A 54147-nucleotide genomic window follows, 5' to 3' on the forward strand; every position below is an offset into this window, starting at 1 on the left:
TATTTACACTTACTCATATCTAATATGTGCTTAGATGCGCATTTGTACTTATAAATTAAGAACTGGCTTACGAATTAAATACGATGTGTAGGAAGAGATATAAGAATAACCAAATGTCTTAACGGCGCTGGCATGATGTACAACCTCGACAAGCAGACCGAGAGTGCTTATCTAAACGACCTCTTTGTATCTTACAGTATGCATTTTTAAGTGCTCGACGAGCTGAAAACCAATCATCAGGCTTTGTTAGAATCAAATAACCGTTAAAACGTTTAGTCAACTCAAGTCGGTATTCGTCAATAAATTTACTATCAAATCCAATATCAAAATATTCCAGAGCTTGTTCAATTGAAGTGAAGCTCGCAATAGTTTTCTGAATTTCGCTTTTTGACATCATCTTCATACTTTGGAGGGTTAAGAATTTAGGTTAAACCAGCCTACTTTTGTATTCATTGATCAACGTCCTTCCATTAGTCATTAGTTCTTTCACAACATGCACAGACACCAATACTAACCTTTATAATTGGTAACGATGAATTAAGGAGAACTAAATTCATAACAGCTCTTGGTTTTAAAGCAAACCGTCTGGTATTGTTGCAATTAAGAACTGGTTACCTGTATTACACTATGAAAAAACTCACTATTTTAGACGGCGGAATGGGTCGTGAGCTCCAAGATATTGGCGCCCCATTTTCACAACCACTTTGGAGTGCTCAAGCACTTATTGAATCACCGGAACATGTAGAACAAGCGCATAGAAACTTTATTAATGCAGGTGCAGAAATTATTATCACTAATAGTTACGCATGTGTTCCTTTCCACTTAGGTGATGACCTATACCAAAATCAAGGCGCAAAGCTTGCGCGAGATGCAGCCAAAATTGCACATGATGTCGCATCTTCAAAACCTAATCTTGAACTAGTTACCGACACTAACCCTATTGTTAACGTTACTAGTTCCATTAATAGTGCCCATGACTCTGATGAACAAAATGTTTGTCACTCGAAGGTACTGGTTGCTGGAGCAATACCTCCGCCGTTTGGTAGCTACCGACCTGATTTATTTAAAGCTGAAGAAGCAAAAGAGATCATACAAACCTTAATTGATGCACAGCAACCTTATGTTGATTTATGGATTGTTGAAACCATTTCTAGTTTAGAAGAATTCAAAACCATCGAGTCCGTGCTTAATCAATCTGAACAAGATGCTTATTACGCTTTCAGTTTAAGTGACGAAGTACATGAGCATGCCATTTTAAGATCAGGTCAATACGTAAAAACCGCCACAGAAATGGTCTGTGCTTCTGGAGCAAAAGGGATAATGTTTAACTGTTCCGTTCCTGAAGTAATGGAACAGGCAATAATCACGGCGAAAGACGTCATTTCTCGTTCAAACAGCGATATTGATATTGGTGTTTACGCGAACAACTTTATGCCAATTAAAGCTGAGCACAAAGCCAATGGTACTTTGCAAGCAATAAGAGAAATGACACCTGAAGAGCATTTAGTTTATGCCAAACGTTGGTATCAACTCGGTGCAACCATTATTGGCGGGTGTTGTGGCATCGGTCCATCTCATATAAAAGCATTAAGTGAGTGGCAAAAGTCACTCTAGTTACCGCTTTATCTGGTAGATGCCTACTAAGAGTGCCCCGATTAAAACAGCACTTCCCATGAACTTTAGAAAGGAACTCTATGTTCGAACAAGTTGTCAGTATTCTATTCCCCGTATTTGCATTAGCAGGGGTTGGGTTTGTTATTGGGTTATGGATTAAACCTGATTTTGCACCAATTAACCGCATCAACATGGATGTGTGCATACCAGCGTTGGTGTTTGCTTCGCTAACGATGATGCCCCTTAATACTGAGCAACTTCCTTTAATTTATGCTTCTCTAATCGCTCTTTTAGTTCCAGGTTTGTTGATGGTGCCCATTTGCAAAATATGGAAGTTAAATTTTAAAGCTTGGGCTCCACCCCATATGTTTCGTAATAGTGGCAACTTAGCCATTCCACTTTTTACTTACACTTTTGGTGAATCCGCACTTGCGCCAGCCGTTTTATTATTCGTGGTTTCAGCATGCGTGCATATCAGCCTTGGTCTAGCTCTGCTTAGTAAAGGTAATCCACTCAAGCAAATTTTCTCCATGCCGATATTTTTAGCGGCTACCCTAGCTATGCTCTTAAATTTGGCTGGAGTTTCAGTCTGGAAACCAATTTATGAAGCAACGTCTTTGCTTGGGCAAGCAGCGGTACCTATTATGTTACTCTCTCTGGGGTCTCAAATGGTCAACCTCAAGCTCAGTGGCGTTAAAGTTGGAATAATCAGCACTTTTCAATCTATCATTACTGGGGCAGTGTCGTTCACCATTATCTATTTATTTATTCCGCTCCCTACCCTCCACTTACAAATGATGGTGCTTTTTAGCATGCTGCCACCCGCGGTCATGAATTACTTGTTTGCTGAGCGTTTTCAAGTAGAACCAAGTAATGTCGCTTCAATGGTTTTATTTGGCAACTTCCTTAGTATTGTGACTTTACCAGTGCTGCTACTATTCGCACTTTCACTAGATTTTTAAAGTACTAATCAAGATGTTATTTCTTTCCATTTAAATTCAAATTTTCTCATAGAAAAACACAGGTAAAATTCGTGACCATTAGCACGAAGTCAACACTTAATAGAGAAAAACACGACACAATACAAACTATCATGTTGTATGTTTCATTTGGGAAATTTATTATATCTAATTGCATATAAACCAATCCTGAGAAACATTTTGAAGCGACTCTTGCTTATCACCACCCTGGCTTTTACTACACAATTACAGGCTGAAACTCTTGAGTTGTGGAGCGCATTCAATGGCGACGTGAACCATCAAATTGCTAAGCACTTTGAGGAATCAACAGGGCATAGGGTTACCACGCGGGAGTTTGCAAATGGCAACATCAAAGCAGAATTACTGTTAGCTAAGCAAAACCGAAATTACATGCCAGATCTTATATTCCTACCTTCTGATTACTTAGGTCTGCATGAGTATATTGCTCTTAACCCACTTCCTTCTGAATGGATTGAGCAAGCTAAGCTCGAAAAAACAGCCATTAAAAGTGTACAAGTGCACCAAGAATATATGGGGCTACCTTTGTTCTTGGGTAACCATTTAATGCTTTTTTATAATAAACAATTAGTTCAAAACCCCAATCTCACATGGGAGCAATTTTTTTCCTATGCGATTGATCATCCAAATGAACAACTACTAACCTTCCCAGCGAAGGATATGTATTTCTTTGTTGCATTTATGGAACTGTTCTTTCAACAAAAACCTCTTGGACAGTTAGATTTTACGAGCCAGTCAATGGTGCAATCTTTGAAGTTTTATCGCCAATTATTAAGCAAGCTCAATATTGAACTCGAATGCAATTCTGACTGTGCGCGAAACAAATTTTTGAATAGCGAAGTCCCATATTTAATCGATGGTGACTGGGCATTTGAATCATTGAACGATACATTCGGCGCTCAGTTAGGCATTACAAACTTACCGACTTATGAAGGTAATGCCATGCAGTCGCTTTCCGGCAGTAAAGTCATAGCGGTAACTAAAGGGGCTTTCCAAAACCCACAGAAACGAGAATTAGTTAAACGCTTTATTCAGTCAATGCAAGATGAGGCTTTTCTAAAACGTTTAAGTCAAAAATACCAATACATTTCTTCATTCAAACAAGTAAACCAAGAAGTTTTTACTGCCAGTGATGAACTCGCATTTGCTATTTACAATGAGTACCTCGTAGCGCAACCTATGCCAACCACTCTTCGCCTTTCATTTGTTTGGGAAGTGCTGTCTCGTGGGTTTTATCGTTATTTTGATGGTATGCCTGCTAAAGAGGTCACTCTTTACATGGATACTCTTGTTCATCAATTTGAATCAAAAATTGAGTCCTCGCGATGAGATTTCCCAAGTTAAGCCTTAGAAAAGTCCTTGCCTACTTTCTTATTATAGGTTCAGTAGCACCGCTCATCTTTGCCAGTAACAGTATTACAAAACGTATCGTACAAACCGATATGCAGGAAAAGGAAAAACAGATTTCCAATATCGCGGGCAGCATAGATAGTCAGCTAAAGGAAGAATTTGCACGCATTGAACACAGCTTAAGTTGGCTTTCACACGACCGCTTTAACATCCAAGCTGTTGATAATATTTTGTATTCATCGGTTATCAACCAAAACCTTGATCGCTTTAGAAACTTCTCGAATCTCATTAATAGTGTATATATTGTAAATGCCGACTGGGAACCTTTGTACAACTTCAATGGCAGTGATTACCAATTCGAGCAAAGCCAATTATATTCTGAATTGAAACAACAAACGGATGTCTATAAAAAGGGGCAAATGTTTCATTCGACTTTTTTTGAACCCAAAATCGCCCAACACCAAAAGAATAAAGGATCGGGGTCAGGTGTCGCTATTGCTTCCCCAATGCTGGCCTATACATTAGACCGTAATAAAAATTACCAAGCACTTGGTTATATTATTTTGTTAATTGATTTTGCTGATATTGAGCATTCTTTCTCTCATTTCTTATATGAAGAAGAATACTTTTCCATCTCTTCTTCAGACCGATTTGGTATTGTTCACCCTATTGAATCTGATAAAGACAATGAAGCATTCAATAAACCGTTTCATTACTCTTCCACATCTCTTTTCAAACCTTTGACACTGAATCTTGAATATAGATTTTCAAACACATACCGCTTGAAAGCGATGAATGAATCACGAAAAACCCTTTCAATTATCTTCGGATTTACTCTCATAGTCAGTTTTACTATTGCTTTATTCTTTAATCGATGGATTAAAAAACAATTCACACTGATGGAAAAAACCATTGTGAGCTACGCTAAAAACGAAGATCCAAGTGGACAAAAATTCCAATTTACTGAGTTCATGAACATCACGATGATTTTACGAAAAATGAGTACAACCATTCGTAGACAGTTATCAGAACTCAAAAATCAAAATGCACAATTAGCGTATTCAAAAAAAATAATTGAAGAGTCTAACCATAAATTATCTATGTTTAATCAGGAGCTAGAGGATCAAGTTCAAACACAAACGGCTCAGATATCGGAAGCTTTATTTAGAGAAGAACAACATAAAAACAACCTGGCGGCAGTCATTGAATTTGCTTCACAATATAGCGACATTCCATATAGGCTTGCACCAGTGAAGATAAAAGAACAACTCACAGTTCTTTTCCCTAATACACCATTCGATTTAGTCTTATCTTCAGAAATCGAACACGGTCTTTCATTACATTCGAGTAAAGGAGAGTGGTTAGCGTCTTTAATCTATGAAGAAACGTTAGAGTTAAAAGAACAGAATTTAGTGTTTAGGTTATTTTTAAAACAGTTATCTGCTTGGTTAGAGTTACTGACAATTGCAAGAAAAGACGGGCTTTTGCCTTGCAAAAATCGCAAAGCTTTTAATGAAGATTTTAATACCATCGATTTAAGCAATATCGGTTTATTTATTATAGATATTAATGGTTTAAAGATAATTAATGACAACTATGGTCATGACCTTGGTGATGCCTTAATTCAATTATGTTGCAATACGATTCAGCAGCAACTCGCATCTGAAGACACTTTATATAGAATTGGTGGGGATGAGCTTGCAATTCTAACGAATCACCACACTTTCGCAGAATGCAGTAAGTTAGATGCACGGTTAAGCCAATCGCAAGAAGGACTGACTCTAACTGACGGTAAAGGAAAGCAGCACTCTGCCCATTTCTCAATTGGTTGGGCGAATAATGATAAATCGGCTCATGATATACAACTTAATACCAGTGATTTATTCAAGCAAGCAGATGAGATGATGTACAAAAACAAACAATCCTTCTATAACGCAGACACTAAGCTATAGAGAATGCATCAAGCTATAGAATGTGCATCAAGTGCTTTGAAATCATATGAACTACTCGTATTCTTTCAACCATACTTTTAGGAGTGCATTCGCGCTTTGTTTCTGATTGTCGGTGAGAGATTGAACTAATCGCTTTTGCGTTTCAACATGTTCAATTATCATCTCATCGATCAAAATCAGACCTTTTTTAGTCAATTCAACCGTAACACTTCTTCGATCTTCTTTACTGTGTGCTCTTGCGATTAAACCTTTACCTTCAAGTTTATCAAGACGATTTGTCATTGCACCTGATGTCAGCATTAATGAGCCAATAAGCTCTGATGGCGTCAATAAATACGGTTTACCTGAACGTCTTAGCGTTGCTAATACATCAAACTCACCTAGCTTCAGATCATATCTTTTATGAAGTTCAGCCACTTCCGTTTCCATATATTTAGCAATGCGCATTACTCGCCCCATCATCGCCATTGCTTCCGTTTCAAGGTCTGGCTTTTCTTTTGCCCACTGCTCTAGCACTCGATCAATTGCGTCCATATACCACAACACCTGTTCAATAAGATTTAATACGCAAGTATCTTAACATGAAGATACTTTACAATCATATATTATAAGTATAGAGTTCAATTATCGACTTATCTTTACGTTAAGATATTTAAAATGAACATATTACTTGCCATGATCCCTGCTTTTTTTTGGGGAACAACATATGCTGTAACGCAATACACTCTTGAAGGCTGGTCACCACTCCTTTTAGGTGCCCTGCGTGCTTTACCCGCCGGTTTATTGCTTCTAGCGATTAAGCCAAGTTTACCTAAAAGAGATGAATGGCCGATCATCTTCAGCTTAGGCTTGATCAACATTGCGACCTTCTTCGGGCTGATTTTCGTTATGGCACTCACGTTACCATCTGCCATATCAGGTGTAGGGATGATTTCAGTACCAGTTTTTGCCATGCTATTTCACTGGGTGGTTAAAAAGCAACGCCCTCATCTAATCCAAGCCATCGCAGGCGCCGGCCTTATCGCACTAGCATGGATGTTGTTTAACCCAAGTCAAATTAGCCTTAATCCTATCGGTTTAGGAGCAATGCTGGCTGCTATCTTTTGCATTATTATCGGCAGCAGTATTACCAAATCTCTTGGTAACCGCATGCATTGGTGGACGGTTCTAACATGGCAACTCATCATGGGAGGAGTTATCCTTTCAGTCGTTACCATGATTCATGCCCTTATTGATCCTCAGACTTATGTTAATTCATTGATGAACTTTGATCGTCGTAATTTGTTAGGGCTACTATGGGTAATTTGCTTGAATACAGCACTTGGCTACGGCATGTATGTATGGTTGTTGCAAAGAATGTCAGTGGTTGATTTCACATTTGGTGGGATTGCGAATCCGATTGCTGGAATTACAGCGGGAATGGTTCTATTAGGTGAGTCATTTACTATCACGCAATACAGCCTAATGCTCGGGATGATTGTGATGTCTTTACTGCCTCAAGTTATTGCCTCAATCAAGCAAACAAGATCCCAAACCAAAGCGTTATGAACTTAAACAATCCCTGAATGCTTAATACTTAAAAACTCTTCTGAATAGCTGTTATTCAGAAGAGTTAGTTCATCATGAGCGGTAGACAATTTATTTCTGAATAAATGATACAACTTCTTCATTACTTAGATATCGCCAGCGACCAGATTCAACATCGAGCTCAACTTGACCAATCTTTTCTCTATGCAAAGAGATTACACGGTTTCCAACTGCAGCAAACATACGCTTAACTTGATGAAACTTACCTTCGGTGATAGTTAAAAGTACTTCATTCGGTTCAACAACTTCGAGAATGGCTGGGCGTGTCAGTTCTTTTTCGCCTTGCAGCTCAATTCCATGTTTAAATTTTTCAGCTACATCTTCAGCAATAGGACGAGTCAAACCCACTCGATACACTTTCTGGCATTGCTTAGCCGGTACTGTGATATTAAAAGACCAATGTCCATCATCAGTTATTAACACCAAGCCAGTTGTATCCGCATCCAGTCTGCCTGCAATATGAAGTTCCGAAACTTTATCGACATCTAAGTAGTTAAAAAGTGATGGGTATGCTTCATCCACATTTGAACAAATTGTGCCAGATGGTTTATTCATCAAGATATATCGAAACGGGCGAGCAATAAGAACAATACCATTCTGAGTTACGGTATTATTTTCGTGAACTTGTTTAGATTCCTCTAAACAAACTACCCCGTTAACTGCAACTTCACCTTTGTTTATGGCAATTGTTGCTTCATTTTTTAGCAGGTCAGTACTTTTGCAGATGAACTTATCTAAACGCATCCTTGTTACCCTCTACGTGATGCGAGAATTTCTGTAATATCCATCGTTTCGCGGTACAAACTTAGCTCTTGTTCTTTCGATTCAATTGCAATGATAGACATGCGATCTGCAAGTTCATTACCTTCAATGCCTACATGACCATTTACATGGTGTATTTCGATGTGTTTTTCCAATTCTTGGTACAGTGAGAACATTTGCTTAATTAAGTCCAAATTTTTAATCTCACCACCTGCTTTTACCCAACCTTTCTTTTGCCAACCTGCTGCCCATTGAGTAATACATTGGATCGAATACATAGAATCGCAAAAAACTCCCACACTCAAATTTTGCTTAATCTTATCTTTTGCGATTAACATGGCTTGGTATAAACCATTCAACTCAGCTGTGTTATTAGTACCCATCTCTTGATAGATGCCATACCACAGTTCAGTCAATGTATTATCTTGATAAATAGCGATACCAGAACCCGCCTCACCAGGATTTGGCTCACTCGCCCCATCGGTAAAGATTTTCACATCTAGCGGCATGGTCTCAATTTGTACCTGAGTGAGCTTAGGCTTCTTGGGTTTACTTGATGACTTAGGTTTGCTGGATAGATTAGAGCTACTTGATGGAGCAGAACCACTCGCAGCCCCAACTTTATTTCCAAATGCGCTTTCAGCTTCAGCTAAGGTTGGGAAAGATTTAAACTTTGCTCCCGCAAACGCGTTTACTTGCGCTTGGCACTGTGCCCAAGTGTCAAAAATGCCCGTCTTGCGACCTTTCCAAACTACATAATATTTTTTAGCCAAAGCTGAATCTCTTAAATTGTGGGAATACAACAAATACAATATCTGTGTATTCGATTACCCTAAGGAATAATGTTACCACTATCTGGTGACTTATCGATGACTCCTACTAAAATCAGTCAATTTATTTGTCTTTGTAAGATCTTTCATCTTTATCTGTTTCTTAATTGTACTGATTAAGACGGTTTTCGAACGTAAAAAGGCTCATACTGCTTTAACTCAAAAGAGTCGTTCAGTATGAGCCTTTGAAATTTGTCTAAACGTCGTAATCAGATGTCAGTCAACTGCCTATCATTTAAAAAAAATAGGCTTTACATACTTAGATTATAACGCGACACCGTTCACTGTAAGTTTTACATCAATGTTGCCACGTACCGCATTTGAGTATGGGCATACTTGGTGGGCCGTTTTTACAAGTTGAACTGCGTCTTCTTGATCAAGCTCTAACTCTACAGATAGGCTAATATCCAAAGCAAAACCACCATTGTCATTAGGACCAATTGCAACAGTTGCAGTCGTTGGTGCTGCCTTAATTGCGACTTTAGTTTCACGCGCTACGTGCAAAATTGCATTTGAAAAACATGCAGAATAACCCGCGGCAAACAGTTGCTCTGGATTTGTCGCTTCGCCTGTCCCACCCATTTCTTTTGGGTAACTCAAGTCTAAAGCTAGTTTATTGTCATCTGTTGATACTTGACCATTGCGACCCGCTAAAGCTGTTGCTGATGTTGTGTAAAGTGCTTGCATGATTCATCTTCCTTCAATTTTTAATTGGTGATTAGCTAAAGAACACAAATTAAATTGCGCACAACCAACCTTTAAAGCAATACTAATCGCAAATTAAATAATGCGCAAGTAAGTTGCGCACAATTTAAATAGTCACTATATATAAAAAAGGTCACTGCTCGCTTAAAGCAATGACCCTTACATTTAACAATTGAGTGTAACCATTTGATTATTAGTTTATTTAACTCACAAACCAAACGTTATTGAGAAACGGTCAATACAATTTTACCAACATGATCTTTTTTCAGAAACGTATCTTGTGCGGCAGCTACTTCCTGCAGTGAAAAAGTTTGAGCCACAATTGGTTTGATCTTTTTCTCTTCAATACACTTAACTAGATTTGGGAAAACTTCAGGTTCTAATACTGTACAACCGAAAAAGCTTAAATCTTTTAAATAGAGTGTTCTAACATCTAATTCGACAAGAGGTCCTGCAATTGCACCTGAAACTGCATAACGACTACCCGGCTTGAGCACTTGAAAAAACTGTGACCATTGATAACCCGCGACAAGGTCAATCACAACGTTAACGCTATTCCCCCCTAATGCATCCACTAGGTTTACATTGCGAGGGATCACTTTATCCGCCCCTAGATCCAAAATTTGTTGGTTCTTATTTGGGCTAGTGATCGCAATGACATATGCACCGCGAGCCTTCGCAAGCTGAATTGCTGCAGAGCCAACACCACCAGAAGCACCAGAAATCAAAACCGTATCTTTTGAAGTCACCGCAGATCTTGTTAACATGTTTTCCGCTGTGGAATAAGAGCAAGGAAATGAAGCGAGTTCTGAGTGAGTTAAATCACTATCAATTGCAAACGCATGCTGGCTAGCTATTACGGTATACTCTGCGAATCCACCATCACATTCTGAACCGAAATACCAAGGGGATTCTAGCTCTTTGCTATTCACTTCTCTTAAACAAGGTTCAATTAATACCCTTTCGCCAATGCGCTCTTGGCTAATATTATCTCCAACAGCTGCGATTATTCCACAAACATCTGCGCCTTGAATACGTGGAAATTTTATAGCCTCACCAGACCAACTCGCGTCATCACTGTCGTCACCTTTTGAGTACCAGCCTATGCGGGTGTTAATGTCTGTATTGTTTACACCTGCAGCCATAACTCGTACCAATACATCATTTCCACTGAGCTGAGGAACTGGAATTAATTCGTTAAATTCCAACATTTCCGACCCGCCATGCCCTACCAACTGTAGCCCTTTCATTATATTTGGTATTGTACCCATCACTGTTTCCTTAAATATATTCTTAACACTACAGAGGCGCACTGAGCATTCGTAATGCAACAGATTTAGCCGATATAACGGCAGTTTTACCGACAAGCGACCATGCGCTCGACACACCTTCATGCAATAGAAATAATTCAACCGATAAATCTGGTCGTTGGCTCAGTTCTCCCAGTAATTGCTGAACTTCTTTTTTATGTTCTTTGACCACTCGATTCATGAGCTCATTATCTGGAAAAGCCGCAATAGCATTCATCGATAAGCATCCATGTGGAGCAAATTCTTTCATCCAGACTTCAAGCTGTTCAAATATGAACAAAGTCGCGTCTTCAGGTTTTTTAGGCGCGTCCTCGCGTAAAAATTTTAGATAACGTTGATGCCTAAACTCTAATGCGCCTACGATCATCGCTTCTTTCGACGGATAATATTTATACAGAGTTCGCAAGCTAACATTACAAGCCGTTTTAAGCTGCGCTACGCTTGGCTCTGCAAATCCACATCGACTGAAAGCTTCTTCAAGGCTTGCTGCAAGTTGCTCTTTAAGCATAAATTTCCCTTTTTTATTACTTCTGGTTATTAAATAAAACAAAGTAGAACATATATTCTACCCTCATGGTAGAATATGCGCTCTACCCCTGTCAATTCACAATTCAATTGTTAATTCTATTTTTATAGTTTCTCTAAAACCAGTCAGTCGCACGGTGTTAGCAGTGCTGTATTTGGAATAAAATTTGTAAATAATTCTTATTAATCACATTGTATGACCTCAGTCTCAGAAAAATGATCAAAAGTAATTATAAAATCACCCATCCCCAAGCAAACGATTACGGTAACAATGAACGCAACCAGTACTTTGATTCATGACACTTTAAAAGGGCTATCTCTTCACGCTCCTGAACAGCACGCCCAAATTCGCCAAGCTTTGTATGAACAATTAAGCTTACCATTCGATAAGCAGCTAACCTTGTACGCCAGCGTATTAGGTCCATTTAGTTCAGGGAAACTATCTGGCGGTGAAAATATCGATAAAGCAGTAAGCTTGGCACTTGAAGTTTTACAAGAGCCAAACAAGTAATTTGTATACGAAAATACCTTCACCTCCCCCTAAGGTATTTTTAAAAAACAATTTATTGCCTATTCTGGCAAAACAAAAAAGCCCAGCATTTCTGCTGGGCTTTTTTATGAATAATATAAATATTACTTTGTAATAAATATTTGTTCTGTTTCTAGCGATGTCATGGCACGTACTTGGCGCCAAATATAGTAGAAAATTCCCAACATCATCAACATGCTTGGAATAGCGATCGCAGGGTAACTGTAAAGAGTTAACTTACCTAACTCTTCATTAAAAGCAGCCGTACCTGATGGGCTGGTTACAATCCAAGTCGCAAGGAAATAGTTCATTGCTGAGGAAAATGCAAAAGTGCTGGCGAATAGATAGTTTGATGTCATTAAACAACGTTCGAAGCGTTCTGTTGAGCCTGACTGCTTCAATTTTTCTTGGATAAGAGAAATGTTTAGCAATGCAGGTGTAAAGATAACTTTCTGGATAAATGGGTAACGAGTGAAGGTAGATCCAAGAACCGCTAAGCCTATCAAACCAGGAATTAATGCTTCTTTTAACGCTAACCAACGAGTGTCTAGCTCAAATAAACCAATACCTCCCGTCAATAACACGCTAACAAAGCCAAGAGCAGCAATAAAATTAAACTTTTTATTTTTAATTAATTCCATACCACCATAAGCGATTGGAAATGCTAACGCGACAATTAGTGCTAAGCCCGTTCCTAGGTGCTCATCACCGCTGAACTTCATTAAAATAAATGAAGGCAAAAATACGTTAAAAAGAATCTCGAACAATGGGTTCGATTTTTTGTTACCAGTATTAGTCATAGTTCCAAGTACATTCGTTGTAGAGGTAATTCTCTGGGATTGTTCTTTGCCCAGTCCAAGATGTAAAGCCCTAAGGCTTCAAGCAATGTAACAGTATGTGACATACAAATGACAGAATATGTCATTAAGTCGCTTAGTATAAAGTGAACTCAAATAATTGCGATACCTAGAGACTTATTGTGATGAGGTCTTTCGCTTCTAGTTCTAGTTCTAGTTCTAGTTCTAGTTCTAGTTCTAGTTCTAGTTCTAGTTACACAGTTTGACGCTAATAAAGTACAAAGTCTGTATCCAAATTATAGCTTCTTGTCGTGGGTTGCTGCTGCCCATCAGTTAACCTTTTTACTTCCGCATAAGTATACTCACGAAGTTCAGATATCTGCACGATTCCATCTTGATTTAAATCTGCAGCTTGTTCAGACAACCCTTTAATAACTGCAGAGGTAAACACTCCATTGCCAATATTGCTTTTTTCAAGGGCAAATTCGTAACCGCCAGAAGCACTAATGACTACCGCTCCCGTTGAGGCTCGTAAATCCACAAATGCCGTTTGAAGTTTTTGGTATGATTTATTCAATCCATCCTGTTCGGTAGGCTTTCTTGATTTAACTTTAAAACCTCGACTTACAACTCCCTCTGCAAGTTTTGAGTTATTGTTAGAAGCAAATTCATTCACCTCACCTGAATGGCAAGTATCCAGCATCAATAACTTATAACGAGATGGAGAGGCATCAATAACATCACTAATAGTCTGATAACTTATCCCCCTAATCTCTGGATTGTCGGGGGTAATATCATGTGCTGCAAAATAGTACTTTTCCTGCTTATCGAGAAACCCATGACCTGCGAAGAAAACCACTAATCGGTCATCTGCTTTCGCCTGACTCACAAATTGTTTAACTTGTTCCATTGATTCACGAGTTACGTTTTCATCATGAAGTGACAAATTAATCACTTTGTTGAAAGCTTCGCTGTTTTGGAATAGTGACAGCATGTCTTCTGCGTCTTTGCGAGCATAACTTAAATTCAGTTCAGGGTATTGATATTTAGAAACACCAACGCTTACTATATAAAGGTCAGGCTTACTTTTTATTTGAGGCCGGAAATAGCTTACAGTTTGGCTTCTTGTTTTATTGCCCGCTTCATCCTCGGCAAAAAGGCGTATCGTATTCAATCCTGAAGAGAGTTCAATCTGTAGACTTCCTAGCCCTCCTGAAATGGGTTGCCCTTTTGTGCCAAAGACAGGCGTTTCATTGACTAGAACATGTAATTTCCCAGTAAAGTCCTCTGACATCGTCCAATCTAATGTCACATCATCTTGTTGTTTAAAACTTGCTTCACCTGTAACTGTAAATTGAAAGTCTTTAGTGTCTTTAACATTCAATTCAGGTTTAAAACCGGGACTTCTGTTTTGACGAGCTTCCACGATAATTCGCCACATTTTGATTTGGCTTTTATCTGAATAGCCCAATCGTTCTAAAATAATATCAGGTCGATTAAGCCAAAGATCATAGCGACGGTAATCAAATAGCTGTTTTTTATTGACGAAACTTGCCCTGTGAATTCCTTTTGGAGTTCCCCAATAGTAACCTTCTGGCGTACTCAATACGATCTCGCCGGAACTATCAACTACCATAGTCAGCGCAAGCTTACCCTGCCTATTTGCAATATCATGCTCAAGTAAAGGGAAGGATGTAGACATCCTCTGATGAATGGGTAATAACCCAACTCTATCGGGTCGCCAGAACTTAATTTCCCCCATCGCCGATGCAGATACTATCAAGTTGTTATCGAGTTCAAGCATCGCAGTCACTTGACCGTTGTGGGCGCGAAAATTTTCTGTAATGGTCCCAGACGCCATATTTCTTATTGTAATCGATCCTTTTTCGTCCCCTAACCAAAGCTGCTTGTTGCCAGTGGCGAGTTGAGCGGTAGTCGTTCCCCAATTGGCTTCAAAGGTATCAACCTTCTCCCCTTTTGCATTAAATCGGCTAATCAACGGAATTGAGGCATTGTAGAAGTTATCCATTTCACTCAAACCTGTCGCGATAAAGCCGTTTTCAATTCCGTTACTGATTAATGCTGAATATGGCGCATTTACATAGCCAGCTTTCAGCTCTTTTGCGTGATTCGGCAAAAGTAACCGCCCTCCAGCGGCTAAAACAACGTAATCCGTCCCATTTTTATTCAGGGAAACAACCTCATACGCGGCTTCGCTAAACTGATGCATTAAGTGCTCCATACCATCCAGTAAAGAGTATTTATATAACGCATTATCATCACTTAAATACAGGAGACCATTTTCAATCCAATGCGAATCGACTATTTTTCTGGGTAAATGGACTGGTGGAAAGTGGCCTTCCATACTAATGAGCAGGTTCACTGCCTGTGATCGAATCAGCATGACGTCATTGTCTATTGAAATCTCGTTTGCAATAAATTGTAATTTTTCGCTGATCACTTCCAGAGTGTCTAAGTTGACCTCCTTTATTTCAGTTTTACCGGCAAGATAATCATGACTTACTAAGTAAAGCGATGAACCATAATGAAAAATGTCGGCAATGGGATCGACCTGAGAGTGAATTTGGTCAAGCACTATCCCCTCGTCTTTATCGATCAGCTCAATCACTGGTTCAAAATTATTGCCTATGACTTTTTCACCACCAGCAAAAAGTATTTTTTTATCATCATCGAGTGCTTGAGCTTTATTTTCTACCAAAGACCATGGAGATTCGTAACCAAACTCCCACTCACCTTGATAGTTATATTGACCGTTCCGGCTAATTAGTAAATCATGATCACGACTAAAACTGAGGCGTTTTGTGTTAATTTCAACTATCGATTTTTGCTCATAGTCCAGTAATCCGCACCGTTCAGATTCTGAAGAACAATAAATGGCTTTAGGTAAATTAGGATGAAGTTCCAGATAGTCTAATCTAGGGTTTGATTGTGAGTCGCCAGTAAACAGCCGCCCTAATGTTATAGCTTCTTGCACTATCTCAAACGTTACATCAGGTTTCGAGCACCATGATTGAGTAAAATCCCGGTCGCCCTTACAGCTTTCGTGACTAACGTTCAATTTGTATAAACTGGTGGACCCATCATCTGAAACCACAAGAACTCGACCATCATTTCTCGCCGTTAATTGACTCGCGGTTTTTTTAAGTTCTAGCAGCGTCTGTTTAGAGTTATAACCAGAGTTAAAGAGTTCAATTTCGTCTTTTTCATTAAGGGTTAATGTGTAATGACCAAATGAAGCTGCCGATTTAATTCCCCTTTCAGGATCGAAATCAACAACCTGCCCAAATGGTCTAAACTTATCGGCAATGGATACATAGTTTTCAATAAACCGGTCATCGCTAACCACGGAAAGCGTACTGCCTTCAGCGTCGAACTTAAGCTGATCACCACTGGCAGGGCTTGAATAGAGCGTTTTACGTTGAGTTAAATCCCAAAAAGTGAGCCAGTTTGAACCATTGCTGTCCCTCCCTTTACTTAAAAATGCGAGTAAGTTGGTTTCTGGAATAAATTGAATTGCGGTGACTTCCCCCTGAGGGTGAACATTAAGTACTGGTTCAGGTGAAAATTCACTGATAGAGCGATTCCCATAAGAGTAACTTAACCTTTCAACAATAAACCCGCTTACCCAGTTTGGTTCTTGAACAAGCGTAAGGTCGCAAGAAAAGGTAATGTCCGTAATTCTTCCATCATCTTTCAAAACAGTAAGTTGATAGCGGCATGGCGTTAATGTTTCTTTACCTTTAAAGGTTTCAATATCGATGACAAATTCCGCAACTGGCTTGCCCCACTTTTCAGTCACATCGGCTAACCTAATCGTGGATTTCCCACCTAGACCTCCAGTATATTTTTCATTCACAGGGTAAGTTTTATCCAGTGTGTAGCTGTGACTAGATATAATTGTCGACATTACGTCATAAAAATTACCAGCATTTACCGCTTTAATGAAATGTTGCCTATCATCACCTGTGTAGCCATCATAGATTTCATCACCAGGGTCTTCTTCAACAAGTTGCCAATGGTTATCTTGCAGTAATGCTACTGCTGAAGAGCCCATCAAACGACGGTCTTCATAACTCATATTAAGATATTGACCGCTGCCTTTGAAATTCTCTAAATAGTTAATCTTCCAACGTTGCTGCTCACTTGCCTGTGGCTTTTGACGTAGCACAAAACGAACGAACCCTTCCTCTCTGACATCATGATATCGCTTATGACTACCATCGCGTTCTCTTAATGTCGTCTTTCGACTGTGCATGGTAAGCATGGAATCTCCAACCACTAGTTGGAACTTTGGAATGGTAACGCCTTGTTCAGAAAATGCAGGAAAGGATGAAAGGAATAACAGGCTGCAGATTAATGATTTATACGTAATCTCCTTATATACTAATTCTTGAAATACAAGCCCCTTAAATACAAGCCCCATAGATGTAAAATCTTTACATATCAGAACCTTACTCAACAACTGTTTATGCATCAGAGCTTTATAGTGAATAGTAAATCTATGATTCAACATTCCGTATCGATTCATCTTTATCACGTATCCTTACACTAATGATTACTCTGTCGTTATTGCTAGACAAGTAAACTGATTATCTTCTTCGCCACGCATACCAAAATTTTGATAATCCTTGGCTTTTACTGTGCTGGTTTCCTGACAAGCTAATTGCAAAGCTTCCTCATTCAATCGGACAGACGTGCGAGGAACCCACACCATGCCGACTCTCCTTATATTAACTAAGACCATATTCCCTTTTTCGTCTTTTACTATCAATGGCGGTTTTGGCAGCTTCTTAGCTGACTTCAGCGACCATTCACCTTCCAAATTCTTATACTCAATAACAGGCTCTAACCACTCTTCGATCATTACCGACGAACTTGCAGAAAACGACGTAATAGTGAGCAATACCAACCAACAAAAAAGCAGGGGTTTCTGAAGTAATATCTTCATCAGTTACCTCCCTCAATATTTTCTCCATAACGGCTGTCTAACCGATCAAGTAATTCATTACCTACCCAACCTAGAGCCAAAATAGCCAGCCAGCTAGAAGGCGCATAATTAAACCAACCGAAAACGACGGTTAAAACAAGAATGACAAAGACACTACTCATTAACCATAACCTTGTATGTAACCACTGTAATACTGTTGATGTTTCGGCGAATGTTTTAATAGCAACCAATAAGGTGATATACACAAGCCAAATCATAAAGTTAACGTGATCAACATTGTCATCTTCTTTTGTATACGAATGACCAAAGGTAATCAGGTTATCAAGCGCCATGGCGTGGAAAAAAACGCCTGGTAAAGCACCATGGACGGGAGAAACTACATAGTCATGTATCCCTTCTATTTGACCTCCAACTAATACAATTGAATTTTGTACTATTCTCCTAGCTTGCTCTCGTTCTTGAGAATTTGATGAGCGGACCATTGCCATTAACTCATCAGCATAGAGCACCCTTTGCGGCGGGCAGAGTTGTAAGTAAACTTCTTTTGTTAACCAGGGCACAATATTATGTACAACAGAAGACACCACACGAGTCGATACATCCATTAATGTGCCACGCTCACGGCACTGAGTATTTCTGTGTGGCAGAAGAACCTGAGCTGCATTAGAGTTCCAACGTACACTCATCGCAGAAGCCTCTTTATCTGAAATAGGAAGGCACTTTTTATCTCGGCAATATTCATCATAAAGGGCAGTAGCTGTTGTTGGTGTCCCATCACCTACATAAAGAGGATATAACTCTCCTTCCCCTTCCCAACCGTTAACGGCCAACTGTGCAAACGAAGAAATGTCTGTCTTAATATTGTCGTCCATATTGGAGTTAGCTGTTCCTTTTGCAAAATACAGAGGGACACTAGTTTCAGTTTGGATCGCTTGTATTTTTTTTAAAGCTCGGTCATAACTGGTATCTAACGATCGTTTCTTCATCCACATCACGTCATAAAATACGGCAAGTGGTTGATTAACCATTATTGTAGAAAGTAAGTTAACTTGATCGCTGTATGATAACGGCCAATCATTCGACTCCCATAAGTAAGGGTAAAGGTTGTTAATTGCTCGATCGTTAAAAAGTACAACTAATATTCTAGGCTCGCTTTCAGAAGCATCGTAATGACCTGACACAACACGATAAATTGCTTTTTCTGCAGCACGTTCACTCGCACTACCCAAACCATATGGGTCTCCATAGATAAGCCATGCCCCCATCAGAGCCAAAAACAGCCACTGCATAGAAAAAGCAAATCGACTATAAAGCTTACTAATTAAAATCTTAAGCTGGTGACGCCACTTATTCACGTTTGAACCTTCCTATTTCTACTTTTCATCTCTTGTTCTACTTTTCATCTCTTGTTCTACTTCTTACTTCTTACTTCTTACTTCTTACTTCTTACTTCTTACTTCTTACTTCTTACTTCTTACTTCTTACTTCTTAACGAGTCTGCAAGCGAATAACACTGATAGCTGCTTTATCTGATGATTTTTCTCGTTTCTTGAATGCCCTTTGCTGGGGAAGATCGCCCAAAGCTTGAGCAAATAAATCTTCAGGACTGCCTATAGCACGTGTTTTTGTCTCTACTCGTTTCTCAAATGTACTGCTCTCTAAAGGCTCTTGCTGTAAATGTGCTAATGAGATTGTCGGCGCTTCTCTACTTGCTGGAACGGCAATGACTATGAATTGCTCCTCTCCTGTTGTCTCTTCACTACTTACTACACCTTCGAATTCTGCAAATTCACCGGCAAACAATCGGCCACTGTAACCAGGTTCAGGAAAAACCTGTGTTATGCCTAAACCACTGTCGATAAACATAACGGTTAGATCAACGGGTTTGCGAGTTTGATTAACAAAGCTCATTTGTAGCTCATCCCCATCACCAGCAACCACCACGTTATCAAGTTCGACAGGCTCCTCATTAAGATACACTTCAGATAAAATACTGGACTTCCCAGTCAACTGTGCCGATAAACGTTTCAAATTATGCGCACGAACCAATCGAATTAACCCATTATTCAATATATCTGAGGGGGTACTTTCTGCTATTGGTAATGAAAGGTAGCTTTCTTGTGACTCTGGATTAGAAGCCTGACACGCTTTTTCTTTAGTACTCTCTAGCTCACAAGGAAGCTCAATATTCGCAAGGGTAAAGAAGTAAACTCTATCATCAGCCACATAGATTGAAACATCTGCGCTTTTATCTTCCTCAACCCATTCGATGGTTCTATTTAGGAAGTCATTTTTCTTCAGGTGATTCGACAAAGCACTCTGCCATGCTTCATTCGGGTTTTCTTGCCATTTAAACGTTATTGCAGGTGGATAGGCAGGACTTTGTAACTGTGCAAAGACGCGCTTTTTATTGACATCTCCAGTACGTAAAACCGCTTCACTGGTTGCTAATTCACTCTTTGTTATTTCCATCACAGCTAATGGTTCCTGGGCAGATACGTCTGCAAACACTTCGACAACCGCGCCTTTTTCGAAACCATTAATTTGACCAGCTTGAATAAAATACTGTCCTTTCGCTTTCTTCATGGGGTAACGAACATGAACTTCACCATATCGATGAAAGATTGGGGTATCTAGCTCTTTCCCTTCGAACAATGGTGTAGTGCGGTACCAAGGGAAACCGTTGTAAGCAGATAAAACACTTTGGGCAAGCTGCCTGTAGCTCAAATTGGGGTTTTGGCTGATTAGAGAGGTTAAGGTGTAAGTGAACAGACCTTGTGGTGATTTAGACTCGCCAAATGACAAATCCATTTCTGGCGCTTCTTCATTACTTTGTGCGGCTCCAAAGCTTATCAATGCACCCGCATTAGTCGCAAGAGTCACTGGAGAAAGATTAAAATCATTGCCGACTTTTGTAATACTTTCTTTTTCAGTTGATCCACTGCCTTTTAACTGATCGAGGGTCACATTTCTCGACCTCACATTCTGACCAGTAATACTTCGAGTCATAGTACCAGAGTGACACGAGTCAAAAACAACCCAAACATTCGCCCCTTTATTACGAAGCCGAGTCGTTAAGATATTTATTTCATCATCAGTGATACTGTTAGGCACTTCTCCTCGTTCCTTCGACCAACTCGCCACATCCCTAGGTAAAAAAATCTCGTCAAGACCGTCTATTGCATCATTACTATCTTGCAAATCTTTTACCGGTTGCTGGCTACCGTGCCCAGAAAAGTGTAAGTAGACAAAGTCCCCTTCTGATAGGTCTTTCTCAATGGCAAAAATCGCATCAATGATATTCTGCTTAGTTGGTAGTATTGAACCTTCAACACCATCGGCTAACAGTTCAATATTATTTTCTGCCACTCCTTGCTGCAGGAGCATACTTTGCACTCTCAGCGCATCATACTTAGGTCCATTCAAAGATAAACTAGGCTCTAAATTAGGGTATTCAGACACCCCAACAATCAAAGCATGATTCGTTGCCGCCGCTATTGTTTGTGAAAACAACGAGATAAATATAATGAACAACTGACGCATAAACACTTCCTTTTTAAGCCTTTAAAGTTAGCTCGACTCCATGCCAACTATATTCATTTCCAATGACTTCCATTTTTGAATCATCGAATTAGGTTCTTATAACTCAATACCAGTATAGTCATAGTGTAGATCGTCACTTATTATAATTATGAAAACACATCATTCATCACGACAGTTGTGCTATCTAATCAAAGGAATGACTTATTATGCTTATCACGAGAGAGAAAAGTTTAAGTTTTAATGCGCTAAGGTTAAGCCTAAGAGTTATCGTTATTCCTCTTCTTTTGTTACCAAGCTTGGTGTTAGCAGCGGTTTATGAAACTTGTCCACAAAGCCATGATTTCTTGCAACCTATGTTCGGCGTCACTCAGTTAAAGCCAATTACCATTGCAAGCTCCGCAAGCCCCTTCACAGCAAACAATCAAAATAGTCGTAATCATCCAGTATTATGGATAACAGAGCATACTGAAGGTAATTTCAAGATAGATGAGCAAGGAGGTCTGCCATTCACAGTCATAGCCATAAAGTGCAGGCAATTAACTGAGTCGCTGATGGTTGCTCTAAAATCAAGCCGAGACCTTGTTGGTTCTTCAATATCTCTTTCCCCCACAACGCATTATGTAAATGATCTTGGGCTATCATTTGACCAAATTGCTCAAATACACCATACGGCCTTTGAATCGGCTAAAAAGGCTCAACCAGATGAGTTGTATGAAACGATAGGTGAGCTAGCCCATCATTTAGAGTCATCACCAAAATTTACATCTCGTAGTATTAATGACAATCAATTTCACATTCAAACCGTTTACTACGCAACTACTCGCCAGCCAGAACTCACAGGTGAGAGCGTGTATTACAATGGCAAGCGTGACCTAGAAAAGCCGTTACGTGTCGGCAAAGCAGATGTGTCCATTCCTCGAGACCACAAGAAAGGTGAAATTGAACAGCCATTCCTCACACTAAAATGGCTTAAGCAAGCTGACTCTCATATTCTTATTCAAGACATTACAGAATATAGCCCAGACCAATTTTGGTCTGAACTCCCTGTCGAACTTGCAACTGGTGAGTGGGAGAAGAGTATTATTGTATACATACATGGCTATAACGTTGCCTTTCAGTCTGCAATAAAGCGAACGGCTCAAATGGCTTATGATTTCAAGTTTTCTGGAATCCCTATCTTATTTTCATGGCCGTCGAATGCATCGCTTCTCGACTACGCCTCAGACAGAGAAGATGCAATGTGGAGTGCCACCCACTTTGCTCAATTTATGACAGAGCTAAAGTCTAAACACGGCGATGCAAACATTCACATTGTTGCTCACAGTATGGGTAATCAAGTGCTTCTAAATGGTTTGAATGAACTGGCTTTGCAATCTGTAAATGACTCAACAACAAAACCGTCGATTTTTAAGAGTGTCATTCTTGCAGCGCCTGATGTCGATAGCGAGTGGTTCACGCACCAGATAGCCCCAAGAATTATGTCATTGGCTGATAACTGGGCGATTTACACTTCTGCAAATGATGGAGCCTTACTTACTTCAGAAAAAGTCAATCAAGTTCAAAGACTTGGAATGCCCGTTAGCCTAGTGGATGGTTTTGATATCATTGACACGAGTGAATTAAATGCTGCGCCTTGGAGCATACCTGAATCACACTCTTACTATGCAAATAAGCTACCGGTCATAGAAGATCTTGTTTCTCATTTACGAGGCATTCCTCCAGAAGAAAGAGATCTGCAACTTATAGAAAATCAAACGGGTCACTTTTGGATGCTCCTTGATAGCGAAGCACAATAAGCAATAAGCAATAAGCAGAAAGGTAGATTGGAAATACCGAAAGACAGGCATACTGAGTCTAAACAGTATGTGGGTACTATAATATTCAACCATTAAATGAACCAAGATACCCGTAGGATCCCCACCAACATAATCAGAATTGGTGGGGTTAAGCTATAAGCTATAAGCTATAAGCTATAAGCTATCCTAATTGGTCAAGATATCGTACACGTTGTAAACATTACCACGGTTCTTTATTTTGACTTCAAACTCGCCAGTCCATGCCGGCACCCAGCTACAATACATTTGATCTGAGTAATCATCATCTTTACAGATGCTATTGCCTCTCTCATCATAGACATACACATCGAGGTCAGTATCACCGTCACCAATTATCATTAATTCAGCGAGTCGATCACCTCTATATCGAATATAATAAGTATCTGTCGCTCCGGCTTCGATTCTGTCAGTTGAAATCGCAGGACCACTCGTTCTACCTCTCGTCTTCACACTCTCAATTTCTGAGATCATTGCTAAGTAAGATTCATTATCCCCAGAATATTCTTTGGCATAATCAAGCAAGCTATCAAAATCAACGGTCATATCCGTAGTTTTTTTAGAATCGACACCACCTTCAGACTCTTTAGTTCGCTTCATGTCCTTAGTCGGTGTCATTGCATAAATTTTCGCGGCAGTCATCAGTATCAATGGATCTTTTTGTTCAAGACCAACATCCACTAATTGTTGGACAAGAGACAAATTTGCAATGTGCGGGTCTTTCGCAGCTTTTACTTCTTGATTCACATTCATATCGGCGGCTGTAACCATGCAGGCAAAGCTTGAGGTGATAAGTAACGTAAGCGCTTTCAGTTTCATATAGAGGCCCTTCCCTAAATAGGTACTTCAATAAAGAATCAAAACCGAGATGTAACCTCGATGATGTCTACTTAATAATGAAACACTTTGAATAATTCAGTGAGTGAAGCATCACACTTCCGAACAATAATTGACCAGCCATTACCTTGTAGCGATAGATGAAACGACGTTCTCAGTCGTTTCATCTATATTTTAAGGCTTATCGAATATATGTTAAGGCTTACCAAACACAGCGAAACTTGACCAAGCGGCAGGATCTGCAAGATCTCCTTGTTTAGCTATCATCGCTCTTTGCGCTTTAGCTAACGCGACAAATTTATTTTGATTAGGCGTTTTAAGTTCGTTATAAAAAATGCGCATTAGCTCTGATGTTGCGGCGTCATTCACTTGCCAATAACTCGCCACCACCGTAGGCACTTTAGCGTGGGCAAATGCTCTTGCCATAGACGCATATTCTAAGCCTTTTACCCCAATTCCCGATTCACAAGCGGACAACACAACAAGGTCGGTTTCTTGTAGATCCATCATCGATATATCAATAACACCGAGGCGTTGATTATTAGCCATTAACAAGAAGCTATCTGCCGGATCCTGTGAGTCTAAAATCCCATGTGTAGCAAAGTGGATTACTTGGCTATCAAATGCATAATTTTCAAGCTCCTCAATGGATGCATCTTCGCCTTCCAGCACAATTGATTCATCGGAATAAATACTTTCAATGGCTTGTACCTCATGTCTTGCTCCCGGTAACGATCCATCAGGATCAGACACAAACAATGCCATATCATTTAAAGACTCTTCCCCATCAGCTATTAGATTAAAATGGTAAAGAGAAGGCAATATACCAAGTGGGTAACGCTCAATTGCGTACTCAAGGCTAGGCTCATTTGAACGAATAAGCGCAGAAAACGGCACATAATTCAGTGTACCGGCAGGAGTAATGTAGATCTCTTGTTTATCATCTAACAGCCCTTCTATCGGACGAAGCAGCTTATCGTAAAGCCATGATAAGCTTTGTATCACTTCCCCTTTACTCCCCGTAGGACCAGACTTTATAAACCCTCGAACTTGTTCAAATGGTGCATTTTCGACTTCTACATTTAATGTCAGCGCTTGTTGACGAAGCCCATAATTTACTATCGAAATGTGACGATTTAGTTCGCTCTGTTTAACAGCGATTTCGAACACATTAGCTCCCTCTTTAGAAACCACTTGAGTCAGTAATTTATCTGGCGTTGGGATGAACTGAACCAGTAATTGTTCTGAATTAAGCTTATCATTCAGCGCACTGATTTCACGTGGGTCAACACGCAGCATCTGGTACAAAGCGGTATGGTCGCGTTCTAAATTCGAAAGTAGCCTTTGTCTTGACCGCTCTTTGCGCTTAAGTTCTTTTTGTAACTGCTTAGCCGTTTTGTTATTGGGGTTTTCTGTCTTGCCGATCTCGGTCATTACCGAATTTTCTCTGTCGGTTTGGCTGTCTAGCTCAACCTCCAACAACTCAATTTCATCTTCTACGGAGTGGTACTTTAAGATCAGCTTTCCTTGCTCCGAATCTTTAGGGATGTTATCTAAAAATACAGAAGAGATTTCATTTTGAATGTCGGTATTAGAAGCTAAGAAAACCTGTGTTCCCATATCATGGTCACTGAGCAATGAAGCTAATCCACCAGCGTTATACAAGGTTACACCGAGGTCGGTGGCCACAAAGACTCGACCTTGCCCGTCCACACTCACCGCATGAACAACACGAGCACCATATTGACCAAATGATTGATCTTCGATCAAGAGCTGATTGAGCCTATCTGGGTAAAGCCATCCTGATTTTTGGTACATAACCACCCCTGCGGCAGAAGGGAATAGCCAAGCATCATCACTGCCCATTTTTACGCCTTGTCGACCAAGAAATAGCATCTGTGTACGATCATGAAGCTCTTTGTAACTGACATCTCCTGCCGTCTCGAATGAACGCCATTTGCCTTTGTTATCAAGTAAAAAACTTCTTCCCGTTGAAACAATCGCTTTATCATTAGATATTGGTGTATAACCCAACGTAAACCAATTAGGCTTCTCACTTGTTTTTACTCGTTCAAAGCCAAATTCCCCTAGCTTTAATAGCCCACCGTCTAAGTAAACGCCTTGGTGATCCAAATGCCCTTCATCTGAAGCCACAACATACAAGTCTCCTTGTAAATCCCTAAATACTTTAACCAGCATGTTACTGCGAGAAGGGAAACGTTTAGGGTCAATGTAGTAATTGAAATGTTCAAGCTCTCCTTCATTCCAATGGAATAAGTCGGCGCCTGCAACGACCCAAATTGAATCATCCGTATCTACAAATATGTCTTCAATTTTTCGGTTTTCATGTTCACTAGTTGCATCAAATAATTCAATGGTATCTGAAGAGCCGACTTCAATCTTAACCACCGTTCGACCATCGTGAGTAATCAAATCACCTGATGACGTTTGACGAAGCACTCTCGCGTTGACACCACTGAATCTTATAGGCTCAATACTTTCTTCCTCTTCGAAGAAGGCATAGATCTCTCTGCCTGTGGCGGCAAATGTCATCCCAAATTCTTCGATGTATCTCAAGTCGGTTGTTTTACCTAAGCTATCAAAGCGGCTACTGCGGCTTAGTGCAAAATCATAAACACCTTCTTGAGTAAGCAAAGTCCAGTCTCCAGCTGAATTACTAGCAGCCGCAATCGGTCCGACACTCAGCCCACCACGTAATTCCTCATATGGCAGTTCAATCAAATGAAAACGTTGCTTATGCCAAACCCCAAGTCCTTTATCCGTTAATACGACCGGTGAACGCCCTAATTCAGGAACATTTAATTCGGTAAATCCAATAACACGCTGGCTCATGGGTAAAGTGCTTGTGTCTGCAATTATGTTTACGTTATCAAGCTCACCTGCATAATACTCACGAGATTGGAGAACTTTTCCATCCCACCACCACAATGTACTTTCATCGGTTCGCCACAAATAAAATTCTACGCCCGCCGTTATCAGTCTTGGTTGGTCACTTTCTGCTACTAAGTGTAGATTCTCCCCTGAAAGCACGAGCCAATGCTCATCATCAAGACGTTTGAATTCATCGATAGTAAAGTCGAGTTCCAACACAATAGATGCCGAGCGTTTTGATTCATACAACTGAAGTATTTTATTATCAATTGCTACCCATATTTGATTGTCATCATTTTCAACATGAGCAATGAATTCAGAAGTCAGGTCATCTTCAATACCATTCCAGCGAACGACCTTATCTTCACTGTCGCTAACAAATAACCCGCCTTGAGTTGCAATGTAAATATACCCACTATTCGGCTGCACGATATTCTCTACATTCATACGCATTGCAGAATCCGGCTTGTCACCACTTCTAATAAGCTGCCGACTTACGCCATCATAGTTAAACCAACTCCAAAAGTTGTCGCGTTTGAGAATGAGCCCATCTCGCGTACCTACTAATACATCACCATTTTTAAGCACTAACATGGACGTAATTTCAGAAGAATCTAGTTCTAATCCTTCAATGTCAGGCAACGAGGTTCTGTACCAATAACCAGTATTTGAAAGAATGCTATTTTGTCTCCAGCTCTGCTCTTGAATTTCTCTAAAGGCAATATGGCTAATTGAATCACTTATCGCTTTAATTGCACTGTTATTACTATGGCGGTTTAACCACACACGCATACTCTGCACAGTGGCTAGTTCTTCTTCAAATAAACCTAAAGGGCGAGTTTTACTTTGAGTTTCAAACCAAAACCTAACGAATTGAGCAACGGATTCACTCCATTTATCATCCGCTTGGTAATTTTCAAAAGTCTCGTAACTTATCTCCAGAAGTTCTGAAGCATACGAACTGTTGTGGGGCAGGTTTTCTGACAAATGAGTCGCCAAGGCTAGCCCACTATTGAAAATAGCTTGCGTTGATTCGGGTGCGTCAGAATAGAATGCATTACGATAATCAAATTCGAGTTTTTCAATTCGATCATCTTGTCTATTGATCTCAGGTAATCGGTATTCTCTTTGCGCTGTTTGAGTACTTTGAACAAGTGACATCATCGCTTGAAAACTTTGTGTAATTCGCAGTGCAAGTTTGTGCCCTTCTTCGCTGTAGGTGCGTGTAATGTCACCAGCACTGTCGTATTCAACAATTAAAGAACCAAGTCCCTTCGTCGCGATTTCAATCGGTTTATTATTCGCATTGTATTGAAATGACATCTCAACTTCTGGAGTGATCATTAAGGAGATATTGTCATTTAGGTCGTATATCAATTCAACTGAATTGCCATTAGCACTCGTAATCAGCGTGAGGTTTCCTCGCTCATCGTAAGCAATTTCTAGGTAAGAGGCGCCCTTGCTCATGTAGACTGGTTTGCCAATTTTTGGATCATCGCGTTGCAGGTAAACTTCACCATTTGGCAAAACGATTTCTACTTCAGCTAAGCCGTTATAATTTCGTTGTCGAACAATATTACCTTCACCAGATAACGCTTCTTCGCGCATCGAATCAAACCAGCCAACATATCGCAAAGAAGACGAAATACCTCTGTCGAATCGGTAACTTAGAAATCCTGCTAAATGGTCACCTAAATCACTCAATGCTTTTTGTTCTAGCTTCTTGCTTACTTTTACGCCACGACTTCTTGCATCGTTCAAAAACTTAAGTGCTATCGCATCCGTCCCTTGCCCCCAATAAAGCGCATTCCTTGCAAAAGTATTTATCTTCCCTCCGCTATAAGGATCTCGCTTTACCATTTGGTAGCCATACCCATAAACAGAAGAGTTAGGTAAGTGGTTGTGGTAGTTCTGAACCAATATGGTATATACATTGGTGCTGTCAGGGTACAGTTCACTATAGAGCTTGATATGCTTACCTGCATTTTCGAAATCATCCATCGCAAAATAAATCTCAGCCGCATTTCGATGGTAAGTCACTAAATATCCGAAGTTATCTTTATAGCTTTCCCAATCTTTCAGGTGTTTTTGCAAATCCTCTTTAGGCAATTTAAAACGCTTATTTTGACGGTTCACTAGCCAAGTTTTATTCCATACCCAATCATTTTTCTCAGAGGCAGAATTAATAATGAGGGCGGCTTTATTTAACCAGTTCAATGCAGCATCAAAATCATTTTTTAACGCTTCAATTTCTAGCATCTGTAACGTTGCATTAAAGTTGGTAGGATCTGACTCAAGCAAAGCTAGCCAAACTTTAGATGCATCACTTGATTTATCAGCAACCAAATCAAGCAAGGTGTCATTCCAAGTTTGTTGCATTGCTCTCTCAAAGAAATGTCGCTTCGCTGACAACTCAGTATCTTGAGCCACCAAGGCGCTAAACAAAGCACTTAAGAGGGATTTATCTTCTGGGTATACATCACTGATCTTATTGAGAAGCTCTACGGCTTTGTCAGCTTGATGCTCTTTAATCAGTTGCTTAGCGTATTCCTGATTAAGTGATACATTTGTTGGGTGAGATTTCAGTGCCAATTCAAGCAATTCACTGGCTTGTTTGGGCATATTAGCTTTGTGGTATTGCTTGATTCCTTCGAGATATAAACGAGCTTCTGGATAAGAAATAAACGACAATGCATTCTTGAAGGCATCTATCGCTAAAGCGGTTTCACCTATATAGGACAAGCTCTGAATATAGATCCTCCATTCATATTCTCCTAACTCACCAGACGTCAAAAATGGCTCAAGCGTACGGACAACTTTAGCGTAATGCTTGTCTGTCATATAAAGCGCCGCGCGATTGAGCGCCAGTAAAACAGAATCAGGGTTTTCGATAGAGGAAAATATGTCGTATGCGCGGCCTTTATCTCCGCTCTGGCGATAAGCTGAAGCAGTATAACGTTGTTGTTTATCCGCCCAAGTATCCAATAATTGGCTATACCATCGAGCACGAAGTAATGCGCTAGCGGCGAGTTGTTCATGACGCCCGAGTGTGGCTAGGTTCTTATGCATTTTCGATACATTTGAATAAAACGGGTAACTCGATACCGCTTGTTGAAGTAAGGACAATGAACGCTCTTGAAAATCACGTCCTGAATAGAAGTAGCTTAAAGAGGTAGCTAAGCGAGAGTCATAAGTTTTATCTAGCCACTTATGCTTCATTTCTCGTAAGTTTACGTCGTCGATAGCTCTGTCTGCTAGGATTCTTTCACCCATATCAACAGCGATAGAACCTTCCAATCTAATGTCTGAAATCAGTGTTTTTAGACGAGTTCTGAATGCTTCATTATTCACCCAATCGCCGTCAAAATAACGCCAATTCAGCTGCCAGAAGTTCGGGCTAATTTTTATTCCCTGTTCTAATGAATCCCACGCTTTCTCTAAAACACCATGATCGATATAGTGACCTGAGATTCGGTTCACCAACCACAAGTCTTGTTCGGTGAGAGTGACGTTTTCATATTCGGCAATCGCCTCTGTCCACTTCCCTTCAGTGGCTAAGAATTCAGCTTTAAAACCCACCCCCATAGCATTAACTAAGCCCGCGTCTACATCATCGAAAGAGCTAGGTAAAACCCGCTGATTATCGTGGACAGTTAACCAAATATGTCGAGCGAAGGGGTGAGGGTTCCCTGATAGTACATTTCGCTCAACACTTGAAATAAGCGTTTGGTAATCACCAAAATTATTTAACCATGACCAGTATCGGACATGGGGGGCATCAAACAACTCCCCTGAAGTCGACTTAGCGTCTGGTACTTGGTAGTAACCATCTAACAACGCCATGATCTGTGGATTAGCTTGATCAATCGCTAAATCAAACGAGTTACGACGGCTTTCATTTTTTTTATGCGGGTCGACTCCGTACTCCAATAACGCATTAACCAATTCAAAATTATTGGCAGTTATGGTTTTCTGTAGCAAGAATTGCTGTTCACTCGTGGACAATTTTGGCAGGTGTTCCAACACCATTTTAGCTGATGAATATTGTGCAATTTCTCCAACAACCTCGACAGACATCTGCAATCCATTGTCGACAAGCACTTGATATGACTCGCTATCATTATTTTTCAGCACATAGCTAAGCAGCGTTTTTTCCTGATGATCTGGAACAAAAGCAAGCACCTCGATATCGACAGGGCTTGCTGCCACCCAACGCTCGAAAGCAAAGTCATTAGAGCTTAAATATAATTTGCTTATAAGCGGGGTACCGAAGCTGTCCCAAGATTCACTATAAGCACCTTGGCTCCAAAGACTGAATGCTAGCGGGTATTGTTTTTTATCAATCGCACGCCAAAGTAGCTCATTCCAACTCGGTTGATATACCAACTGTTTTTGTTCAATAAGCTTGGCGATTACTGTGTTACTTTTCTCTATTGCCGTACGTATCAATGAAGCACTGTCACTTTCTGTCAACTTGGTGAGGTCAACCTGGCTAAGCCATCCCTCCCAAATCACATCAGAAACATGTCCAAAACCTAATACCAATGGGCTGGATTCATCAGTTACTTCTGTTATTAATTTCGCCCCATAGGTCACTAACTGATTTGCTATTTCATCATATAAATGTTGTTTTCCATCTTCCGGTTTATTCTCAAATAAACTAAGTAACCAATAAGTTGGATTTTGTGGTTGGTGCACCTTAAGTAAATCTATAGCCGTTGAATAATGACCACCATAAAGAAGGTTTTCTACCAACCTATTAATCTCTTCTACACTTAATTTCTGTTCAATATTTTCAGTCAGAAATGCGATATTTTGTTGGTAAGAACCCTGATTACTTTCTGATAGTGAATCAACATCCATTGCCAATAATCGGGCTAGGTATTCATTGTGTTCTAGCGAATTTAATGTTGAAACGTCCGTTTTCTTAAACGCTTCAATAAATAAATTGTCTTGTTCAAGGTTTGGTAAATATTGACGAAGTAAGCGAATACCTTGCTGGGCATTTTTATGAACCAATGCACTTTCAACCCAAATGGCTAGCATATCTTCTTCGTATGAGAACATGTCGAGATCGAGTTCACGTAGCTCTTCTGGCTTAATTAGGGGAAGTAATTCATAAAAAATATTGGGGAAATTGAATGCGATGGCATTTCTCGCCAAATGTATATATTCATCGCTACGATCATTAGCAATACACTGCTCTGTGAAGAATTCAGCAAAAGGTTGAGAACCGTAAAATGCAAGGTTGATGCTAGAGTCTAACTGCTCGGATTCAATATTTAGATTAGCTCCGCTGTTGATTAAAATTCCGAGAATTTCTTTTGATTGATATGACGTTGCAATCTGAAGCAGCGAATTGCCAAAGGCGTCAACTTCATTAATAAGTAGAGGGTCAAACTGATCGTTGAAAACGTCAATATTATTGAGCCTCGCACTGTATCTTAATTGCTGATAACGCGTGTAATTTAAATCATGATATGGCTGTTTGCCTGATGCATCATCAATCAAGAGTTGGAGGATTGCATTCGCAACCGCTGGGGAACTGTCCACTGCCCAATCAACTAATGAGGTACCTTCAATCACTTCATAAGGTGTATAGCCTTGCACGAGTAATTTTAAAGCGAGTTCGTCATGCTCATAAGAAATTGCCCAATCTAAAAGTGAATACCCTTCTTCTGAACGAGTTTTAGAAGATAGCCCCGCCCTATGGATGAGTTCCCCTATTTGCGGATCAACCTCCTCCATTTCCAGCATGAAAATGCTATCAATTACGTTCCAATTGTCATTGGCAGCTTGGTTAACATCAACACCTTCAGACATTACCCATTCAACAATATCTGCTCGACCTGAAAGCACTCCATAATGAAAGGCAGTCACTCCATTGGATTCTCTAAGGGTAATGGATGCGCCCAAATTATGTAGCATTTGAGCGGCTAACAAGTCTCCTTTTTCTAATGCTGCGAACATCGCCGTTCGACCATATTCGTCTTCTTGCTCTAGGTTTGCCCCGTGGTGGTGAAGCATTTCTATAGAGTCAATTCGTTCTGAATATAGTGCGACAAAAATGGGGAAGGTTTCAAAGGTGGGGTCATAGTCATTGACATCAGCGCCTGCGATAATTGCTTTCTCAGCGTTGAGAATATTACCGCCGTAAAGGTCGTCTAACCATTGCGCATGCACAGCTGTGATTGTTAAGGACACATACAGTAATCCTCCGAGTAAAGCCCTGAACCAACTCAACATACTTTACCTAACCTTCTAGCTATTATTCCTTTGCAAATAATTGTAATAGCTACTCAGCAATACTGTTAATTCAAAGCATCAAAACATACGTGATAGTTTAGAGATAATCGCTCCACTCACGATGATTTTATATGAGCTCAGACCATACCCAAAGGCTTCCAATTCCCATAATTTATAAATTTATTATTAATTTAGACATTTTTYCCACACTTCGAAAATTAGCATCGACCGAAATGATAACCATTAGCATTAAGGTCCACTATGAAAATTAGTTACATTTCGCTCGCAATCACTTCCGCATTAGCAACAGGAACGGCTTTTGCAGAAACAAATAGCCCAATACTTTATCTAGAGAAAATCACCGTTCTTGGTTCTAGGATCATGGATGAATCTGATACCACTCAATCAATCAGCATTATTGGTGACGATCAAATTCGCAGCAGTAATGCTCAATTCACTACCGATGTTTTCAAAAATTCTCCCAATATTGAAGTCACAGGGGGACCTACATCTTCTGTTAAAAGTTTATCTATTCGTGGATTAGATCAACACCATGCCAATGTCTCAATTGATGGAGCAAGACAAAGCTATTCTCACTCTAAAAAAGGAAGTTGGGCAATTGCTCCTAGCTTTCTGAAAAGTGCAACCGTAACGAATGGCACATCATCAGGTGCAGCGGCTGGGGCAATAAAATTAGAATTTCTATCAGCACTCGATCTTTTAAAAAATGATCAATCATTTGGCGGAATGGTGAGAAGTGGCTACCGTACTAATAATGAGCAAACCAACCTTTCAGCGTCACTCTATGGCGCCAGCGACAAGTTTGACTGGCTATTTTCAGTGTTAGATAGCACACGCGAACCATACAGTATCGGCGGTGGGTATTCACCTAATGGAGAAGACCGCTATTACAAAACAGAGGGAGAAAATCAATCTTATTTATTCAAGTCAGGTTATGACTTAACGGATACACAACGACTCGAATTGAGTGTCTATTTAGACAGTTCTGAATGGAATCAAGTTCGCCAAGATTACGGGATTAATACCCGTGACTATACCAATGCGGTACTGGCCTATAGTAATAATCCTTCTAACAATGATTGGCTAGATTTTCACGCAAACGCATATATCAACCAAGTAGATAATTACACGGTTGAATACACTGATATTACGGAAACTGTCGCTTCAGATATCCAAGATATTACCGATGATTCGTACGGGTTTATTCTTACAAACAACACTTTATCAAACCAACTATTTGAAGAAACTCTATTTCATTACGGTCTATCCGGTCACTTCACAACTCACACCGGTAAAATTAGGACTTTAGAAAATGGTGGCTGGGTTGATGAGTCTGCTCAAAGTGAGCCCTCTGCTCAATCTCATCTACTGGCGACATGGTTAAATGCTCAAATGACCATAGGTAATGGGTTAACCATCACTCCAAGCCTTCGCTATGATGAATTTTATGTTGAATCTAAAAATGCTGAGTTTGAAGGTGAAGCTTTATTACGTGATGGTAGAACTGAGAACCAGTGGTCAACCGGGTTAAGAGTTAATCAACAATTCACCGATCAACTTGCATTATTTATTGCTTATGACGAAGCATTAACCGCACCACAAATATCTCAACTTTTCACATCCGGACGTGGGTTTAAACCGAACCCTAACCTCAAATCTGAACGCTCTCAGAACAAAGAAGTCGGAATCACATTTGAGAAGGATTCTGCATTCGCAACGAACGATGGTCTTCTAGTCAAAGTCAATGTTTTCCAAAATGATATTAAAGACTATATCGGTACAGATTATACCGACACCAATTACAAAGATGGCGTAAAAGTAAACCGAGACAAAATACGTTTACGTGGTGGTGAACTGTTAACCCAGTATTTCTACGGCAATTGGGATGCGTCAGCTTCATACGCAATGACCGTTGGTGAAGACATAGAAACAGGGCTTTATTTATCAGACATGCCATCGGATAAATTTACCTTTAGCCTCAACAACCAAATCAGTAATGAATGGCTATTAGGAGGAACCGTCACACATGCTCTTGAACGCCACCGAGTACCGACAGCAGCAGAAAGCGGCGGTGAACTTGTTCCAATCCCAGAAGATGAACGTCAAAGCGTACCGTCATGGACAACCGTCGATCTTTACGCAGAGTACATTCCTTCAAACCTAGAAGACATGGTGCTTTCTATGTCTGTCACGAATCTATTTGATGAAGCTTATGCCATTACCAACGACAGCAAAGCAAGCAAAGCTGAGTATTACGAAGAAGGTCGAAGCCTAAACATCGACTTATCCTATCAATTCTAACTAATGCGTTTGTGCTCTTTTTGGGGCACAAACCTATCGGTATACACAAATGAAAAAAATCATCGGTTTATTACTTTTTTGCACGATTTTGCCTTTTGCTCATGCTCATGCTCATGCTCATGCTCATGCAAATGAAAATGAAAATGTAAATGCGAACAAAAGCGCAAGTGTAAGCACTAACACGCGTATTGTTTCATCCGGGAGTAATATCACTGAAATCATATTTACTTTAGGCGCTGGTGATCAAATTATCGGAGCGGATAAAACAAGTACATCCCCACCGCAAGCAAAGTCCATAGCAACATTAGGGCACCCTAGCCACCTTTCCATTGAAGGCGTTATTTCACTTCAGCCAACGGTGTTTATTAGTGATGATAAATACGTAAATCCTACTTTGAATTACAAATTGCAGCGTGCTGGCGCTAAGATCCTGACCGTAAAACAAGCGACCAACATGGAGGAGCTAATACTCCAGATAAAAGAAATATCTTACTTCTTAGATAGACCCCAACAGGGAAAAGCTCTTATTCAAAAACTCAATACTGAGTTGGATGAATTAGCCGATCTCAAAAATAAAAGACCGAAACCATACCAAACAGGCATATTTTTGTACGGCAAAGATTCACTTGTTATTGCAGGTAAACATACCGCTGTCGATTTCATAATGGACATGGCTGGAGTAATCAACCCTGCGAGTTTTGATGGCAATAAACCAATGACACCTGAATCCATTGTGATCATTAACCCAGACATCATCATTACCGTTGATAAAGCCTTATCTGGAAATAAAGCAGAAGAAAGGTTTTTCAGCATACCCGCAATTTCCGTCACACCAGCAGGCAAAAACAAGCGAATTACAGCAATTCCAATTTCACACACGAACCTTGGAATCAACACACCAAAAACAGCGAAAAAGCTGTTCCATGAAATCTACGGTACAAACGAATGAAATATCTAAATTTTAATGACGCCTTAAATCAATATATCTCAGATCATAATAATCAAGATGACGAGTTATTAGAAAACCTTAGATCAGAGACCTATTTGAAAACAGGTCGTCGTATGATGATCTCAAGTGACCAAGCTCAATTTTTACGTACATTGATTGCGTTGACTCAACCAAAGAAGATTTTAGAAGTCGGTGTTTTTACAGGTTACAGCTCAACCGTAATAGCCAGATCAATCGCCGATGACGCCCATATTTTTGCTTGTGACATCAGTGAAGAATGGACCGCTATTGCACAGAAATTTTGGGACAAGGCAAGAGTGAAAGATAAAATATCTTTGTTATTAGGTGAAGCTACTGAGACGTTATCGACTCTAATTCAAATGGGAAATTCAGAATCATTTGACCTCGCCTTTATTGATGCGGACAAAATCAACTACGACACATATTTTGAAATGGCTTACAAACTTTTAAAGCCTGGCGGGACCATCATAGTTGATAATGTACTTTGGAAAGGTACCGTTGCTAAACCTGAGCGTAATGACAACGACATTTCAGCGCTACGATTATTAAACGATAAAGTAGCCGGAGATGATCGAGTGATATCAACACTTCTTCCTATAGGCGATGGAATGCTTATGATTGCAAAATCTTAGCATCGCACAGACTCTTAGTTCATATTTCATAGCCATTACAGTCTTCTACCAGTGAGAGGGCTGTATGCCTACGTTTTAATAGTCTAAAAGCCACTCGTTAACTTGGATTTACATTTTATCTACATTAGCTCACTTACAATTTATAAAACATAATAACACTGATAAGAATGAGCATGATTTTCAAACATATTTTAGTCGCTTTGACACTGACTTACAGCACGTTAACTCTTGCTGACAATGCAATTTTAGGCGCGCCTGAATGGTCAACACCAGCACGAGGCGTTGCAATCGAAAAACCAAATTTCGATCCAAATCTAAAGCAAACATTAGCAGGCAGTTCCCTGCAATATTCACAAGTAGAAGTTGACAATAAATTCAGTGCTCCAGATTGGTTTCCTGAAAAACATGACCCAATGCCTAACATTGTACAGTTTGGTAAAAAACCTAAAGTTTGGGCATGTGCTTCTTGCCACTTAGCTTCAGGCCAGGGCCACCCAGAGTCATCCACTTTGGCAGGATTATCTGAAACTTATATGGTCCAACAGCTTAAGGCATTTGCTTCTGGTCAGCGCGTGGATTATTCAGGTCACATGAACCGTATGGCTACCCTACTTACAGAAGAAGAAATGCAAGAAGTGTCCAAATGGTTTGCGAGTCTCACACCAACATCCTTCATTACCGTAAAAGAAGTGGCTAAGGTTCCAAAAACGTATGTGGATGAAACCAGAATGCGTCAAATCGATTTGGTTAATAAGGCGGAAGAACCTATTAGAAATAGAATTATTGAAGTTCCGCAAGATAAAGGCGAAATTCACAAACGTGCACCTTATGGAGAGTTCATAAGTTACGTACCTATCGGCAGTATTAAGCGCGGTGAAGCGTTAGTGAAAACAGGTAATGGCAAAACTATACCTTGTGCAAGTTGCCATGGTGCTGATTTATCAGGCTCTACTATTGGACCTGCAATCGCTGGCAATTTTGGTATTTACACCGTTCGTCAACTGCATGGTTTTAAAGGTGGTACTAGAGCTTCAAGCCAATCGGTCATGATGGCACCGGTAGTCGCTTCACTAAGCGATGAAGACATTGTCGATATTGCCGCTTATTTAAGTTCTGTATCTCTTTAATTTTCGACATTGAAATCATGTAGAGCAGCCTCTCCCTTCCAAGTAAAATACTTAAAATGCATGTTTGAGTGAGTAACTTATGAAGGTGGCAATAATAGCTACCTTCTTCACTGCCGTTAAAACATTGAACTTCTTATCAGACTGTCTCTTTATCGCTCCAAATTGAAAATAAAGAGAATTGCTTTTTGTTACTTGTAACGGTCTTAAATGCATCTTTACCCAAGCTATGTATCAGATAGTGAGCATATTTGAGGATATGAGCTAATTGATCATACTATCGTGTTATTCGCTTTGAATGGGTGAAACCTCATAGAATGAAAACTGCTATTCATTTACGGCAATTATGACCATCAATATTGCTTTTCATATGTCACATCAACGGGATTTCAAGAACTTCTATCTTGCTACTATCCACTGAATATCCACATAGACCTTTTGTTGATATTGATATTGATATTCATATTTATAGTCGAATAGCGCGTTATCTAAAGCGCTCTAATTCTGCATTAATTTACATTGGTAACCTTGTTCACGAATTAAAGGTTAATACTAGAAGTAGACATTAAGATGCGCTGAAACCATGGTATTTGCTTTAAACGCACCGTAGTTACTCTGTTCATCGCCATAAAAGCCATTATAACCTAGGGAGTATTCCAAGGTATCTGATGGCTTGTAGCTAAGCTTGATTTCTAGCAGACTAGAGTCGTCGCTGAAATTATACACGCCACCAACATCTCCAGCCCATATACCTTGCCCCCACTCATAATGGTAATTCTGGCTGATCTGAGCGGTAACTTTTCCGTTGGTCGGTTGGGTCAGAAAGAAATCAATTTCAGTACTGATTTCTTTAAGATAACCAATCCAGCCCCCTAATAGGCTCCATTGCTCACCAGATTCAGTTATTTTACGGTCATTCACAACCTGTAGGTTATGATCGTAACGAGCCTGAAATTGTGCCACACCATCCCAATAATTCACGTTGTATTGAAAAAAGGCACTGGGGGTTCTGTTACGTTGAAGGCTTATTCCTTGAGCGTTTTCAACAATAGCAGGGTCATCTTGATAGACATAAGCTCCACCCATAAAAAGATCAAACCCAGCTCGATTGATTTGATAACCAAACCCTAATTCAATGGGGTTATCTAGGTGTTCATTTTCAAACGCCTTTCTTAACGCTGGTGGTGAGCTATCCCACATTGAACCTTGTTGGGCAAGCCGCTTAATACTGGGCTCGGCCGTGACAATGAAATCAAAGACATCATCACCAGAAAATTCACGCCAGCGTATTGCGGACGTGGCAAGATAGTTAATAGCGAGCCCCGAAGCCAGAGGATCAGAACTGTCAGTTGGGTTAAAATAGTTGCCTTGAGACAACGCACTCCCAGAGCCCCAAATCATCATTTGCTTGCCAATCGTGATCGTCCTACTTTGCTGCATTATCGAACCATAGAGTTCGCGCATTTGAACATCCCACTCTTTCGCCTTCTCTCTTGCGCCCACCGATGGGTCCCAATCTATAGAGAACGCACTTTCAATCGCGAACTTCTGACTTTCAGGACGGTAATAAGGTTCAACCCACAATCGTTGCCTCAAGCTGCCCCACTCACTGGAACGTGAAAGGTATTGCATGGATGACTGGGCGTACCCAGTCAAACCTATGCTTGAAGCACATGACTCAGCAGGCACGTCATTAAAGCTAGCGAAAGGATCTTCCGCGTGCACAAACATGCTCATTGCCGATAAAAGTAAAATCTTTTTCACTATAACCTGCTTTGAGAAAAATCAGCTTCACTCAGTCCAACATTCACTTGAATATTATTGAATTGAATCAGGGTTTCACTGTTACTTACGGCACTCTTGGTCACCATTTTTTGTGCCATCCAATAGTCACCAAACTGTTTGTGCCCTCCATACCAGGTGGTTTTCAGAAGTTGCCCCTGCTTGGAATAGCGCTCCATTTTGTGAACCAAATGAATGTCTTCTCTTACCCAGGTTATGCGCTTTTTATAAGACGAACTGTTCGCGTCATATGGCACACTTTCTACGACATAGCACTGAACTTCGCCACACGCTTCCTTTCTTAAGAGGCTATGCTCATCATCTTGCACAGAACGACTTTGAAGATCTTCATTAATCAGATCACTTCTCATAAAGGTCCCTTTATTCGCTGAACCTGAGATTCTTCGCGTTAAATTGGCATTTTGCAGATATAGCCACATGTCATCGACCAATTTAGGATCGTCGTAGGACCACGTTAAGTAACGCGTGCCCTGAACTTCAGCAGGCAACGAAAACTCCATAAAAGATTTTCGTCCCTCTTCAGTTCGAATGGACTCACTCTTAAGTACGCGTTTTAACATTTGGTCGTCTCGCTTGATCAACATGACCATATCTTGCGTGACATCACGGCTTGACTCTGCGGTATCCAACCAAGTCATCACTTCCTCTCCGCTTGGCGCAGCAACGGCCAGAGGCGCAAACATGGTAAGCAGTAAAGCAATCAATTTTAAGTGCATGTTTTTTTTTCCTTTATCTATTCGCTTGGACAGTGTTTAACGTTTGTGTCGCTTTCAAAGGCTTGAAGATCAGCAGCAGAGCCGGAAGCAAAATGAGATCAGCCAGCAGTGCCCATGAGAAGGCCATCCCCGACATGTAACCAAATATCACGCTCTCATTGAGTACCGATAGGGTAAGAACAGAAAATCCTGTGCTGAGTATTGTCGTGGTAAAGACCAATGGACGTCCGGATTTGATGACAGCGTAACGAATGGCATCCTCGTAGTTACCTTCTTGATTAAACGCCACTTTGAATCGGCTAAGAAAATGAATCGTGTCATCAACCGCAACCCCAAGAATTAATGGAGAAAAGATAATTAATGACTGGCTAAGTGGCATATCTAACCACCCCATGAGCCCCACAGACACCAGAATGGGCAATCCGTTAGGTAATAAAGAAAGCACACCTAATGACCACGATTTAAGCACCACCATTAAAACAAGAGAAATAGCGATAAATGCCCAAAAGAAACTATGGAGTTGGCCCTTAGAAAGGTAATCAGAGGTTTCTTTAATATGCACGATAGAACCTGTTACCGAGGCATCAATGTGGCTATCGAACGTGTTTTCAACGTGCAACTCTACCTGTTTAATAATGTCGTAACTTTGATCAGTGGACACCGCTCGCGTGCGTACCGCAATACGTATTTGTTTGGAATCGAAGCTGACAAATTGATCCAATAATTCTCCCCCGCCCATTTCATAGAGGAAAAGGAAATCAGACAAAGTGCCTTGTTCAGTAGGAAGCACCGGTCCTTGCTCGGGTAGCAAAACTTGGTTCAACTCTTTCACTATGTCGACGATGGAACGTGCAGTGACCACATGTTGGTTCTTTTTCAGTTCCGCGACTAGCTGCTCAACGCGGTTTAATGTATCTACCGTCAAAATAGACGTGTTGTTATTGCTACTCAAGACGATATCTAGTGTCATCGCCCCACCCATGTTCTGATCAATGAAGTCCGCCTTTTGGCGCAATTCTGTTCTGGTCGACAAGTTTTCTATCGGACTGGTGTCTAAACTCACGAAAAAGATGCCAGCAGACATCGCCAATGACGAAACTAAAAAGCCGACAGCCCATGCTTTTGGAGACTTAATCACACTTTCAGCCAGTTTATCTAAGCTCACATCAATCCAGTCTGTTTTATGACGATTCATGGCTGAGATAGGTTTGGTACCAAACGAAAGCAGTGATGGCACTAAGCAATAACTGAAGATTAACGCGACGAACACACCAATGGCGCAATACACTCCAAGTTGACCAATAGGGATTATCTCGGTGCCCTGAAACGATAAAAAGCCAATCGCGGTCGTGAGTGTCGTCAGGAAACAAGGCAAGGCAACTTTCGTACTACCAGATACAAGCGCTTCATTTTTCGACTTTCCAGAAGCCAGCTCGTCTTGGTAAGCACAACCGATATGAATACAATCGGCCATCCCGATGCACATAATAAGGCTGGGTACGATGGTGACAAAAAAGGTCAATTTCCAGCCGATAAAGCTAATCAGACCAAATACGGCCACATTCGCCAAAGTCATGACTAAAATAGGCACCCAAGTCAATCTTACTGATCGAGTAAAATAGGCAATGACCAACATTTGAAGCACCAAGGCTATTAACCATAATGTCCCTGTTTCATCATTACTGATCTGCTCCATTTCGGCGTCAAATATTGGGTCACCAACGGGCACAATACCAAGATTTTTGTAGTGGTCTTTTTCTAGCAGATCATTGACTGCTAGCGCGATCTTCTTACGTGGATCCACTTCGCCTTCTGGATAGGCATATAGCTCAACAAGCACCCCTAAGTACCGAGCATCACCTGAAACAAACAATCCTTGATAGAGTTCATCTTTTGACAACTGAATGATTTTTGCTAACAGTTGTTCCTTAGATTCTGTACCTGACAAGTACGCATCGATAACGATCGCCCCTTCCCTCACTGAACGCATTTTCTCAAGGTTATTAATACCTGTAGCAGCACGAACGTAAGGGACAGAGGTTTCTAGATCACGAGTCAATTGATTGAGTTGCGAAATCGTTTTCTCAGGGTCTTCCTGAGAGATAGGCATAGCAAAAACTAGGGTGTCTTCGTTTCCGAAGGTCGCTTTGTAGCGCTCCATGTCAGAAATGAGTGACGAGCTGACCGGTAGAAAGCTCTCGTTGCTATTGTCAAACTCTAGTGTCTCTAATCGGGTAAAGAGACCGACAACAAGTAACACGGTCGCCAAAATAACCCAATAGCGAAAACGGATAATAAAACGAACCCACTTTTGGAAGTGGAGATTAAGTTTGGATTGATTCAATGGATCATCCAATTTCCATTGCGAACTCATAGATGTGCGCCCTCGCCTATTTTTGCTGATAGTAAGTTTGTTGTGCTGATATTCATTGTTTATTGATAATCAACTTTCTATCAAAATCATCACCTAAATTGATAATGATTACTATTCATTGCGGGGAGAGGGTTTGTCACTCAAGGTAGTATTTTAGCTAAGTTTCGAATGAAACAAGCGAGGGTTTATCGTTAATTTTACTAAGTTTATTTTGAGGTCTAAGCTCAAGAATTTATTCAGGGCTAGAGTTAAGAAACACATTCACCTCACAGTTAATGCGATAAAAATAGCCCTAAGTTATAACTTAATTCACCAATCTATTGGTTATTAATTTAGGGAAGGACCTACGTGAATCGATTTTCGTCGGTAATGTTTCGGGCTGCACATATACTGTTCTTTGAATTTTTTCGAAAAGTGGCCGACATGTTTAAACCCAACACTATTCGCCACTTCCTGAACTGAAAGCTCCCCAACCGCTAGGAGCTCTCCAGCCTTAGCCATGCGTTTATTAGACAAAAATCCATAAACTGTTTCGCCAAAGACCATCTTAAAGTTTTTCTTAAGCTTGTTATCGTTAATGCCAACTTGGCGAGACAACTCGATTAATGACGGAGGAAATTCCATACGCTCTTCCATAATTCGAGCCGCTAGCTGAATGCAATCCATATCTCGCGGCGTCATTCCACAACATATATTTACCTCTCGGTGCATGTTGTGATAGATAAGGGCAAGCAGTTCCAGCACTTTACCTTGCAAATAAAGAATATTAGCGGTTTTTCCTAATTTAGAACGAAAGATTTCTTCTACGTTTTTTACGATGTCAGAAGTCACTTGAACAGACTCAAATCGATTAATTTCAAAATGCGCACCCGAACCATCTTCAAATAACGACTCCATCATTGCCTTGGGAACACAGAAGTTTATAAACTTCACTCGAGATGTATCGTAACGAAACTCCAATTCCCCTTCGTGACAAACAAAAAACAGCGCCTTATCTTTATCTATGATTATCGATTCTTTCTCACCTGATACTAATACCTCAACCTCTCCTTCAATTGCGAGGCATGCTCCAAAGTAGTCCTGCGCAACCTCTTTAAAGCTAGTAGGGCTATTAAAAGTAACATCGCTGTAGGTGATATTTAGGCCAGGAGCTAATTCAACAATGTAACCATGACCTAAACATACACTTTCATCGAGCTCGACTTTTGTTGTTGCGTAATCCGCGAGTCGATTTTCGCCGCCCCTTTCAAATCCTTCACACATTTTAAAAGCAGACTGAACGTTACTTTTTACATAGGTCATGATTACATCTCTTAGCTTTTATTCTCTATTGAGTAGCCCTTTAAAGTACAATAAATGATAATTATTATCAATTACATTGAGGTTTACACAGACCTGAATAAATCAAATTAAACAGAACATTAAGCTTTCCATCCTTGTGACTCCAACTGGTCATTCCACAATGTTTGATATGCATCTGATGATTTTATCAACTGATCATGGTTTCCAACCGCTCCTATCTCGCCATTCTCCAAGACAACAATCTGATCGGCATGGATCACATTCAATAAATTATGCGCAACCAGTATAACTGTTTTGTCTTTGACCAAAGAGGAAATAGCGCGTTGTATCAGCGCCTCATTCCCCACGTCCAACGCCGCAGTCGCTTCATCAAGCAGCACAATAGGTGCATCTTTTAACAGTGCTCTTGCAATGGAGATTCGTTGTTTTTCACCTCCGGAGAGTCTCATTCCTCCCTCTCCGACAACCGTTTGTAACCCATCAGAAAAACGATGAATGAACTCCCAGCATTGCGCTTGACGACAAACCTGCTCTAATTTTGTTGGTGAAACTTCCTGCCCCATCACCACGTTGTTATAGATAGTATCGTCGAATAGGTAGACCTCTTGAAAAACCATACTGATATGTTCAGAAATCTCGGTTTGACTCATGCTTTTTACGTTTTTTCCTCCAATAGTGATCGCGCCTTCCTCCGTGTCCCAAAAACGAGCGATCAAACTCATCATTGTTGATTTTCCGGATCCCGACGGCCCCACTATCGCTGTTACCGAGCGCTCAGGAAAAGTAATGTTCATACGATTGAAAAGCGGTGTATCTTTATAACGAAAATGTACATTACTGAAACTCACTTCATGCCCTATATTTTCCGGTACTGTCTTAGTCTCTTCGATCAGTTCGTCTTGTTCCAATACCCCTTCAATACGAGACATCGACACCTTAAAGTACTGAAACTGAGTCAGTAAAATCGCGAGTTGAGTAAGTGGACGATAGAATTGCATTGAGACAAGTAAGAACAACAAAAAAACAGTAATAGAGAGCGTTTCTGTCCATATGGAATAAAGCCCAAACATAATCAAACTGGCAAAGCCTGCCTCAGAAAAAATAATGAACGTGGCTGGGGCCAAACTGGCTCTCATTTCATATTTTAAGTGAGCATCTCGCGCACTTTTCATTTTTTCATCAAGTTCTAGAAACTCTCCATCAGCTTGTCCGTGCGCTCTAAGTACTCGTATTCCCATAATGTACTCGAATATTGCACTGCTCAATTTATCTGCGGTTCGAAACAGTTTGCCTTTGCCCTCTTGACTTAAACGAGACAAGAACACAAACATGGCTATTGCGACAGGAAAACCAATAAGCATGCTCAACGCCAAACGCCAATCAAACATGAATAGACCCATCATTAACAAAACAAGCACACAGGCAATACCAAGCACATAGCTAAAAACGTGTGATAATGTATGCTCTGTAAATTCAACGTCTTTTAATAACGTATTATTAAGGGTTCCTAAATCCATAGAGAGTAATGAACCTAAAGGAATGCGGGTGAGTTTTTTCATCATATCTTTCCGCATTTCATAACCCGAACGGCTACTAAATTCACTGTGTGTAGTGAAAGTCAATTTCACTGCAATCAATCGAGCAAACAAGCAACCCACAATGAGAAAACAGTAAAAAATAAGGTGATTTTTAGATGGCGTTGGATCCAACATTTCGGCAAGAATAAAGAACACACAAAAATTTGGCACAATCATAGTGACCGCATCTGCTATCGCGACGGCTATATTTTTCCCAATCGTTGCCATCGAGCAACCAGATAAACGCATTATTTGATTAAGCACAATCCATCTCCTCATTCTTTGCTTTATTAGTCATTGACCACTTTTGCGCATTTTGACTCTTATGCCACATTGAGCCATACAAGCCATCAAGTTCGATCAATTGACCATGTGTCCCTTGCTCAATAAGCTTCCCATCATCCATAACGAGTATCTGATCCGCCCTCTGAATCGTGACAAGACGGTGAGCAATGATGATCACTGTTTTACCTACAATCAGTTTGTTCAAGGCGTTTTGAATAAGCTTTTGATTGGTGGCGTCGGAATGAGAGGTCGGCTCATCCAAAATGATGATTGGCGCATCTTTCAATATCGCACGAGCAATCGATAACCTTTGCTTTTGACCACCACTGAGTCGTGTATCTTGGCCAATCACAGTGTCATACCCATTTGGAAGCTGGCAGATAAAATCATGAGCATTCGCCGCTTTTGCCGCGGCAACAATGGCCTCCATTGAATAATGTTTACCCATGGAAAGGTTACTAGATACAGAATGAGTAAATACAAAGGAGTCTTGGTAAACCATAGCCATGGTATCCATACGCTTCGCTTCAGACATCTTTGATAATGGGAGTCCGCCAATCAAAATATCGCCACCAGTCAAAGGCCAGAAACCCGCTAACAGAGAAGCCAAGGTGGTTTTCCCCGCCCCAGAAGGACCAACGATGGCAGTAAGACTCCCTGAAGGTAACGTGAAACTCACATTACTGATCGCCTTTCGTTGCTGCTCTTCATAACAAAAGTCGACACTGTTAAATTCTATGTCATGGTGACGTATTTCGGGTTGACTCGCGATGCCCTCCAATTCAGGCAGATTTACTATTTTGATTAAACGCGCCACACCTTCAAACACTTGCCCAAGATACGTACTCAATAACGTGAGATTAAACAGCGGCTCTAACATACCTACACCGAGCAGAATGCACAGCAAAAAGCTTGAAACACTCAGCGAACCCTGAAACCAAAAATACAAGCCGGAAGGCACGAGAAAGACAAGTCCAGAACTCAAAACGATTTTGAATAAAGCGAAAGGCCAACCCGCGCTTTTGGTCCATGATTCGATGTATTTCTTATGGTTCTGTATGTCATTATCTAGCTGATTGTAAGAACGCTCACCAATACCAAATAAACGAACAACGGGCATGGCTCTAATAAACTCTGTCACAGAACTGTTTAGTTTTTCGACGGACTCATGATATTGCTCAGCCTTCGATTTATAGTCTTTAAACAACACTGCCTGACATAGGATAGCGAGGGGAATAGGTACTAATGCTATTAGCGCCATTCTGGCGTCAATCACCATTAACAAAATGAACGTCGCCAACGGAATAATAAAAGAAGACACCAAATCAGGGAGTTGATGTGCAATGAATACCTCGATACGGTCAATATCTTCCGTCAGATTCTTTTTCAACTCTCCGCTATTTTTTTGACTAAAAAAACCGAGTCTTGTTTTTGAAAGACGACTTATTGCCGAGCGCCTAATATTATATTGAATATGAAAAGCACAGTGGTGAGACAAGTACACTGACATCAATAAAGATAAGTAACGTGCAACCATGATAGAAAGCGCAATAATCGATAACGACCAAAGTTGGTCCCATCCTACGCCCGCTATCAATTTATCAACAATTAAATAGACAACATAATAAGGTCCGAGGGCAAGGACAGCTGCGGTCAACGAAAATAGAATCGCCAACCAAAGCATCCATTGTTGAGCTTTACATTGGTTGAATAACCATTTTAGGGGATGCGAATCGGCTTGCTGCATAATAATTCCTTTTTAACACGAGAAAGGCAGCACATGACATGCTGCCTGAAATCAAGTAAGCGTATGCACACTCATTAATTTACTTGGTTAGAATTTTGCTTCTAAATCCACTCCAAACCTTAACGGCTCTCCATAGGTACTGTAGTTACTACTACCCCATTTCACAGAGTAAGTTTGATAGCGCTCATCGGTTAAATTCGCCCCCCACAGTCGGATTGAATAATCATCTCGATATGAAAAATCAAGGTTGGCATTCACGACCAAGTAAGGTTTCTGGAACTTCTCACCTCGTCCATCTTGAGCCACTTCTCCGAAGTACCCCATACTCATAGAAGGTGTAAAACTCCAATCATCGTTAATATCAGCAAAATATGTCGTTTCAAAATGGACATTATGTTCAGGGGCATACGGCACTCGATTGCCTTCGGCCATACTTGCGCCAGTGTAACCATCCACTTGGGTAATCTTAGCGTCATTAAAGCCAAATCTTAGTGCCGCTTGCCAAGCATCCGTTAACAAGGCTGAAATAGAGCCTTCAATACCTTGAGAACGCACTTCTTGTATGCTTGCGATGCGTGTATTGCCACCAGCATCAGGGTACGCGTATTGGAAGTTTTCCACTCGGGCATCAAATAGGTTTATATTGGTCATTACTGTGCGATCAAGCCAATAACTTTTATAACCCACTTCGACGACTTTGCTTGTTTCCGGAGCGTATGTTTTTCCGTAACCCAAACGCTCTCCAGCAGCAGTGGTTTCTTCAGCCATCCAACTACCACCACCACTTAAAAGCCCTTCCCCGTAGCTTGCATAGATCGTGTGATCCCGTCCAAAATCTTTTGATACCGCAACTTTTGGCATGAACTCAGAGTAATCCGTTTTGTAATCATCTTGAGTTTGAGCTGGATTTAGAAACATATTGTAGAAAGAGGAATCTATCTCATAATTCTCTTTTGTATAACGAGCACCTAAGTTTAATGACCATGTAGGTGTAAAACGCCAAATCGCATCAACGTAAGCAGTATAAGTATCTCGTTCAAAATCACCTGCCGTTTTTGTCAATGCCATATTAGACACTTTCATTGCCGCTTGATTATTGTTGTCTTCTGTTACTTTGTAATATGCAGCGCCAACAATCCAATCGATAGGCAGTTCATTAGGTGTCGAGGCAAGTCTCACCTCTTGAAAGTAATCTTTTTCTCTTATCCAAGTGTCAACCAAGGTTGAAGCTGCATCAGCTGTAACGGCTAAATCAGCGTCAAAGCGACCGAACGTATCAATCTTTCGATACCCAGAAACAGAACTTAGCGTCCACTCAGGGGTAAGATTCCAGTCTACATTTAACGCCATCCCTTTTGATGTTTGGTCAAATACACCTTCAACATCAAACGCTGTCTTAAGATCATCCCCGCGGTTTAGTTTTGAAGACTCAGGCACATATGGGTAAGCGCCACCATCAATTTCACCGTAATCCATATACAAGGTTGCGGACCAATCTTCGCTTGGAGTCCAATATAAGCTTATCGCGATATTATTTTGTTTTTTGTCATCCACCGACTTCCCTAAATGGGTGTTTTTGACAAAGCCATCGCGTTCTAGATGATTCACTGCGATTTTCGCACTAAGTTGATCTTCAATGAGTGCACTCGATGCCAAAACCTGAGCGCTCTTTTCATTATAATTAGCAACGCCAAGCTTTACTCGAGTAGTAGGTTCATTATCTGGTTTTTTAGTCGTAATAACGATAATACCGTCTCGGGCATTACTACCATATATGTTTCCTTGAGGTCCTCTTAGGAACTCTATTGACTCCACATCGACCAGTGATAAGTTCAGACCATATAAGCTAGTTTGTGGCACTCCATCAACGTAAATAGGTACATTGGCTTGCTCTAAATTTCTTGGTAATCCGCGTACTTGAACATAATTGTAGTCCCCGGCGATATCAGACATCGACATGTTAGGAATCGACTTTATAGCATCAGCAACCGTCCGATATCGCTGCGTCTCCATATCTTCCGACGTCAAAAAATCCATACTCTGTGGAATATCTTTAATATCTTTATCTACTCGGGCTGCCTGCACAATCATCGTCTCATCAACATTTTCGATTGCAATAGCAGGTAAAGTACCCAAGAGCCCAGCAATTGCGGCTCCTACTACTGTGAAGTTATTCATTAGATAAATCTCTATCGCTTGGTTCATAAAAATTAGCGAAATATTAAATGAATATTATTCTCATTAAAATACAACAAACATCACTGGACGGAACAATTCAATCACTACAAGAATTACAAATTGATAAACGTACTCTTAGAAAGTATGTGTTTTGATTTAATACTATAGGGGGAGCTATTGGGCATCAGGCACCCATTATGCTTCAAGGTGCTAAAGGTATGGTAAATTGGTGTGTCATATGGAAACGTTACAACAATTGACCTGAATTTTGACTGGTATACTGACAGCATTTACCCTGTTGTACATGGTCATTAGGCTCACTAAGAGATTCATTAACTATCGAAGTCAGTTAGCCTAGCAGTAAGTCGGATCAACAGGAAATAATGGCATTGTCTAGCAACAAACTTTAGGATAATAAGCCCAATACCATCTCTTAAGTTCCCCCCCATCAAGTTGAGTTTATACCCAATTAACTCGATGATGCCGTCTTGAACGCCTGAAAATTATCATAGATTTGAGACATCAATGAACCTGCACTCTCTGAAGTAATCACAATAAAGAATATCGCTATCACTGGCACCCATGAATGCTGCTGTGGTCGATATTGCTGCTTATTTGAGTTCTGTATCTTTATAATCATTGAGCTAATGCTGAGAATTGCCCATAGCAACAAGTGCAGGTGCATAAACAAACACCTGCACTGCTTTAAACATTCTGCCCTAAAGTGAAGCTCTCGAAGATATATGCCTTTACAGCTTCTATTGAAGCCTTACAATGTGCAGCAAATATGTTTATCAAGGTTTATCTCTATGTCTATTCAATGGTTTCCGGGCCACATGCACAAAGCCCGTAAAGAAATCGAAGAAGTTATCCCAAAAATTGATGTCATCATTGAAGTACTAGATGCGCGTATTCCGTTTAGTTCTGAAAACCCGATGATTGCGGATATCAAAGCCGATAAGCCTGTTGTTAAGGTGCTGAATAAGCGCGATCTTGCTGATCCTGAATTAACACAAATGTGGATTGAACACTTTGAGAAAGAGCAAGGCGTTAAAGCGATTGCGATTACCACAAGCAACAAAGACGAAGTCAACCACGTTATGGAGCTAGTTCGTAAGCTAGCACCACACCGTGAACAGATGGGCAAGAACATTCGCACAATGATTATGGGGATCCCTAACGTGGGTAAATCGACCATCATCAACTGTTTGGCTGGACGTACGATTGCGGTAACTGGTAACCAACCTGCGGTAACTCGTCGCCAACAACGTATCAATTTGCAGAACGGCGTAATCCTTTCCGATACTCCAGGAATCCTTTGGCCTAAAGTGGAAAACCCGCACAGTGGCTTCCGTTTAGCTGCAACAGGCGCGGTTAAAGACACGGCAATGGAGTACGATGAAGTAGCATTTTACACAGTCGAGTATTTAGCAAAACAATACCCTCACCTACTTCAAGAACGCTACCAAATTGAAGATCTCCCAGAATCTGACATTGAATTAATGGAAGCTATTGGCCGTAAACGTGGCGCACTTCGTGCTGGTGGTCATATAGATATTCACAAATGTTCTGAAATTCTACTTCATGAGCTTCGCAACGGTACTTTAGGCAAAGTCACGCTAGAACTGCCAGAGATGATTACTCATGAATTGGTTGAAGTTGAAAAAGCTGCTGCGCTAAAAGCTGAACAACAAATCAAGAAGAAAGAAGAACGTCGTAAACGTTACTTAAAGAACAAACGATAAGTTAATTTTTTAAGTTCTTTCCGGATTCAAATAATAAAGCCCCGCAAACTTATTCAGTTTCGCGGGGCTTTTTATCATTGTGTACTGTGATTTAATGAGTTGCTGTTTAGTGAATTACCATTCCGTAAGTTGGTATTAGCTCAGCAACTTAATTTATTCTGAAAACTCAACCTGCTTGGTTTTAACCGCTAAGTCACTCGGTGAAGCCCATGAATAAACTTTCTCATTTACTTGGCTTCCACAAGGTGCATTCCAAACTTGTTCTAACTCTTCTTTTCCGCCAATAGATTGGTAAAAATCAACCGCTTGCGTATTCGCAGACATCACTTCTAAATACAAACCTGAATCATTAAAGTAATGTTGTAGCCAATCTGTTAATTCAGCTAAAAGGCGTTTCCCAGCCCCTCTGCCACGGAAGTTACTATCAACATGCAACGCATCAATAAACGTTCCACGCTCAAAGCTGTGATTTCCAAATGCGCATACAAAGCCAATCAGTAAACCTCCCTCTTCTAACAACAGTACATGTTGATTAAAAGGTGGGTTTATTAAACGTGTTTGCCAAATGACTGATCGATCATCCAATACATCATTATCTAGGTATTCATCAGCCAAAATACCGCGGTAATACTTTTTCCAACTGTCTGCGTGTAACTGTGCAATTCGCTCGTAATCTTTATATTCAGCTACTCTAATTTCCATTTATTAGCCCTTACTACTTCCATTTATTGCTTCATTCTACATTTAATACTAACTATACAGGTATTTGAAGCAAAACATACTAATCACAGTTTACAATTTCAATATTGACTTACACGTGTACGCTGATATTCTAGCGAACAGTTGTAAGCTCAATGGAATTTAGTATGAAACCTACTCAAACACAACCAACGGAAAGGCCGCCGCTAATTTGGCTTAACATTTTTATTTTCTCTTTCAGCATGTTGCTTGCTGTGGTTGCTGCGCCTATCTACGGCTACTTTAATGGCTACGGCATGGAGCACTGGATATGGCTCGCGATATGCTTTAGCTTCTGTAACCTTTCCATCACCACGGGTTACCACCGTTTGTGGTCTCATAAAGCATTTGAAGCACATTCAAGCTTACGATTCCTATTTGCCTTAGGAGGCGCATTTGCTCTGCAGAACAGTGCATTGCATTGGTCTTCTGATCACCGAGTTCATCACAAGCATGTTGATAACAATGATAAAGACCCTTATTCAGCAAAGCGTGGGTTTTGGTATTCACACATTGGTTGGATGTTACGTAACTACAAGACAGCAGCAACAGATGATTACGCTAACTGCCGTGACTTGAAGAAAGACAAAGTTCTAATGTGGCAGCATAAATATTATGTACCGCTCGCACTAATCATGAACTTTGGTGTTCCTATTGGTTTAGGCATTATTCATGGCGACGTGATTGGCATGCTTCTCATCGTTGGCGCTGTACGTTTAGTACTAAACCACCATACAACTTTCTTTATCAACTCTTTAGCTCATATCTGGGGTAGCCAACCTTTTACGGATAAAAATACAGCTAGAGATAACGGGATTCTTGCATTCTTAACTTTTGGTGAGGGCTACCATAATTTTCACCATATCTTCGAGAACGATTACCGAAATGGTATTTATTGGTGGCAATATGATCCAACAAAATGGGTCATCAAACTATCTTCATGGTTTGGGCTTGCGACAAAATTGCGAGTGACTCCTCAAGCTAGAATCGAGAAAGCTGAAGCATCCATGTTGCTCAAAGTGACTCAAGAAAAAATCATGCACCGAGCAGACAAACAACAAATTTCAGAAAAACTTCAGTTAGAGTTTGATGCTCTAGTATCCAATATGAATGAGTATTACGCCGTTAAAAAACAGCTTTTAGAAAGTAAGCGTGAAGATGTCGTGAAAAAATATGAACACTCATTACTTAAAGTTCGTTACCAACAAATAAAAATGAACTTCGAACAGCAAAAGAAAAATTGGGTAATGACTGTGGAGCAATACGCGTAGATTTGGATTTATCTAAATAATTATTACTTTGATTCAAAGCCTCTTATTAAGAGGCTTTTTTATTAACAGCTATAATATTATGAAT

General features: G+C 40.4%; 35 protein-coding genes. 13 read left to right on the forward strand and 22 right to left on the reverse strand.

From position 1 onward, the window contains the following. Positions 1 to 118: 118 nt before the first annotated feature. Positions 119 to 394: a nitrogenase-stabilizing/protective protein NifW gene (locus tag L4C37_RS20170; RefSeq protein ID WP_429769738.1), complete on the reverse strand. Its 276-nt coding sequence runs from the start codon at positions 392 to 394 to the stop codon at positions 119 to 121. 233 nt (positions 395 to 627) lie between these two features. Here L4C37_RS20170 and L4C37_RS20175 point away from each other — a divergent pair, with 233 nt between their 5' ends. The 4 genes from L4C37_RS20175 (at position 628) to L4C37_RS20190 (ending at position 5914) form a co-directional block, all read left to right on the forward strand. Then, the gene (locus L4C37_RS20175; RefSeq protein ID WP_429769688.1) at positions 628 to 1614 is read left to right on the forward strand and encodes a homocysteine S-methyltransferase family protein; all 987 of its coding nucleotides are present in this window, start codon (positions 628 to 630) and stop codon (positions 1612 to 1614) included. Between the two features lie 80 nt (positions 1615 to 1694). Further along, positions 1695 to 2576 carry an AEC family transporter gene (locus L4C37_RS20180; RefSeq protein WP_429769689.1) on the forward strand — a complete coding sequence of 294 codons (882 nt, stop codon included), beginning with the start codon at positions 1695 to 1697 and terminating at the stop codon, positions 2574 to 2576. Positions 2577 to 2786: 210 nt separating this feature from the next. Further along, positions 2787 to 3941, forward strand: a complete 1155-nt coding sequence (locus L4C37_RS20185) for a sugar ABC transporter substrate-binding protein (RefSeq protein ID WP_429769691.1) — start codon at positions 2787 to 2789, stop codon at positions 3939 to 3941. Further along, on the forward strand, positions 3938 to 5914 hold the full coding sequence (locus L4C37_RS20190; protein ID WP_429769693.1) for a GGDEF domain-containing protein: 1977 nt from the start codon (positions 3938 to 3940) through the stop codon (positions 5912 to 5914). The genes L4C37_RS20185 and L4C37_RS20190 overlap by 4 nt, the downstream gene beginning before the upstream one ends. Before the next feature lie 51 nt (positions 5915 to 5965). On the opposite strand, the gene L4C37_RS20195 is transcribed toward L4C37_RS20190, so the two are convergent. Further along, positions 5966 to 6448 carry a MarR family winged helix-turn-helix transcriptional regulator gene (locus tag L4C37_RS20195; protein WP_137374362.1) on the reverse strand — a complete coding sequence of 161 codons (483 nt, stop codon included), beginning with the start codon at positions 6446 to 6448 and terminating at the stop codon, positions 5966 to 5968. A 123-nt stretch (positions 6449 to 6571) separates the two neighbouring features. Here L4C37_RS20195 and L4C37_RS20200 point away from each other — a divergent pair, with 123 nt between their 5' ends. Beyond that, positions 6572 to 7462: a DMT family transporter gene (locus tag L4C37_RS20200; RefSeq protein ID WP_273297321.1), complete on the forward strand. Its 891-nt coding sequence runs from the start codon at positions 6572 to 6574 to the stop codon at positions 7460 to 7462. A gap of 90 nt (positions 7463 to 7552) precedes the next feature. On the opposite strand, the gene L4C37_RS20205 is transcribed toward L4C37_RS20200, so the two are convergent. The 5 genes from L4C37_RS20205 to L4C37_RS20225 form a co-directional block, all read right to left on the reverse strand. Beyond that, entirely contained in the window at positions 7553 to 8245 is a 693-nt protein-coding gene (locus L4C37_RS20205; RefSeq protein WP_429769696.1) for a pseudouridine synthase, read from the reverse strand. Positions 8246 to 8250: 5 nt separating this feature from the next. Then, positions 8251 to 9036 (reverse strand): ribonuclease H family protein, encoded by a 786-nt coding sequence (locus L4C37_RS20210; protein ID WP_137374365.1) that lies wholly within the window; start codon positions 9034 to 9036, stop codon positions 8251 to 8253. A gap of 321 nt (positions 9037 to 9357) precedes the next feature. Further along, entirely contained in the window at positions 9358 to 9780 is a 423-nt protein-coding gene (gene ohr, locus L4C37_RS20215; protein ID WP_429769697.1) for an organic hydroperoxide reductase Ohr, read from the reverse strand. A gap of 239 nt (positions 9781 to 10019) precedes the next feature. Then, positions 10020 to 11069, reverse strand: coding sequence for an alcohol dehydrogenase family protein (locus tag L4C37_RS20220; protein ID WP_429769699.1), 1050 nt, complete (start codon positions 11067 to 11069; stop codon positions 10020 to 10022). A 28-nt stretch (positions 11070 to 11097) separates the two neighbouring features. Then, positions 11098 to 11616 carry a TetR/AcrR family transcriptional regulator gene (locus L4C37_RS20225; RefSeq protein WP_429769701.1) on the reverse strand — a complete coding sequence of 173 codons (519 nt, stop codon included), beginning with the start codon at positions 11614 to 11616 and terminating at the stop codon, positions 11098 to 11100. A 288-nt stretch (positions 11617 to 11904) separates the two neighbouring features. Here L4C37_RS20225 and L4C37_RS20230 point away from each other — a divergent pair, with 288 nt between their 5' ends. Further along, positions 11905 to 12144, forward strand: coding sequence for a PAS factor family protein (locus tag L4C37_RS20230; RefSeq protein ID WP_137375226.1), 240 nt, complete (start codon positions 11905 to 11907; stop codon positions 12142 to 12144). Between the two features lie 122 nt (positions 12145 to 12266). On the opposite strand, the gene L4C37_RS20235 is transcribed toward L4C37_RS20230, so the two are convergent. The 5 genes from L4C37_RS20235 to L4C37_RS20255 form a co-directional block, all read right to left on the reverse strand. Beyond that, positions 12267 to 12962: a VC0807 family protein gene (locus tag L4C37_RS20235; protein ID WP_137375227.1), complete on the reverse strand. Its 696-nt coding sequence runs from the start codon at positions 12960 to 12962 to the stop codon at positions 12267 to 12269. A gap of 265 nt (positions 12963 to 13227) precedes the next feature. Continuing rightward, positions 13228 to 17244, reverse strand: coding sequence for a caspase family protein (locus tag L4C37_RS20240; RefSeq protein WP_429769703.1), 4017 nt, complete (start codon positions 17242 to 17244; stop codon positions 13228 to 13230). A 291-nt stretch (positions 17245 to 17535) separates the two neighbouring features. Continuing rightward, positions 17536 to 17928, reverse strand: a complete 393-nt coding sequence (locus L4C37_RS20245) for a hypothetical protein (protein ID WP_429769705.1) — start codon at positions 17926 to 17928, stop codon at positions 17536 to 17538. After that, positions 17928 to 19283: a CHASE2 domain-containing protein gene (locus L4C37_RS20250; protein WP_429769707.1), complete on the reverse strand. Its 1356-nt coding sequence runs from the start codon at positions 19281 to 19283 to the stop codon at positions 17928 to 17930. Before L4C37_RS20250 ends, L4C37_RS20245 begins: the two co-directional genes overlap by 1 nt. A 133-nt stretch (positions 19284 to 19416) precedes the next feature. Beyond that, the gene (locus L4C37_RS20255; protein WP_429769709.1) at positions 19417 to 21471 is read right to left on the reverse strand and encodes a caspase family protein; all 2055 of its coding nucleotides are present in this window, start codon (positions 21469 to 21471) and stop codon (positions 19417 to 19419) included. A 206-nt stretch (positions 21472 to 21677) separates the two neighbouring features. Here L4C37_RS20255 and L4C37_RS20260 point away from each other — a divergent pair, with 206 nt between their 5' ends. Then, positions 21678 to 23267, forward strand: a complete 1590-nt coding sequence (locus L4C37_RS20260; RefSeq protein ID WP_429769710.1) for an alpha/beta hydrolase — start codon at positions 21678 to 21680, stop codon at positions 23265 to 23267. A gap of 186 nt (positions 23268 to 23453) precedes the next feature. On the opposite strand, the gene L4C37_RS20265 is transcribed toward L4C37_RS20260, so the two are convergent. Continuing rightward, the gene (locus L4C37_RS20265; protein ID WP_137375233.1) at positions 23454 to 24122 is read right to left on the reverse strand and encodes a hypothetical protein; all 669 of its coding nucleotides are present in this window, start codon (positions 24120 to 24122) and stop codon (positions 23454 to 23456) included. A gap of 213 nt (positions 24123 to 24335) precedes the next feature. Continuing rightward, entirely contained in the window at positions 24336 to 33236 is an 8901-nt protein-coding gene (locus tag L4C37_RS20270; protein ID WP_429769713.1) for a CHAT domain-containing protein, read from the reverse strand. A 303-nt stretch (positions 33237 to 33539) separates the two neighbouring features. Here L4C37_RS20270 and L4C37_RS20275 point away from each other — a divergent pair, with 303 nt between their 5' ends. The 4 genes from L4C37_RS20275 to L4C37_RS20290 all read left to right on the forward strand — a co-directional run bounded on the left by L4C37_RS20275 (position 33540) and on the right by L4C37_RS20290 (position 38329). Further along, complete coding sequence (locus tag L4C37_RS20275; RefSeq protein ID WP_429769715.1) at positions 33540 to 35600, forward strand: TonB-dependent receptor domain-containing protein; 2061 nt, start codon at positions 33540 to 33542, stop codon at positions 35598 to 35600. Positions 35601 to 35649: 49 nt separating this feature from the next. After that, positions 35650 to 36549: a heme/hemin ABC transporter substrate-binding protein gene (locus L4C37_RS20280; RefSeq protein ID WP_429769717.1), complete on the forward strand. Its 900-nt coding sequence runs from the start codon at positions 35650 to 35652 to the stop codon at positions 36547 to 36549. Continuing rightward, positions 36546 to 37202, forward strand: coding sequence for an O-methyltransferase (locus tag L4C37_RS20285; protein ID WP_429769719.1), 657 nt, complete (start codon positions 36546 to 36548; stop codon positions 37200 to 37202). Before L4C37_RS20280 ends, L4C37_RS20285 begins: the two co-directional genes overlap by 4 nt. Before the next feature lie 173 nt (positions 37203 to 37375). Further along, positions 37376 to 38329, forward strand: coding sequence for a c-type cytochrome (locus L4C37_RS20290; protein ID WP_429769721.1), 954 nt, complete (start codon positions 37376 to 37378; stop codon positions 38327 to 38329). 549 nt (positions 38330 to 38878) lie between these two features. On the opposite strand, the gene L4C37_RS20295 is transcribed toward L4C37_RS20290, so the two are convergent. The 7 genes from L4C37_RS20295 to L4C37_RS20325 form a co-directional block, all read right to left on the reverse strand. Further along, positions 38879 to 40090, reverse strand: coding sequence for a hypothetical protein (locus tag L4C37_RS20295; RefSeq protein WP_429769723.1), 1212 nt, complete (start codon positions 40088 to 40090; stop codon positions 38879 to 38881). Continuing rightward, the gene (locus tag L4C37_RS20300) at positions 40090 to 40845 is read right to left on the reverse strand and encodes an outer membrane lipoprotein-sorting protein (protein WP_429769725.1); all 756 of its coding nucleotides are present in this window, start codon (positions 40843 to 40845) and stop codon (positions 40090 to 40092) included. The genes L4C37_RS20295 and L4C37_RS20300 overlap by 1 nt, the downstream gene beginning before the upstream one ends. Positions 40846 to 40858: 13 nt before the next feature. Continuing rightward, positions 40859 to 43219, reverse strand: a complete 2361-nt coding sequence (locus L4C37_RS20305; protein ID WP_429769727.1) for an efflux RND transporter permease subunit — start codon at positions 43217 to 43219, stop codon at positions 40859 to 40861. 327 nt (positions 43220 to 43546) lie between these two features. Continuing rightward, on the reverse strand, positions 43547 to 44521 hold the full coding sequence (locus L4C37_RS20310; RefSeq protein ID WP_429769729.1) for a helix-turn-helix domain-containing protein: 975 nt from the start codon (positions 44519 to 44521) through the stop codon (positions 43547 to 43549). Between the two features lie 119 nt (positions 44522 to 44640). After that, positions 44641 to 46362: an ABC transporter ATP-binding protein gene (locus L4C37_RS20315; RefSeq protein WP_429769731.1), complete on the reverse strand. Its 1722-nt coding sequence runs from the start codon at positions 46360 to 46362 to the stop codon at positions 44641 to 44643. Then, positions 46355 to 48130, reverse strand: coding sequence for an ABC transporter ATP-binding protein (locus tag L4C37_RS20320; protein ID WP_429769733.1), 1776 nt, complete (start codon positions 48128 to 48130; stop codon positions 46355 to 46357). Before L4C37_RS20320 ends, L4C37_RS20315 begins: the two co-directional genes overlap by 8 nt. 87 nt (positions 48131 to 48217) lie before the next feature. Next, positions 48218 to 50308, reverse strand: a complete 2091-nt coding sequence (locus tag L4C37_RS20325; protein ID WP_429769735.1) for a TonB-dependent receptor — start codon at positions 50306 to 50308, stop codon at positions 48218 to 48220. An 809-nt stretch (positions 50309 to 51117) separates the two neighbouring features. Here L4C37_RS20325 and ylqF point away from each other — a divergent pair. After that, entirely contained in the window at positions 51118 to 52053 is a 936-nt protein-coding gene (gene ylqF, locus L4C37_RS20330) for a ribosome biogenesis GTPase YlqF (RefSeq protein WP_137375243.1), read from the forward strand. A gap of 153 nt (positions 52054 to 52206) precedes the next feature. Here the strand turns inward: ylqF and L4C37_RS20335 are convergent, their stop codons facing one another. After that, positions 52207 to 52755 carry a GNAT family N-acetyltransferase gene (locus tag L4C37_RS20335; protein WP_137375244.1) on the reverse strand — a complete coding sequence of 183 codons (549 nt, stop codon included), beginning with the start codon at positions 52753 to 52755 and terminating at the stop codon, positions 52207 to 52209. 164 nt (positions 52756 to 52919) lie between these two features. Here L4C37_RS20335 and L4C37_RS20340 point away from each other — a divergent pair, with 164 nt between their 5' ends. Further along, positions 52920 to 54062, forward strand: coding sequence for an acyl-CoA desaturase (locus tag L4C37_RS20340; protein WP_137375245.1), 1143 nt, complete (start codon positions 52920 to 52922; stop codon positions 54060 to 54062). The last annotated feature ends 85 nt before the right edge of the window (positions 54063 to 54147 follow it).

Origin of the sequence: Vibrio kagoshimensis (assembly GCF_050337535.1) — a bacterium.
Taxonomy (GTDB): Bacteria; Pseudomonadota; Gammaproteobacteria; order Enterobacterales; family Vibrionaceae; genus Vibrio; species Vibrio gallaecicus.

What these genes read in the sequence shown, in the direction of transcription:
- L4C37_RS20170 (WP_429769738.1), bottom strand. Translation starts at nt 394, where the DNA reads ATGTCAAAAAGCGAAATTCAGAAAACTATTGCGAGCTTCACTTCAATT.
- L4C37_RS20175 (WP_429769688.1), top strand. Translation starts at nt 628, where the DNA reads ATGAAAAAACTCACTATTTTAGACGGCGGAATGGGTCGTGAGCTCCAA.
- L4C37_RS20180 (WP_429769689.1), top strand. Translation starts at nt 1,695, where the DNA reads ATGTTCGAACAAGTTGTCAGTATTCTATTCCCCGTATTTGCATTAGCA.
- L4C37_RS20190 (WP_429769693.1), top strand. Translation starts at nt 3,938, where the DNA reads ATGAGATTTCCCAAGTTAAGCCTTAGAAAAGTCCTTGCCTACTTTCTT.
- L4C37_RS20195 (WP_137374362.1), bottom strand. Translation starts at nt 6,448, where the DNA reads ATGGACGCAATTGATCGAGTGCTAGAGCAGTGGGCAAAAGAAAAGCCA.
- L4C37_RS20200 (WP_273297321.1), top strand. Translation starts at nt 6,572, where the DNA reads ATGAACATATTACTTGCCATGATCCCTGCTTTTTTTTGGGGAACAACA.
- L4C37_RS20205 (WP_429769696.1), bottom strand. Translation starts at nt 8,245, where the DNA reads ATGCGTTTAGATAAGTTCATCTGCAAAAGTACTGACCTGCTAAAAAAT.
- ohr (WP_429769697.1), bottom strand. Translation starts at nt 9,780, where the DNA reads ATGCAAGCACTTTACACAACATCAGCAACAGCTTTAGCGGGTCGCAAT.
- L4C37_RS20220 (WP_429769699.1), bottom strand. Translation starts at nt 11,069, where the DNA reads ATGGGTACAATACCAAATATAATGAAAGGGCTACAGTTGGTAGGGCAT.
- L4C37_RS20225 (WP_429769701.1), bottom strand. Translation starts at nt 11,616, where the DNA reads ATGCTTAAAGAGCAACTTGCAGCAAGCCTTGAAGAAGCTTTCAGTCGA.
- L4C37_RS20230 (WP_137375226.1), top strand. Translation starts at nt 11,905, where the DNA reads ATGAACGCAACCAGTACTTTGATTCATGACACTTTAAAAGGGCTATCT.
- L4C37_RS20235 (WP_137375227.1), bottom strand. Translation starts at nt 12,962, where the DNA reads ATGACTAATACTGGTAACAAAAAATCGAACCCATTGTTCGAGATTCTT.
- L4C37_RS20240 (WP_429769703.1), bottom strand. Translation starts at nt 17,244, where the DNA reads ATGCTTACCATGCACAGTCGAAAGACGACATTAAGAGAACGCGATGGT.
- L4C37_RS20245 (WP_429769705.1), bottom strand. Translation starts at nt 17,928, where the DNA reads ATGAAGATATTACTTCAGAAACCCCTGCTTTTTTGTTGGTTGGTATTG.
- L4C37_RS20255 (WP_429769709.1), bottom strand. Translation starts at nt 21,471, where the DNA reads ATGCGTCAGTTGTTCATTATATTTATCTCGTTGTTTTCACAAACAATA.
- L4C37_RS20260 (WP_429769710.1), top strand. Translation starts at nt 21,678, where the DNA reads ATGCTTATCACGAGAGAGAAAAGTTTAAGTTTTAATGCGCTAAGGTTA.
- L4C37_RS20265 (WP_137375233.1), bottom strand. Translation starts at nt 24,122, where the DNA reads ATGAAACTGAAAGCGCTTACGTTACTTATCACCTCAAGCTTTGCCTGC.
- L4C37_RS20275 (WP_429769715.1), top strand. Translation starts at nt 33,540, where the DNA reads ATGAAAATTAGTTACATTTCGCTCGCAATCACTTCCGCATTAGCAACA.
- L4C37_RS20280 (WP_429769717.1), top strand. Translation starts at nt 35,650, where the DNA reads ATGAAAAAAATCATCGGTTTATTACTTTTTTGCACGATTTTGCCTTTT.
- L4C37_RS20285 (WP_429769719.1), top strand. Translation starts at nt 36,546, where the DNA reads ATGAAATATCTAAATTTTAATGACGCCTTAAATCAATATATCTCAGAT.
- L4C37_RS20290 (WP_429769721.1), top strand. Translation starts at nt 37,376, where the DNA reads ATGATTTTCAAACATATTTTAGTCGCTTTGACACTGACTTACAGCACG.
- L4C37_RS20300 (WP_429769725.1), bottom strand. Translation starts at nt 40,845, where the DNA reads ATGCACTTAAAATTGATTGCTTTACTGCTTACCATGTTTGCGCCTCTG.
- L4C37_RS20305 (WP_429769727.1), bottom strand. Translation starts at nt 43,219, where the DNA reads ATGAGTTCGCAATGGAAATTGGATGATCCATTGAATCAATCCAAACTT.
- L4C37_RS20310 (WP_429769729.1), bottom strand. Translation starts at nt 44,521, where the DNA reads ATGACCTATGTAAAAAGTAACGTTCAGTCTGCTTTTAAAATGTGTGAA.
- L4C37_RS20320 (WP_429769733.1), bottom strand. Translation starts at nt 48,130, where the DNA reads ATGCAGCAAGCCGATTCGCATCCCCTAAAATGGTTATTCAACCAATGT.
- L4C37_RS20325 (WP_429769735.1), bottom strand. Translation starts at nt 50,308, where the DNA reads ATGAATAACTTCACAGTAGTAGGAGCCGCAATTGCTGGGCTCTTGGGT.
- ylqF (WP_137375243.1), top strand. Translation starts at nt 51,118, where the DNA reads ATGTCTATTCAATGGTTTCCGGGCCACATGCACAAAGCCCGTAAAGAA.
- L4C37_RS20335 (WP_137375244.1), bottom strand. Translation starts at nt 52,755, where the DNA reads ATGGAAATTAGAGTAGCTGAATATAAAGATTACGAGCGAATTGCACAG.
- L4C37_RS20340 (WP_137375245.1), top strand. Translation starts at nt 52,920, where the DNA reads ATGAAACCTACTCAAACACAACCAACGGAAAGGCCGCCGCTAATTTGG.